Here is a 56,944-nt window from a genome sequence, read left to right as displayed (position 1 = left end):
TCGACCTGGCGGCGCTCTACCTCGGTCTCGCGACCGGCTCGCTGGGCGCCGACCCGGAGCCCGGGCGGAGTCCGGGCGCGGTCCCCGGTATCGGGGCCTGAACACCGGGGCGCTCGAGACCGTGGCGCCCGACGGAGACGGGCCGGCCGTGGGCCCGCCACCCGCGCATCCACGCCCATCCATGCCCGACCACGCCACGGCGGACGACTCAGGGGGACCGAAGCGGTGGAACTGCTCGAGGGGACGGTGCGGCCGTACGCCTGGGGGTCGCGCACCCACATCCCGGCCCTGCTCGGCGAGCCCGTCCCGTCGCCGCACCCGCAGGCCGAGCTGTGGTTCGGCGCGCACGTGGACGACCCGTCCCGCCTGCCCGGCGGTCGGACGCTGCTGCACGCGATCACCGACGACCCGGAGGGCGCGTTCGGCGCCGAGCGCGCCGAGCACTGGGGCGGCCGGTTGCCGTTCCTGCTCAAGGTGCTCGCCGCCGAGGAACCGCTCTCGCTGCAGACGCACCCCTCGGCCGAGCAGGCCGTGGCCGGGTTCGCCCGTGAGGAGGCCGCCGGCCTCCCGCGGACGGCGTCGACGCGGAACTACCGCGACGCGCTGCCCAAGCCGGAGATCCTCTGCGCGCTCGAGGAGTTCCACGCCCTCGCCGGGTTCCGCGACGCCCGGGTGACGCTGCGGCTGATGCGGGCCCTCGACGTGCCCGGACTGCGCCACCACACCGAGCTGCTCGCCGCACAGCCCGACCCGGACGGCCTGCGCGCCGTGTTCACCACCTGGATCACGCTGCCCCAGCGCGCGGTCGACCAGCTCGTGCCCGAGCTGCTGGACGCCTGCGTCACGCTGCTCAAGAGCGGCACCGACGAGTTCGACCGCGAGGTCCGGACGCTGCTCGACCTCGGCGAGCGCTACCCCGGCGACGCCGGCGTCCTCGCCGCGCTGCTGCTCAACCGCGTGGTGCTCGCCGAGGGCGAGTGCCTGTTCCAGCCCGCCGGCTCGCCGCACGCCTACCTGTCGGGCTGCGGTGTCGAGCTCATGGCGAACTCCGACAACGTGCTGCGCGCCGGTCTCACGCCCAAGCACGTCGACGTGCCCGAGCTGCTGCGCATCCTGGACTTCCGCTGCGGTCCGCCGACGCTGCTGCGCCCGGAGACGGACGGTCCGCGCTCGGTGTTCCACGCCCCGAGCGAGTACTTCCGGCTGGTGCGGCTGGATCTTCCCGACGACGGCGCCGCGGACGTCGGCATCGACGGGCCCCGGATCGCGGTGGTGGTCCGCGGCCAGGTGCAGCTGGAGGGCGCGGGCGGCACGCTCACCGTCCCCCAGGGCCGCGCGGTGTGGCTGCCCTCGGCCGACCGCTCGGTGGAGGTGGCCGCCGTCGACGGCCCGGCCCTGGTGTTCGTCGCCGGCGACGGTCGGCCCGGGCGGTAGTCCGCGCAACAGGTTGCTACCAGTCGCCGCATCGACACGACGAGTGTCGGTGTCCCCCGATAGGGTCCCCGCCACCACACAAGAAGCTGACAGCGAGAGGGGGCCGGGCCATGGCGACGACCACGCCTTCGCCGCGCACGAACAGCCTGTTCCGCACCAAGTCGGTCGAGCAGTCGATCCGCGACACCGACGAACCGGACAGCAAGCTGCGTCGGGAGCTCGGCGCGCTCGACCTGACCGTCTTCGGCGTCGCGGTGCTGATCGGCGCCGGCATCTTCACGATCACGGCGCGCGTCGCCGGGGACATCACCGGACCCGCCGTCGCGATCTCGTTCGTCATCGCCGCGATCGCCTGTGGCTTCGCCGGCCTCTGCTACGCCGAGTTCGCCTCGACGGTGCCGGTGGCGGGCAGCGCCTACACGTTCTCCTACGCGACCTTCGGTGAGTTCATCGCCTGGATCATCGGGTGGGACCTCGTGCTGGAGTACGCCCTCGGCGCGGCGGTGGTCTCCACCAGCTGGGCGAAGTACCTGGGGCAGCTGTTCACCGGCGACGGCACCGCCGCGACGGTCTCCATCGGCGGGCTCGCCGTCGACTGGGGCGCGATGCTGATCATCGCGATCCTCACCGTGGTCCTCGTGCTCGGCATCAAGCTCTCCAGCACCGTCTCGAGCGTCATGACGGCGGTCAAGGTCGGCGTGGTGCTGCTCGTGATCGTCGTCGGCGCCTTCTACATCCGGTCGGCCAACTACTCGCCGTTCATCCCGCCGCCCGGGGGCGAGCAGGAGAGCGGGGGCGGCATCAAGTCCTCGCTGCTCTCGCTGATCGCGGGCAGCGACGGCTCGACCTACGGCATCTACGGCCTGCTCGCCGGCGCCTCGCTGGTGTTCTTCGCGTTCATCGGGTTCGACGCGGTGTCCACCACGGCGGAGGAGACGAAGAACCCGCAGAAGGACCTCCCGCGGGGCATCCTCGGCTCGCTCGGCGTCGTCACCGTGCTCTACGTCGCGACGTCGCTGGTGCTGGTCGGCATGGTCAGCTACACCCAGCTGCAGACCGGCCCGAACGGCGACTCGGCCACCCTGTCCACGGCGTTCTCGATCGTCGGGGCGAACTGGGCGTCGACGATCATCGAGGTCGGGGCACTGGCCGGCCTCACCACGGTCGTCATGGTGCTGATGCTCGGCCAGAGCCGCGTGTTCTACGCGATGGCGCGCGACGGGCTGCTCCCGCGGAACCTCGCGAAGACCGGGTCGCGGGGCACCCCCGTCACCATCACGATCATCATCGGCGTGCTGTGCGCGGTGCTCGCCGGCTTCTTCCCGGCCGACGAGCTGGAGTCGATGGTCAACATCGGCACGCTGTTCGCGTTCGTGCTCGTCGCGATCGGCACCTGGGTCCTGCGCAAGCAGCAGCCCGACCTGCCCCGCAGCTTCGTCGTGAAGGGCCTGCCGATCGTGGCGACCCTCGCCGTGATCTCCTGCCTCTGGCTGATGATCAACCTGACCGTCGAGACCTGGATCCGGTTCATCGGCTGGATGGTGCTCGGCGTGATCATCTACTTCGCCTACTCGCGGCGGAACTCGGTGCTCGGCAAGCGCGAGCGCGGCGAGCTGCCGGAGACCACGGGTACTCCGCAGGCCTAGACCGAGCGAGCGGCACTCTCGCGCACATAGATGATGCGAGAGTGCCGCTCGTTCGTCGGCGGTCAGCCCTTCTCGGCCGCGAACTTCTCGCGCAGCGTCTTCTTGGAGAACTTGCCCGTCGAGGTCTTGGGCACCTCGTCGATGAAGACGACGTCGTCGGGGATCTGCCACTTCGCGACCTTCGTCGCCAGGTACTCCTTGACCTGCTCGGCGGTCAGCTCGGCGCCGTCGCGGATCACGACGCAGGCCAACGGGCGCTCCGACCACTTCTCGTCGGGCACCGCGATGACGGCGGCCTCGGCGACCTCGGGCATCCCCATGATCTGGTTCTCCATGTCGACCGAGGAGATCCACTCACCGCCGGACTTGACCAGGTCCTTCGTGCGGTCGACGAGCCGGACGTAGCCGGTCGGGTCGATGATCGCGACGTCCCCGGTGCGCAGCCAGCCGTCGGCGGTGAACTGCTTGCCGCCGTCCTCGTTGCGGTAGTACGACGCCGCGATCCACGGGCCGGCGGCCTGCAGCTCGCCGGAGGAGGAGCCGTCCCACGGGACGATGTCGCCGGTGTCGGGGTCGGCGAGGCGGAGGTCGACCAGCGGGGTTACCTGGCCCTGCGTGGCGCGGACGTCGGCGAGCTCGTCGTCGGACAGGCCGTCGTGGATCGAGCGGAGCATGCCCGTCGTCGCGATCGGGCTCGTCTCCGTCATGCCCCAGGCCTGCGTGATCGGCAGACCGATCTTCTCCCGCCAGCCCTCGGAGAGCGAACGCGGCACGGCCGACCCGCCGCACAGCACCAGGCGCAGGTGCGGGACGTCGGCCCGCTCGAGCTCGGGCAACACGCCCATCCAGATGGTGGGGACGCCGGCGGTGAGGGTGACGTCGTGGTCGCGCAGCATCCCGGCGATCGCCTTCGGCACCATGTTCGGGCCGGGCATCACCAGCGACGCGCCGCAGAACACCGCCGCGTACGGCGTGCCCCAGGCGTTGGCGTGGAACATCGGGACGATCGGCAGCAGGACGTCCCGCTCGACCAGCCCGGCCACGTCCGCCATGAGCAGCGCGATCGAGTGCAGCACCGTCGAGCGGTGCGAGTAGACGACGCCCTTGGGGTTGCCGGTGGTGCCGGACGTGTAGCACATGGCGGCGGCGCGGTTCTCGTCCGCGACCTCGAAGGTCCCGGCGAACGGCTCGACGGAGGCGAGCAGCTCCGCGTGGTCGACGATCCGCTCGTCGGCGGGGACCTCGGTGTCGGCGCCGTCGTCGATGACGACGAACTTCTTCACGTTCGGCATCTGGTCGGCGAGCGGCCAGATCATCCCGAACAGCGCGCGCTCGACGAAGATCACCTCGTCGTCGGCGTGGTTGACGATGTAGACCAGCTGCTCGGGGAAGAGCCGGATGTTCAGCGTGTGCAGCACGCGACCGGTGCAGGGCACCGCGAAGTAGAGCTCGAGGTGGGTCGGGGTGTTCCAGCAGAAGGTGCCGACGCGGGCGTCCTCGGCCACGCCGAGCGCGTCGAGGGCGGCGGCGGTGCGCCGGACGCGCTGCGCCCAGTCCGCGTAGGTGGCGGTGCTGACGGCACCCCCGACCCCGATTCCGGTGATCTGCTTGTGGCCGAACATCTGCTCGGCCCGGTGGAAGACGTGGGGCAGGGCGAGGGGACGGTTCTGCATCTGTCCGAGCACGGGTGCGGCCTTCCTGAGCTGCATCGACGATGGCGGGAGCGCCGAGCCTACGGTGGTTGTGGCGGCGGTCATACCGTTCGCGTCCGCACGCGGTCCTGTGACCGGATCCACTGTGACCCGGACGACGATCGAGGACTACCGGGCATCCACCTGCGGGGACATTGCGCGGTCGGGCGGAGTCCTCCCGGTTCGCCTTGACCGCCCCCGGGACCTGTGTGAATCTCGGACTACGGCAATCGACGCACGTGACGTGCGACGGAGCCGCCGAGTGGCGCTGCAACGGGCCTCGCGCCCGCCACGCTCGGCGGATTCCGCACCATCGCAAGGGCGCCTCAGGACGGTGGACGACCGTGCCCGGGGTCCGGCGGTGAGCCGGGCCCACGACCGGCCGGTCTCCTCCCAACGACGAGCGGACGAGGAGTCATGGCAGCAGTAGGTACCACGCACGAGAAGTACGCCGAGAAGAACGGGATCGACTTCGCGGTCGCCGACCTCTCGCAGGCCGACTTCGGCCGCCGCGAGATCCGGCTGGCTGAGCACGAGATGCCGGGCCTGATGGCCCTGCGGCGCGAGTACGCCGAGGCCAAGCCGCTGCACGGCGCCCGCGTCTCCGGCTCGCTGCACATGACGATCCAGACCGCGGTCCTCATCGAGACCCTGGTCGAGCTCGGCGCCGAGGTCCGCTGGGCCTCCTGCAACATCTTCTCCACCCAGGACCACGCGGCCGCCGCGGTCGTCGTCGGCCCGCACGGGACCCCGGAGGAGCCGAAGGGCATCTCCTGTTTCGCCTGGAAGGGCGAGACGCTGGAGGAGTACTGGTGGTGCGCCGAGCAGATGCTCGCGTGGCGTGACGCCGACACCCGCGGCCCGAACATGATCCTGGACGACGGTGGCGACGCCACCATGCTCGTCCACAAGGGTGTCGAGTTCGAGCAGGCCGGCGTGGTGCCGACCACCTCCGACGAGGACCCGGCCGAGTACGGCGTCGTCCTCGAGACGCTGCGTCGCTCGCTCGCCGAGGACCCGCAGCACTGGACCAAGGTCGCGTCCGGCATCAAGGGCGTCACCGAGGAGACCACGACCGGCGTCCACCGCCTGTACGAGTTCTTCGAGCAGGACAAGCTCCTGTTCCCGGCGATCAACGTCAACGACTCGGTCACCAAGTCGAAGTTCGACAACAAGTACGGCTGCCGCCACTCGCTGGTCGACGGCATCAACCGTGCGGTCGACGTGCTGATCTCCGGCAAGAAGGCCGTCATCTGCGGCTACGGCGACGTCGGCAAGGGCTCGGCGGAGTCGCTCGCCGGCCAGGGCGCCCGCGTGACGATCACCGAGTCGGACCCGATCTGCGCGCTCCAGGCGCTCATGGAGGGCTACGACGTCCAGACCCTCGACAACGTGATCGAGAGCGCCGACATCGTCATCACGACGACCGGCAACAAGGACATCGTCACGCTCGACCACATGAAGCGGATGAAGCACCAGGCGATCCTGGGCAACATCGGCCACTTCGACAACGAGATCCAGATGGAGAAGCTGGAGCGCTCGGGCGAGGCGCAGCGGCTGAACATCAAGCCGCAGGTCGACGAGTGGCGCTTCTCCGACGGCCACTCGATCATCATCCTGAGCGAGGGCCGGCTGCTGAACCTCGGCAACGCCACGGGCCACCCGAGCTTCGTCATGTCGAACTCGTTCGCGAACCAGACGATCGCGCAGATCGAGATCTTCACCAAGCCCGGTGAGTACCCGATCGGCGTCTACCGGCTGCCGAAGCACCTGGACGAGAAGGTCGCGAAGGTGCACGTCGAGGCGCTGGGCGGCGAGCTGACCAAGCTCACCAAGGACCAGGCCGAGTACATCGGTGTCGACGTCGAGGGCCCGTACAAGCCGGAGCACTACCGGTACTGATCGGTCGCGGCTGGCGGACACGGTGGTCAGCGCTCGTACCTCGCGCTGCTCCACGGTCCGCGCCGCGCAGGTCCTGACCTCGGAGGGCCCCGCCGCCACGTGCGACGGGGCCCTCCGTCGTGTCCGGCCCTGGTCGGCGAGGGTGACGTGGGGCAGGTTCCGGGGCCATCCGCGCTGCCTGGTGTGCACCTCGCCGCGGGCGGGCCAGGGTGCCGTTCCGCGAGGGTGACGTAGGGCAGGTTCCGGGGCCGCTCGCGCTGCCTGGTGTGCATCTCGCGGGTCCCGCACCCCGGTCACACTGCGTCCCTGGCTAGCGTGGCCCTTCGTGGGTGTTCTGGTGGCCGTCGAGGGGCTGGACGGGGCGGGCAAGGCGACCCTGGTGGGCGCACTGCGCCGGTCGGCCGAGGCCCGCGGCGCGACCGTCGGCACGATCGCCTTCCCCCGCTACGACGACGACGTCCACGCCGAGCTCGCCGGCGAGGCGCTCCGCGGCGGGCACGGCGACACCGGGGCCTCCGTGCACGCGATGGCGCTGCTGTTCGCGCTCGACCGGCGGGCGGCCCGCGAGGAGCTCGCCACCCGCCGCCGGGACCACGACCTGCTCCTGGTCGACCGGTACGTCGCCTCGAACGCGGCCTACGGCTCGGCCCGGCTCCACGAGAGCCTCGGCGCCTTCGCGCAGTGGGTGCACGACACCGAGATCGAGCGGTTCGGCCTGCCCGTGCCGGACGCCCAGGTGCTGATCCGCGTGCCGCCGGACCTCGCCGCGCAGCGGGTCCGCGATCGGGCGGCGGCGCAGCCCGACCGCGCGGCGGACGGGTTCGAGGCCGACGCCGCCCTGCAGGGTCGCTGCGCCGCGGTCTACGACGCGCTGGTCACGGAGCAGTGGCTTGCACCCTGGTGGGTGTCGGACAATCGGCAGTCGGGGGACGAAGCGCTCACCCGTACGGCTGACGCCGTGCTGGATGCCGTGCTGGGCGACGCATTCGCTCCCGGATCGTCGGTGAGAAGTGACACCATTGAGACATGAGTTCCCGGATCCTCGTCGTGGACGACGACTCCTCGCTCGCCGAGATGCTGACGATCGTCCTGCAGGGCGAGGGGTTCGAGACGACCGTCGTCTCCGACGGGGCCGAGGCGCTGCCGACCGTCCGGGAGGCGGCCCCGGATCTGGTGCTGCTCGACCTGATGCTGCCGGGCATGAACGGGATCGACGTCTGTCGGGCGATCCGCGCGGAGTCCGGGGTGCCCGTCGTCATGCTGACCGCGAAGACCGACACGGTGGACATCGTGCTCGGGCTGGAGTCGGGCGCGGACGACTACATCGTCAAGCCCTTCAAGCCGAAGGAACTCGTCGCGCGGATCCGGGCCCGGCTGCGGCAGTTCCCGGCCGAGCCGAGCGAGCAGATGCAGATCGGGGACGTGACGATCGACGTGCCGGCGCACCAGGTGCGCCGGGGCGGCACCCCGATCCCGCTCACGCCCCTGGAGTTCGACCTGCTCGTCGCGCTGGCGCGCAAGCCGCGGCAGGTGTTCACCCGCGAGGTGCTGCTCGAGCAGGTGTGGGGTTACCGGCACGCCGCCGACACGCGGCTGGTGAACGTCCACGTGCAGCGGCTGCGTTCCAAGGTGGAGAAGGACCCGGAGCACCCCGAGGTGGTCCTCACGGTGCGCGGCGTCGGCTACAAGGCCGGGCCGCCCTGATCGGTGTGATCGGCAGGGTCCGTGGCTGAGCGTCTCGCCGGGCTCCGGCGCCGCGCGGAGCTGGCCCTCGCCGAACGGGTCGGCGCCGTGCGCGTGCTGTGGCGGCGCTCGATGCAGCTGCGGGTCGTGCTGTCGACGGTCGCGATGTCCACCGTCGTGGTCCTCGTGCTCGGGCTCGTGCTGCAGACCCAGATCGCCGACCGGCTGCTCGAGGGCAAGGAGCAGGCCGCCCTGGTGCAGGCCGACATCAGCCGCGGGAACCTGGAGCGCGACCTCGCCCGCGTCGACCCCGACCGCGACGGCACCCAGGCCACGCTCGACGAGGCCCTCGACGGCCTGACGTCGTCCGGCTCGGGTTCCGACCGGGACGCCGGGGCGTTCGAGGCGGTCCTCGTCGCGGGCACCGAGGCCATCGGGACGCCGGGCGCCACGGGCGGCGGCGGCTCCGGCACCGACCCGTCGTCGGGACCCTCGAGCGTGGTGCCCCCGCAGCTGCGCGCGCCGGTGCTCAAGGGGTTCCTCGCCACCAAGTACGTCACCGTCAGCCAGGGCGGGCGGCCGGACGTGCCCGCCTACGTCGTCGGGCAGCCGGTGCGGACCGCGGGCCGGAACCTGCAGCTCTACCTGATCTTCCCGCTCTCGGCCGAGCAGCGGACGCTCGCGCTGATCCAGTCGACGCTGGCCCTGGCCGGGCTGGCGCTGCTGGGCCTGCTCGCGGGCATCTCGAGCATCGTCACGCGCCAGGTCGTGCGGCCGGTCCGCCAGGCGGCCGACGTCGCGGAGCGGTTCGCGGACGGGCACCTCGACGAGCGGATGCCGGTCTACGGCGACGACGAGGTCGCGCGGCTCGCCGAGTCCTACAACGAGATGGCCGCGAGCATCCAGCAGCAGATCCACCAGCTCGAGGAGTTCGGGGCCCTGCAGCGGCGGTTCACCTCCGACGTCAGCCACGAGCTGCGGACCCCGCTGACGACGGTGCGCATGGCGGCCGAGGTGCTGCACGCGCAGGCCGAGGACATGGATCGAATCGCCCAGCGGTCCGCCCAGCTGCTGGTCGACGAGCTGGACCGCTTCGAGTCGCTGCTCGGCGACCTGCTCGAGATCAGCCGGCTCGACGCCGGGGTGGCCGAGCTCGCCGTCGAGCGGGTCGACGTGCGCGACGTGGTGCGCCGCGCGGGCGAGACCGTGCGGCACCTCGTCGACGAGACCGCGACCCCGCTGCTGCTCGACCTCACCGAGCCCGCGGAGGCCGAGGTCGACCCCCGACGCGTCGAGCGCATCCTGCGCAACCTGCTGGCCAACGCCATCGACCACGGCGAGAGCCGCCCCGTGGAGGTCCGGGTGGCCGCCGACGACCACGCCGTGGCGGTGGTGGTGCGCGACCACGGGATCGGGCTCAAGCCCGGCGAGGCGGGCCTCGTCTTCAACCGGTTCTGGCGGGCCGACCCCTCCCGCCAGCGCCGCAGCGGCGGCACCGGCCTGGGTCTCGCGATCAGTCTCGAGGACGCGCGCCTGCAGGGCGGCTGGCTGCAGGCGTGGGGCGAGTCCGACCACGGGGCGGTGTTCCGGCTGACGCTGCCGCGCACCGCGGGCGATCTGCTGCGCACGAGCCCGCTGCCGCTCATCCCCGTCTCCGCCGCCCCCGCGGAGGCCGAGCCGGGCATCCACGAGGCGGCCGGCACCACGGGCACGGCGCTGCCGCCGCCGGAGACCGGCGAGTTCGCGGTGGTCGTGCCCGAGGAGTTCCCGGAGCCGTCGTCGGGGGCGTCGTCGGGGTCGTCGTCGGGACCGGAGACGGAGCGCAGCGGAGCTCGACCCCCGGGACTGCCCGAGGACCCCCGATGACGCCGTCCCGACGACGACTGCTCGCGGCGGTCCTCGGGCTGGTGGCGTTGCTCCTCGCCGGCTGCGCGACGGTGCCGGGCTCGTCCGACGTGACCGTGCTGCGCCGGGTCGGCGACCCCGCCGAACCCTCCGCCCCGCCCGGGCCGGCGCGCGGTGCCGGACCCCTCGAGATCGTCCGCGGCTGGATCCTCGCCTCGGGCTCGACGGCCGAACGCCACAGCGCGGCGCGGGCCTACCTCGCGCCGGCCACCGCCGGCAGCTGGGACGACGGCGCCTCCCCGACCGTGGTGTCCGACCGCGTGGACACGACCTTCGTGACGGGCAGCGGCCAGTCGCCGGACGCGTCCGTGCGGGTGCGGGCGGACAAGCTCGGCACCCTCCGGCCCGACGGGGCGTTCGTGGCCGACCCCGGCACGGTCGACGTGACCGTGCGGCTCACCCAGGACAACGGGGTCTGGCGCATCGCCGACCTGCCGCCGGGGACGATCGTGCGCCGTACCGACCTCCGGGCGAACACCCGGCCGGTGCGGATCTGGTTCCTCGCGGCCGTGGGCGGGGCGCCGGTGGGGGAGACCCGCTACCTCGCGACCAGCCCCGCGCGCTCGGTGGCCTCCCGGGTGCTCGACGAACTCCTCTCCGGGCCTTCCGACGACCTGCGCGGCGCGGCGTTGTCGGCCCTGCCGCCCGGCGCGATGCTGCGTTCCGCGGTGGGCACCAGCCCGGACGGCGTGACCACCGTCGACCTCACCCGGATCGGTCCGGTCGACGCGCTCGACGAGGGCCGCCGCACCGAGATCGCCCAGCAGATCGTGCTGACGCTCGCCGGGGTCGGCATCGACCGGGTCGCGCCGAGCGTGGACGGTGAACCGCTCGTCGCGGGACGGACCGAGCTCGGCGTCGCCGACGTCCTCGCCGCCCTGCCGCCGCTCGTGCGCGAGCGCCGCGACCTGCCCAGCGACAGCGCGTCGTCGCGGGCGGTGACCCCGCCCGCCGTCGTGGTGACCGGCGGGCGGGTGCTGACCGTCCCGGAGAACCCGACCGCGGCGAGCTCGGGCGGCCCCGACCTGGTCACCGGCGTGACCGACGCGCGGAGCGCGAGCCTCTCGCCCGACGGGCGCGACGTGGCGGTGGTGGGCAACGGGCCCGACGGGATGCGGCTGTGGGTGGGACGGTCCGGTGCGGCGGCCACCCCGAGCCCGGTCGCCGGACAGTTCGTCGGCCGGCCCTCGTGGACCCCGGACGGCAGCGAGGTGTGGACGGTGGTGGACGGCCGGCCGGTCCGCGCGGCCCGCGCCGACGGGGTGCTGACCCCGGTCGCGCTCGACACCTCGACGCTCGCGGGCTACGGACCGCCGACGACGCTGCGGCTCTCGCCGGACGGGACGAAGGTCGCCCTGGTGGCCGACGGGCGGGTCCTGGTCGCCACCGTCGTGCGCGACACGAGCGGGGGCGCGCGCCTCGGCCCGGTGCGCGTGCTGCGGCCGGGTCCGGTCGGGGAGGCCCTCGCGGGCGTCCTGGACGTCACGTGGTCGCAGACCGACCAGCTGGTGGCGGTCGGGACCGCGCTGGGCCGTCCCGTGCAGATCGCCTCCGTCGACGGCCTGGAGCTCGACAGCCCGACCACCACGAACCTCACCCCGCCGGTCACGGCGGTCGCCGCCGCCCCGGAGCGCCCGACCCTCGTGGTGGACCAGAGCGGACTGTGGTCGCTGCCCGCGAGCGGCGGCGACGTGTGGAGCTCGGTGCCCGGCGGGTCCAACTCGTCGGTCCCCGCCTATCCGGGGTAGTCGGCACCGCCGTCCGCCGTCGTGGCACGGCGAACGGTCCTGCCGCCCGTCCCCAGGGGCCCGTCCGTCCCCAGGGCACCGGGCGTCGCTGGCGGGGGACGGCCCGGGCGGCCGAGCATCGGCGACGTGATCACCGCTGCGTGGCGCGCGCTGCTCGACCTCCTGCTGCCCACCCCGTGCGGGGGCTGTGACGCCGTCGTGGAGCCCGGCCGGGGGCTGTGCGCCGCCTGCCGGGCGGAGCTCGCCCGCCCGGTCCCGACCCCGGAGCTGCCGGGGCTGCCGCCCGCGCTGGCCCTCGCGCCCTACGCCGGGGGCCCGCGGCGGGCGGTGATCGCGTACAAGGAACGCGGGCGGCGCGACCTCGCCGGGCCGCTGGCCGCCGCCCTCGCCGCCGCGCTCGACCAGGCCCTCCCGCGCGGGCCCTGCGTGCTCGTGCCGGCGCCGTCGCGGCCGGGCGCCGCGCGGGCCCGGGGCGGCGACCACATGCTGCGCCTGGCCCGCGCGGTCGCGGCGGGCACCGAGCACGTCGTGCTGCCCGCGCTGGCGCTCTCCTGGCGGGCGCGTGACTCCGTCGGTCTCGACGCCCGGGAACGCGCGGCGAACCTGGCCGCCCACCTGCGGGTCCGGCGCCGCGGCGGGCCGGGCGGGGCCGGCGGCCGGCCGGTGGTCCTGCTCGACGACGTGCTCACCACCGGCGCGACCGCCCGCACCTGTGCCGGGGTCCTCGCGGCCGCCGGCCTGCCGGTCGACCTGGTCCTCGTGATCACGGCCGTCGGCGCCCGACGCCCGGTGGTGCCCGGGGGTCGCCCGACCCGGACGAGCGTCACCCGGACGGGTGCAACCGGCTCCGTGTCCATCCGCCGCGCGCAGGAGTCGAGGGGGGTTCGCCCAACCCGGGAGACGCCCGCGCGACACCTTCCGGCCACCCGCCGGAGTCGCTAGCGTGTCCCCTCTCACCGGTCCGGCGACCGAGAGGAGGCACGAGGAGTCCGACCGCGACGCCACGGGCCTGCTCGGCCGAGTGGCGGCGCTCCTTACTTCCCCCGGGAGTTGATGTGGAGATCGTCATCTGTGGCCGCAACGTCGAGGTCCCGGAGCACTTCCGTGACCACACGACCGAGAAGCTGGCCCGACTCGGACGCTATGACCACAAGGTCATCCGGATGTCCGTCGAGCTCTCGCACGAGAACAACCCGCGTCAGACCAAGACCTGCCAGAGCGTCGAGATCACCGGCCGCGGGCGTGGGCCCGTCGTCCGTGCCGTCGCCAGCGCCGGTGACTTCTACTCCGCCCTCGACCTGGCCATCGGCCGCCTCGAGGAGCGGATGCGCCGTTCCCACGACCGCCGCGTGCACAAGTCGACGCGCCGCAAGGTCGCGGTCGGCGCCGGCGGACCGGGCGAGGAGCTGCCGACCTCCGGCGCCGAGCTCGACGAGGCCCTGCCCGACGCGCTGCGCGAGCCCGGGGAGGACGCGACCGTCCCCGCCGCCCGCGAGGCCCTCGACGACCGCTTCGACCGCGAGGTCGACGGCGACGGCCCCGGACACATCGCCCGCGTCAAGGAGCACGAGGCCGTGCCCATGACCGTCGACGACGCCCTCTCCCAGATGGAGCTGGTGGGGCACGACTTCTTCCTGTTCTCCGACAAGTCCAGCGGACGCCCGAGCGTGGTCTACCGCCGTCACGGCTACGACTACGGCGTCATCCACCTCGTCTGACGTCCCCTCCGCCCGCACGCGGGTGGTCGTCGGGGGTCACGGGGTCCGGTCGGGCGACGACCGGGCCCCGGACCGCTCCGGTGGTGCGCGCTTACCATGGGGTGTGCGCCCACGCACTCCGCGCGAGTGCGCCGGACGCGGGCCGACGACGACGAGGACGAGCGAGGTCACCCATCGTGGTGCTGAACCGACTGCTGCGGGCCGGCGAGGCGAGGACGGTCAAGCGCCTCGGCGCCATCGCGGACTACGTCGACACCTTCGCCGACGAGATCGAGGCGCTCTCCGACGCCGAGCTGCGGGGCAAGACCCAGGAGTTCCGCGAGCGCTACGCCGACGGGGAGTCGCTCGACGACATGCTGGGCGAGGCGTTCGCGGTGGTCCGCGAGGGCGCCCGGCGCACGCTCGGCCAGTACCACTACCGCGTGCAGCTCATGGGCGGCGCGGCGCTCCACCTGGGCAACGTCGCCGAGATGCGCACCGGTGAGGGCAAGACCCTCGTCTCCACGCTGCCCGCGTACCTCAACGGGATCACCGGCGACGGCGTCCACGTCGTCACGACGAACGACTACCTCGCGCGCCGCGACTCCGAGTGGATGGGCCGCGTCCACCGCTTCCTCGGCCTCACCGTCGGCGCGATCTACTCCGAGATGCCGCCCGAGGAGCGCCGCGAGGCGTACAAGGCCGACATCACCTACGGGACGAACAACGAGTTCGGCTTCGACTACCTGCGCGACAACATGGCCTGGTCGAAGGCCGAGTGCGTCCAGCGCGGCCACGTCTTCGCGATCGTCGACGAGGTCGACTCGATCCTGATCGACGAGGCCCGCACGCCGCTGATCATCTCCGGTCCCGCCGAGCAGAGCGCCCGCTGGTACTCGGAGTTCGCCCGCCTCGCGCCGAAGATGACCAAGGACCTGCACTACGAGGTCGACGAGCGCAAGAAGACCGTCGGGGTCACCGAGGACGGCGTCGCCTTCATCGAGGACCAGCTCGGCATCGAGAACCTCTACGAGGCCGCGAACACCCCGCTGGTCGGGTACCTGAACAACGCGATCAAGGTCAAGGAGCTCTTCCTCAAGGACAAGGACTACATCGTCCGCGACGGCGAGGTCCTGATCGTCGACGAGTTCACCGGCCGCGTGCTCGCCGGCCGCCGCTACAACGAGGGCCTGCACCAGGCGATCGAGGCGAAGGAAGGCGTCGAGATCAAGCAGGAGAACCAGACCCTCGCGACGATCACGCTGCAGAACTACTTCCGCCTCTACGAGAAGCTCTCCGGGATGACCGGTACGGCGCAGACCGAGGCCGCGGAGCTCTCCAAGACCTACAAGCTCGGCGTCGTGCCGATCCCCACGAACCGGCCGCCGCAGCGCGTCGACCAGCCCGACCTCGTCTACAAGACCGAGGCCGCGAAGTTCGAGGCCGTCGCCGACGACATCGCCGAGCACTACGAGCGCGGCCAGCCGGTGCTGATCGGCACCACGAGCGTCGAGCGCTCCGAGTACCTGGCGAAGCTGCTCGTGCAGCGCGGCGTCGAGCACTCCGTGCTGAACGCCAAGTTCCACGAGCAGGAGGCCGGGATCATCGCCCAGGCCGGGCGCCGCCGGGCGGTCACGGTCGCGACGAACATGGCCGGTCGAGGGACGGACATCGTCCTCGGCGGCAACCCCGACTTCATCGCCGACCTCGAGCTGCGCGCCAAGGGCCTCGACCCGGTGGAGACCCGCGAGGAGTACGAGGCGGCCTGGGACGACACCCTGGCCCGGGTCAAGGAGGACGTGCGCCGCGAGGGCGAGGAGGTCAAGAAGGCCGGCGGCCTCTACGTCCTCGGCACCGAGCGCCACGAGTCGCGCCGCATCGACAACCAGCTCCGCGGCCGTGCCGGCCGCCAGGGCGACCCCGGTGAGTCGCGCTTCTACCTCTCGCTGGGCGACGAGCTCATGCGCCGGTTCAACGGCGCCATGGTCGAGACGATCATGACGCGGTTCAACCTGCCGGAGGACATGCCCATCGAGGCCAAGATGGTCTCCCGGGCGATCCGCAGCGCGCAGACGCAGGTCGAGCAGCAGAACTTCGAGATCCGCAAGGACATCCTCGAGTACGACGAGGTCATGAACCAGCAGCGCACGGTCGTCTACGACGAGCGTCGCCGCGTGCTCGACGGGGAGAACCTGTCCGAGCAGATGCAGAACATGATCGTCGACGTCGTCACCGCCTACGTCGACGGCGCCACGTCCGAGGGCTACAGCGAGGACTGGGACCTCGAGAAGCTCTGGGAGGGCCTGCGCCAGCTCTACCCGGTGTCGGTGCGGTGGGAGGACGTCGTCGAGGAGCACGACGACATCGACCGCGACCTGCTCGTCGAGATCCTCACCGAGGACGCCCTCGACGCCTACGGGCGTCGTGAGGACGAGATCAACGGCATCGTGCCCGAGGGCGGGATGCGCGAGCTCGAGCGCCAGGTGATCCTCTCGGTGCTGGACCGCAAGTGGCGCGAGCACCTGTACGAGATGGACTACCTCAAGCAGGGCATCGGGCTGCGGGCGATGGCTCAGCGCGACCCGAAGATCGAGTACAAGCGCGAGGGCTTCGAGATGTTCTCCTCCATGATGGAGGGCATCAAGGAGGAGTCCGTCGGCTTCCTGTTCAACCTGACGATCCAGGTCGAGGAGGTCGCGCCGGTCGACGCGGTGCCGGGCGCCAACCCGAACACCGACACGGCGATGCAGCCCGCCATCGCGCCCGAGCCGCCGCAGGACGGCCGCCGGCTCACGACGGCGGGGGCGGCCCCGGTGTCGGCGCCGACCCGTCCGGTGGGTCCGGTCGGCGGACCGCCGCCCGGACGACCCGCGGGCCCGCAGCGGATGGTCCCGCCCGACCCGCGCTCCACCCCGACCACGGCGATCCCCGCGGCCGGGCGGCCCCCGGCCCCGGTCGACCGGCCGTCGCAGCCGAGTGCCCCGCAGCCTCCGGTGCCCACCGGGCGTGCCGGACGCTCCGGGGTGCCGACCGGCCGCCAGGGCCGCCAGGCCCCGCCCGCCGCCGACCCGGCGACGCGGCCGACCGCGGCCGGACCGGCCATGTCGCAGCTGAACGGCGGACCGGGCCCCGACGCCTTCCGCGGCGCCGGGCTCGGCGGGAACCGGCCGCAGCAGCTGAACTACTCCGGGCCCGACGAGGACGGTCGGGCGGCCCCGGCCGGCGGCAACGGCCGTTCCGGCGGACGGCACGCGGGTGGTGCCGGCAATCCGCAGCAGGCCCGCCGGGCCGACACCCCGTCGCGCAACGCCCCGTGCCCGTGCGGCTCGGGTCGCAAGTACAAGCAGTGCCACGGGGCGCCCGCGCGCAGCTGACGTCCGGCTCAGCCCACCACGAGCTCCGTCAGCCGCCACTCGTCGTCGCGCCGCTCGAACCGCGCCGCGACGGCCCGGGCGCGGTCGCCCCCCACGGCGCGGCCGGGCCCCGGCGCACACAATGCCGCCGCGACCTCGACGGCGACCACCGGGGCCGGGCCGGTGGTGACCAGCGGACACATCCGCAGCCCCCGGACCCGCGACCCGCGGGTGCCGGGGCGCCGCAGCGCCGGGACCAACCCGCCGATCCGCTCGACGGCCTCGTCCGGACAGACACCGGCGAGGTGCCCCACCGGGCGTCGACCGTCGATCACCTCCGCGACCGCCGACAGGACCCGCAGCGCCACCGGCCCGACCTGGTCGCGCGCCGCGTCCAGCGCCGCCTCCCACGCCGGGGTGGCGAGATCCCGCACCACCGGGGACGGTGCCGGAGCCGGCCCGGGGATCGGGGCGGACGCCGTCGAGGGCAGGACCCGCAGCCTCGGCGCCGGCCGCCGGTCCATCCGGCGCGCGAGCCGTGGGACCGCGCACGCCCGGCCCGCGCGGGGACGGACCCCGGGCAGGACGACTTCGACCAGGTCGGAGCCGCCTCCCGTCGACGCCGGTCCCGGTTCGTGTGCCGCGACGCTCATGCCGTGTCCTCCCGCTCGCATCGGCCCCGGGCACCGGTCGGCACCCACGGACCGCGGATCGGGAGGTCTCCGCGGACGTCGCCGACTGTAGGACGACGAGTCGACGCCCGGAGGCGGTTTGGACGATCTCCCTACTGGGTACAGCGGCGCGTCAGTTCGAAGCACGCCAGGGTCGCCGCGCACGCCGCGTTGAGCGACTCGACGCCCCCCGCCATCGGGATCGCCACCGTGCCGTGCAGCTCGCCGCGGACCTCGTCGGTCAGGCCGTCGGTCTCCCCGCCGAGCACGAGCGCCGTCCGCGTTCCCAGCTCGGCGTCGAAGAGCGAGGAGCCCCCATCGCCGTCCAGCCCCAGCAGCACGAACCCCGCCTCGGCCAGCGCCGCGAGGCCCGCCACGGCCGTGCCGGAGCGCAGCACGGGAGCGTGGAACGCCACGCCGGCGGACGCCTTGACCACGAGCGGGTCGATCGACGGGAGCCCGCGGCGGGGGAGCAGCACGCCCTCCAGCCCGGCCGCCGTCGCGGAGCGCAGGATCATCCCGACGTTGGCCGGGTTGGTCAGCCCGTCGAGCACGAGCACCCGCGCCGGGTCCTCCGGGCCGAGCTCGGCGAGGAAGCGCTCGACGGTGCGCATGCCGGGCGCCACGACGTCGGCGATCACGCCCTGGTCCTGCCGGCCGTTGCCCGCGAGGACCTTCACCCGGTGCGCCGAGGCCCGCGTCACACGCACCCCGCGGGAGCGCGCCGCGTCGAGGATCGGGCGCACGGCGCGCTGGTCGGCCCCCTCGGCGAGCACGACCTTGTCGACCTCCAGGGCCGGGTCCTGCAGCGCCTCGAGCACCGGTTTCCGGCCGTAGACCGTCACGAACCGGTCCTTCGGGGAGACCTCGTCGGCGGGCGGTGCGGGTGACATCGGTGACCACTGTGTCAGACGGGTCTCACCCGCCGTCGTGCGAGGATCGAGGCCATGCCGGACCGCCTCACGGCCCTGGACGCCTCCTTCCTCTACATGGACCAACCGACGACGCCGATGCACGTCGGCAGCGTCGCCGTGTTCCGCAAGCCCCGGTCCGGCTTCGACTACGAGCGGCTCGTCGAGCTCATCTCCGGGCGCATCGGACTGGTCCCGCGCTACCGGCAGAAGATCAAGCAGATCCCCTACGGCGTCGCCCGCCCGGTGTGGGTCGACGACACCGACTTCGACGTGACCTACCACGTCCGCCGCTCCGCCCTGCCCGGTCCGGGCACCGACCGGGCGCTCAACGAGCTGGTCGCGCGGCTCATGTCGCGCCCGCTCGACCACACCCGCCCGCTCTGGGAGATGTACCTGGTCGACGGGCTGTCCGGGGGCCGCGTCGCGATCGTGACGAAGACCCACCAGGCGATGGTCGACGGGATCGCCTCGATCGACATCACCCAGGTCGTGCTCGACGACTCACCCGAGGGCCGCGACGAGCCCGACGACGACTGGGTGGCCCGGCCCGAGCCGCCGCCCTGGAAGCTCGTGTTCGACGCGGTGGGGGAGGCCGTGGCCCGGCCCGGCAACGCCGTCGAGGCCGCGCACGCGGCGGTGCGGGACGCCGCCGACACCGTCTCCAAGGTCGCGAACGTCGCCGGCGGGCTGCTCTCCGCGGTCCGCACGGCCGTCCGCCCGGCGCCGACCACCCCGCTCAACGTGCCCATCTCCACGCAGCGGCGCTTCGCCCACGCGCGGACGGAGCTGGAGGACTACCGCGCGGTCCGCCGCGCCCACGGCGGCACGATCAACGACGTCGTCCTCACGGTCATCTCCGGGGCGATGCGCAACTGGCTGCTCTCCCGCGGCGCGTCGGTCACCCCGACGACGACGCTGCGCGCGATGGTCCCGCTGTCGGTGCGCGGGGAGGCCGCGGCGACCGGCGCGATCTCGGGCGGCGGGCTGCTCGGCAACCGGATCGCCTCCTACCTGGTGGACCTGCCGGTCGGCGAGCCGAACCCCGTGCTGCGGATGCACCACGTGGCGCACGCGATGCGCGAGCACAAGCAGTCCGGGCAGTCGGTCGGCGCGAACGCGCTGGTCCGGGTGGGCGGCTTCGCCCCACCCACGCTGCACGCCCTCGGCGCCCGCGCGGCGAGCGGGCTGTCGCGGCGGCTGTTCAACGTCGTCGTCTCGAACGTGCCAGGCCCGCAGCACCCGCTGTACGCCGGCGGGGCGCGGATGCTCGAGATGTACCCGGTGGTGCCGCTGGCGAAGGGGCAGTCCCTCGCCGTCGGGCTGACCTCCTACGACGGCGGGGTGTTCTACGGCTTCAACGCCGACCGCGACTCGATGGCCGACGTGGACGAGTTCGGCGACCTCGTGACGGAGGCGCTGGCCGAGCTGCTCGCCACGGTGCCGCGGTGAGCCCGGCGGGGCGCACCCCGAGCCGCCGCGCGATCGTCGTCGGGACCGGCGGCTCGCTGGGGTACGCGTGGACGGTCGCGGCGCTGTCGACCTGGCAGCAGCACACCGGGCACGACGCGCGCGACGCCGACGTCCTCGTCGGGACCTCGGCCGGCTCGATCGTCGCGTCCGCGCTGGCCAGCGGCGTGGCCGTCGACGACCTCGTGGCGCACCTGCTCGAGCCGCGCGACCCGCCGTCGGGGACGCCTCGTCGTCGCGGGGCGCGGGGTGGGCTCCCGCCGATGCCCCGCATGGGGCCGGGGTCGGTCCGGTTGCTGCGCGAGGTCGTCCGGCACCCGCGCCGGTTCCCGCCGTTCGCGCTCGCGTCGGCGCTGCTGCCGGTCGGGCGGGCGGACACCCGCGGGGTGATCCGGCTGGTCTCCTCGTTCGCCCCGGAGGCCTGGCCCGCGCCGCCGACGGCGCCCGAGCTCCGGATCATCGCCACCGACTACGACAGCGGCGCCCGGGTGCCGTTCGGCCGCCAGGGCGCGCCGCCGGCGTCGTGCGCGGAGGCGGCGAGCGCCTCGTGCGCGGTGCCGGGCTGGTTCGAGCCGGTGCGCATCGGGGGTCGGCGCTACGTCGACGGCGGGGTCTGCTCGGCGACCTCGGCCGACCTGCTGCTGGGGTCGGACATGCCGCCGCTCGACGAGGCGTTGGTCCTGGTGCCGCTGGCCCGGCGCGGGCGCATCGGCCTGACCGGGGTGGCGGGCGCGGCCGACGGGGTGTTCCGTGGGATGGTCGGCGGCCGCAGCGCCCGCGAGATCGCCCGGCTGCGCGAGGCCGGCCTGGCGGTCACCTCGCACGCGCCGGGGCCCGAGGAGCGCGCGGTGATGGGGTGGAACGTGATGGACGCCCGCCGGCAGGCGGACGTGGTGGCGACCGCGCTGCGCACGACCGCGCAGTGGTGGTCGCGGAAGGATCGGGACGCGTGAGGATCGGCCAGGGCGAGCGGAGCGACGGGTGAGAATCTACATCCCGACGACGGTCGCGGGGTTGCGCCGGCTGCTGGCCGACGGGCAGGTGCAACCGCTCTCGGGGACGGCGTTCGCGCTGACCCCGGCGCTGCGCGAGTCCTACCTCGCGGGCGACGAGGAGGAGCTGGAGTACGCCGCGATGACCGAGGCCGCCCGCGCCTCGCTGCGGCTGCTGGCCACCGAGCTCGCCGAGGACCCGGCGACGCCGCCGCGGCGCGCCGTGGTCGCGGCGGACGTCGACGACGTGACGCTGCGCCCCGACCTCGACGCGGCCGTGGTCCGGGTGGCGGGGCCGATCCCCTCGCTGAAGCTGGCGTCGATCCACCTCGACCTCGCCGATGCGGCCGACGCCGTCCGGGCCGCGGCCGCCGTGATCGACGCCGCCGACCTCGGGGACGAGGACGCGGAGCTCGCGCTCGGCGACGCCGAGGACCACGACCTCGCCTGGTACGGCGTCCAGGAGCTGCCGTTCCTGCTGGAGCTGGACGTCCCCGACGGCACCTGAGGTCGGTCAGGCGGTACCGGTCGCCGCGTGCAGGGAGGGCCGTGCCGCCAGGAACGCCTCGCCCGCCCGCACCCCGTCGGCGATCAGCCCCTGCAGGAACGCGGGCGACCGGTCGGCGGCGGAGGCCGAGTCGAGGCGGCGGTCCAACGGGATCCGCTCGATGCCGACCTCGCGGTACCCGGCGCCCTCGAGGTAGCCGGCCCGCACGAACTCGTTGATCTTCTGGATCGCGTCGATCTCCTGCTCCAGCGACAGGTTCGCCGTCAGTTCGGCGCGCCGGTCGGCGATCGCGCCCGGCGTGCGCGGCTCCGCGTCGATGCGCTGCGGGAAGAGCTGGACGATCCAGATGTCGTCGGGCGCGAGCGCCGGCAGGTCCCGGACCGGCGGGTTCTCGGAGAACACCCCGTCCCAGTACACGCCGTCGCCGGTCTCGACGGCCCGGAACAGCGTGGGGATGGCGGCGCTGGCCAGCACGGTGTCGACGGTGATCTCCCCGCGGCGCGAGTCGAACCGCCGGAACTCGCCGCTGCGCACCTCGACCGCCCCGATCTGCAGCACCGGGCCCTCGTCGCGGGGCAGGGCGGCGAGCAGCCCGAAGTCCACCCACCGCTCGAGCAGGTCCTGCAGCTGCGCGCGGGCGATCTCCGGGAACCGGTACGGGTCGAACGCGGGGAGCGGCAGGAGCCCCAGGTCACGCAGCCGGAGCAGGCCGACGCCGACCGCGTTGGTCACCGCGTCGAGCGGCGTCCGCGCCTCGTTGTCCCGCCAGAACCCCTCGAGCAGCTCCACGGCGCGCCGCCGCCCGCCGGTCCGCCAGCCGTACCAGGCCAGCAGGGCGCAGATCGCGCCGCCGGACGTGCCGGTGAAGGCGACGGGCTCGACCTCGGGGGAGCGCGGCAGCGGGCGCAGCACACCGGCGGTGAACGCCGTCTGGCTGCCGCCGCCCTGGCAGGCGATCGCGACTCGGGGCACGGCTCGATGATGCCCCGGGCGCCCGACCGCCATGCCCGGATCAGACCCCGTCCGGTCGCTGCGGCATCCCCTTCCGCCAGGCGGTGTAGCTCTGCAGCCGCCCGCCGCGCGGCCGGAACAGCCACGGCCACGGATGTACGACGGCCGGATCGACGGCCGCCGCGCGGGACCGGAAGCCCGGGACGGGTGCGAATGTCACGGCGACGCGCTGCCCGGCGAGCTCCTCCGGCACCGACCCGCGGAAGAGCGAGACCGGACGTCGGGTCGCCAGGTCGGCCAGGGTCTCCGTCAGGAAGACCAGCCGCTTGCCCGAGAGCCGCAGCCGGGCGAGGAGCGGCTCGTCGAAGACGAACACCGCCGGGGCGTCCGGGTGGGCCAGCAGGGCCGGGTCGTCGTCGCCGAGGGACTCCGCGGTCAGCCACACCGCGTCGACGTCGGGGACGTCCGCGACGGCCGTCGGCCCGCCGGTCGACTCCGGGTCCGGGTCGGAGCGCAGCCCCGCCGGCGGCTCGATCCGCGTGGTGCGCTGCTCCGGCGGCCAGTCCTGCACCGGGCAGTCGTGGTTCAGGGCGCAGTCCGCGCAGAGCTTCGGTGCCCGCTTCTCCACCTGATTTCGCGAGAACCCGTACGCCTTGCCCGTCCCCGTGCCGACCGTCCACTGCCAGCCCAGCCGGTTCGCCGCGCGGGACCCGTCGAGCAGGTGGGTGAAGAACGCGTCCTCCCCGTCGCGCCACTGCGCCCCGGCCCGCACGGTCCACTGGCTGGAGAGCCACATGCGGCACTGGTTGACCAGCCACCCGTCGTCGTGCAGCTCGGTGAGGTTGACGTCCATGCAGTTCATGTCCCGGGGCCACGGGTCGTCCCAGGTCTCCGGCGGCCGCGGCGGGCGCGCACGGAGGTCGTCGCCGAGCGCCGGGCCGATCCGCGCGTAGACGTGCCGGGCGTACTCCTGCCAGGCGAGCTCGTCGCGGTACTTCGTGCGGTCGCGCTGCGGGGCGTCGGCGACGTGCTCCCACAGTGCCGGCAGCGACAGCAGCCCGTGCCGGACGTACGGCGACATCCGCGACGCCCCCCGGCGCTCGGGCGGCCAGACGTCGTTGCGCCGCCGCGCGTAGTTCGTGACGTCGAGCGAGCCGAGCGCGATGTCGGCGGCCGTCTGCCCACCCCGGAACGCGCCGGAGGCGGCCGGGGTGTCGCAGGTCAGGTCGCCCAGGTGCTCGCCGACGAAGGCGACGGCGGCATCGGGTCCGGGGTCCGGGACGGGCAGCTGCACACGCCTGCGTACCCGCTCAGCCGGTGATCTCCCATCCGGCCTTCTCCAGCAGCGCCAGCGAGACGTCCCAGAGCTGCCGGGCGGCGTCGGGGTCGAGCGCGTAGGCCCGGACGCCGTGGATGCCGTGCTGGATCTCGTCCACCACCTCGGCCTCGTGGCAGTCCTCGAAGTAGCGCCCGCCGACGCCCTCGAGCTGCGGCGACGTCGCGAGCAGGACCGACGTCGCCGCCCCCTGCTCCGGGGTCTTCATGATGTCGGCCGCCGCGACGGAGAGCTCCTCGATCACCGTCGGGTCCCAGTGCTTCTGCAGGCCCGTCCAGATGCCGCCCGGCATGAGCGCGTTGGCGGTGATCCCGTCGGCGGCCCAGCGGCGGGTCAGCTCGACCGCGAACAGCACGTTCGCGGTCTTGGACTGCCCGTAGGCCAGCCCCGGGTCGTAGGCGCGGCGGTCGAAGAACAGGTCGTCGAACACCACCGGCGAGCTGCCGTGCCCGCTGGAGGACACCACGACGACCCGCGCGTCCCCGGCCGCGGCGAGCGCGTCGTGCAGGCCGAGGGTGAGCGCCATGTGCCCGAGGTGGTTCGTCGCGAACTGCAGCTCCCAGCCGTACGCGGTGTAGGTCTCCGGGGTGTCCATCACCCCCGCGTTGTTCACCAGCACGTGCAGCGGCCCGGTCCACCCGTCGACGAAGGCGCGGACCGAGTCGAGGTCGGTGAGGTCGAGCAGGGCGGCGTGCACCTGCTCGTTGCCCGTCGACGCGCGGATGTCGGCCACCGCCCGCTCCGCGGCCTCGCTCGACCGCGCGGCCACCGTCACCGCCGCTCCCGCCGCCGCGAGCGCACGGGCGGTCTCGACGCCGATGCCGGAGGCGGCGCCGGTGACGACCGCCGTGCGCCCGGTCAGGTCGACGCCCTCGACCACCTCCAGGGCGGTACTGCGGGCGTCGAACGCCGTCGTGATGCCCATCCGGGGCCTCCTCGTCGTTAGTAACCATCCAGTTGGTTTCGAACCTACCACGCGTGTCACCGCTCGACCGCGGGGCAGCGGGTACCCGACGCCCGTGACGGACACGATCGTGGGCAAGCGGCTGATCTACACCTACGCCAACGGCTGGGAGTACGAGCTGTACGTCAAGAACGACACGACGGTCGACTACCGGATCCACTCCGGCCTCGTCGGCGGCCGGTGGGTGCGTGACCAGCGGGCGTACGTCGCCCGGCTGCGGGAGAACGTCCACACGGTGCACTGGACCGAGCCGACCGGCACCAGCGTCTCGATCGTCGCGGACCTGGAGAACCGCGTCACGCACGGCACGATCTTCTTCCCGCGCTGGGTGGTCGACGACCCGCAGGCCACGGTCTGCTTCCAGAACGACCACCTCGACGAGATGGCCCGCCGCCGCGAGGCCGGCCCCACCTACCCGATCGAGGTGATCGACGAGCCGAGCGAGATCACGCTGCTCTCCGACCCCGGTCCCGACGACGAGTCGGTCGTCTCCGAGCCCCCGGCCGGCGGCGAGTGGCCGCGCTCGTGACCCTGCCGACGCCCGGCCTGGAGTACCTCGCCCACGTCGAGGTCGAGCTCGAGGCCCCGATCGACCTGGGCGTCACCGACGCCGGCCACCGCCGCATCGTGCCGATCGTCGGCGGTCGGGTCACGGGGGAGCGGTTCACCGGGATCGTCGTGCCCGGTGGCGCGGACTGGCAGGTGATCCAGGCCGACGGCGCCACCACGATCGACACCCGCTACCTGCTGCGCTCGCACGACGGGGCCGACGTGTCCATCCGGACCGCGGGGGTGCGCGCCGGTCCGCCGGAGGTCCTGGCCGCGCTCGCACGGGGCGAGGAGCCGGATCCGTCGTCGTACTACTTCCGCGTGCACGCGACGTTCGAGACCTCGGCGCCGGCGTACGCCTGGATGACGCGCCTGCTGACGGTGGCCGTCGCGCAGCGGCGGGCGTCGCAGGTGGTCTACGACCTCTACGCGGTGACCTGAGCCGTACCCTCACCCGATCGGCGGCGTTGTCGCTGTCGTGACGAGCCGCCTGCGCGCGATCCTGCTGACCGCCGTGACGGCCCTCGTGGCCGGCCTCGTCCTCGCCGCCCCGGCTCAGGCCGCACCCGGGAGCGACCTGCTCGCGCCCTCGCCGCCCGGGTCGAACGACTTCTCCTGCCGGCCGTCGGCGCAACACCCGAACCCCGTGGTCCTGGTGCACGGCCTGCTCGCCACCCAGTTCGACAACTGGCAGTACGTGTCCCCGCAGCTGAAGGCCCGGGGCTATTGCGTGTTCTCGCTGACCTACGGGCAGAACGCGCTGCTCCCGCCGCCCGTCGGCCTCGTCGGGGGCCTCGCGCCGATGGAGCGCAGCGCGCAGGAGCTCGCGACGTTCGTGCAGCGCGTGCGCTCGGCGACCGGCGCGGCGAAGGTCGACATCGTCGGACACTCCGAGGGCTCGCTGATGCCCGACTACTACGTCAAGTTCCTCGGCGGGTCGCGGTCCGTCGACCGGTACGTCGGGCTGACGCCGCTGTGGAAGGGCACGAACACGCTCGCCCTGGACTTCCTGAACCGCACGGGCGAGGAGCTGGGCCTGGACCCGGTGCTGGTCGCGTCGCTCGACCAGGCGTGCGCGTCGTGCCGGCAGTTCCTCGCCGGGTCGGACTTCATCCGGCGCATGAACTCCGACGGCGGGCCGAAGGTCGACGGCGTGACCTACACGATGATCCTCACCCGCTACGACGAGCTCGTCGTGCCCTACACCTCGGGTCTGCTCGAGGGCGCGACGAACATCGTGCTGCAGGAGGGCTGCCCGACCGACCTCGCCGAGCATGCCGCCGTCGCCTACGACCCGGTGACGATGCAGCACATCGCGAACGCCCTCGACCCCGCGCACGCGCGGCCGGTGCAGTGCCTGCCGGTGCCGCCGCGGGGCCTGCGCGGCTAGCTCTCCCAGGCGGGGGTGCGCAGTGCCGTGAGCACGCGGCGCAGCGCGTCCAGTCGGCCGGAAGAGAGGGCGCCGGACGCGACCAGCGGGTCCAGCGCGCACTCCGGGTCGGCCGGCGGGCCGAGGTGCGAGCAGCCGCGCGGGCAGTCCTCGACGGCCGTGGCGAGGTCGCCGAAGGCCGCCACGACGTCGTCGGGGGAGATGTGCGCGAGCCCGAACGACCGCACGCCCGGGGTGTCCACGACCCAGCCGCCGTCGGGGAGGCCGAGGGCCACCGCGGACGTCGACGTGTGCCGGCCCTTCCCGACCCCGCTGACCACGCCCACCGCCCGCTCGGCGTCCGGCACCAGCGCGTTGACCAGCGTCGACTTCCCGACCCCGGAGTGCCCGATCAGCGCCGACACCTCGTCGTGCAGCAGCTCGCGCAGCTCGTCGGGATCCCGGTCGGAGCGGGTGACGACGACGGGCAGGTCCAGTTCCGCGTACTCCGCGGCGAAGGGCCCCGGGTCGGCGAGGTCGGCCTTGGTCAGGCAGAGCACGGGGGCGAGGCCGCCCGCGTAGGCGGCGACGAGGCAGCGGTCGACGAAGCCGGTGCGGGGCACGGGGTCGGCGAGGGCCGTGACGATGACGAGCCGGTCGGCGTTCGCGACGACCACCCGCTCGTAGGGGTCGGTGTCGTCAGCGGTGCGGCGCAGCACGCTCGTCCGCTCGGCGACCCGCACGATGCGGGCGAGCGTGTCCTCGGCGCCGGACGTGTCGCCGACGAGGTCGACGTGGTCGCCCACCACCACCGGCGTGCGGCCCAGCTCGCGGGCCCGCATCGCGACGACGCGCGCGGTCGGCTCGTCGTCGGGCGCGCAGGTCCACCGCCCGCGGTCGACCCCGACGACCATCGCGGCCCGCGCGTCCGCGTGCTCCGGGCGGCGCTTGGACCGGGGGCGGCTGCCCTTGCCGGGCCGGACCCGGACGTCGCTCTCGTCGTACCGCCCGGCGGCGCTGCGGGGGCTCACCTCGCCCCCCGGTGGCAGCAAAGCGTCGTTGCTGTCATCCAGTGCCAGGAGAGCCGCATCGTCACGCCGGGATCCCCGCCCCGCGCACCAGGGCCGACCAGTCGTCGGCGAAGTCCGGGAGGGTCTTCGTCGTCGCGGCCACGTCGTCGATCTCCAGCCCGGGCACCACCAGGCCGAGCAGCGCGCCCGCCGTCGCCATCCGGTGGTCGGCGTACGCGCCCCACGGGCGGGTCGGCCGGAGCGGTCCCGACGGCGGGTGCACCTCCAGACCGTCGTCGGTCTCGTCGACCCGCGCGCCGATCGCCGTGGCCTCGGCGGCCAGCGCGGCGAGCCGGTCGGTCTCGTGCCCCCGGATGTGGGCGACCCCGCGCAGCCGCGAGGAGTGCCCGCCCAGTGACGCGACGATCGCGAGCGCGGTGACGGTGGGGGTCAGCTCGCCGATCTCGCCGAGGTCGACGTCGACCCGGGCGAGCCGGTCCGGTCCCTGCACGGTCAGCCCGTCCGGGCCCTCGGAGACCTGCGCCCCGAACGCCTCGAGCGCACGCCGCACGGCGGCGATCGGCTGCAGGTCGGGCAGGTCGTGGCGGGACTGGGTGTGCCGCTCCGGGTTCGCCGCGGGCCGGCGCTCCGGCCAGCCCGCGACCGTCACCCGGCCCCCCGTGATCATCGCGGCGGCCAGGTAGACGGCGGCGCCGGAGAGGTCGGGCTCGACGACGAACGTCGGGTCCGGGGTGATCGGCCCGGGCGAGACCGCCCAGCGGGACGGCTCGGTCGTCACCGTGACGCCCGCGAGCCGCAGCATCGTCACGGTCATGTCGACGTGCGGCAGCGACGGGACCGTCGTCGAGGAGGTGACGACGAGCCCGTCGTCGTACCGGGCGCCGGAGAGCAGCAGGCCGGAGACGAACTGCGAGGAGGCCGAGGCGTCGACGGTGACCGCGCCGCCGCGCACCCCGCCGCGCCCGAGCACCGTGAACGGCAGGCGGTCGGCGTCGGCGGGCTCCAGGCCGACGCCGAGCCCGCGCAGCCCCTCGAGCACGCCGCCCATCGGCCGGGTCCGGGCGTGCGGGTCGCCGTCGAACTCGACCGGCCCGTCCGCCAGCGCCGCGGCCGGCGGGAGGAAGCGCATCACGGTCCCGGCGAGGCCGCAGTCGACCCGGGCACCGCGTAGGTGGCCGGGCGCGGTGATCGTGACGTCGAGCGTGCCGTCCCGACCCGGCGCGGTGGCGGTGCCGACCCCCATCGCCGCGAGTCCCTCGACCATGAGCGTGGTGTCGCGGGAGCGGGCGGCGCCCGCGACCGTCCGCGTCACCCCGTCGTCGGCGAGCGCGGCGAGGAGCAGGGTTCGGTTGGTGATCGACTTCGACCCGGGGACGGCGACCGTGCCCTCCACCGGGCCGTCGGCGGTCGGGGCGCTCCACGCGGTCATGGACCTCATCCTGGCAGGATCGGGAACCATGTGCGGTCGCTACGCCCTGGCCAAGGACCCGGCCGACCTGGCCGAGGAGTTCGACGCGCGCGACGAGACCGGCGGCGAGGTGATCGGCCCGGAGTACAACGTCGCCCCCACCCTGACGGTCCCCGCCGTCGTCGACCGCCACCCGCGCGACGACGACGGGAAGCCCGACCCGTCCACCGTCGAGCGCTCGCTGCGGGCGATGCGCTGGGGGCTCGTGCCGTCGTGGGCCAAGGACCTCTCGGTCGGCAACAAGATGATCAACGCCCGCGCCGAGTCGCTCACCGAGAAGCCCGCGTTCCGCCGCGCGGCCGCGTCCCGCCGCTGCCTGATCCCGGCCGACGGCTGGTACGAGTGGCTGCGCGACGGGAAGCAGAAGACGCCGTACTTCATGAGCTACGACGACGGCCGCCCGCTCGCCCTGGCCGGGCTCTGGGAGACGTGGCGGCCCGCGAAGGGCGAGGCACCGCTGATCTCGACGACGGTCGTGACCACGGCCTCGGCGGGTCCGCTCACCGAGATCCATCACCGGATGCCGCTCGTCCTGCCGCATGACCGGTGGCAGGCGTGGCTGGACCCCGACTCCGAGGCGATCGACGAGCTGCTCGTCCCCTCCGACGAGGTCCTCGCCGCGATCGGGATGCGCCAGGTGTCGTCGAAGGTCAACAACGTGCGCAACCACGGCGCCGAGCTGATCGAGGAGGCGCACGAGGAGCCCGAGCAGCAGGGGCTGGATCTGGAAGCCGTCAACCCGTCGTGATCGTCGAGACCCCGCACGGCCCGGCCGAGGTGGTCCTCGATCGTCCCGACGACGAGCCGCGCGGCCTGCTGGTGCTCGGGCACGGCGCGGGCGGCGGGATCGAGGCGCCGGACCTGCTCGCGGCGGTCGCGGCCGCACCGGGCTTCGTCACCGCGCGGGTGCTGCAGCCCTACCGCGTGGCCGGGCGGAAGGCGCCACCGCGGGCGCCGCAGCTCGACGAGGCGTGGGCATGCGTGCTGGCCGAGCTCACCGCGTTGTTCCCCGGGGTCCCGCAGGTCCACGGTGGGCGGTCGTCGGGGGCCCGGGTCGCCTGCCGCGGGGCGGTCGTCGCCGAGCCCCGCCCGGTCGGGGTGCTCGCGCTGGCGTTCCCGCTGCTCGCGCCGGCCCGCAAGGACGGGACCCGGCCCGACCGCTCCCCGGAGATCGACGCCGTCGACGACGCCGGCATCCCGGTGCTCGCCGTCTCCGGGGACCGCGACCGCTTCGGTGTGCCGCCGACGGCCGCGCACCGCGAGGTGGTCACGGTCTCCGGGGACCACTCGCTGCGCGCGCAGGGCCCGGTCCGCGCAGCGGTCGAGAGGTGGCTGCGCCTCGTGAGTACTAATCCGTGCCAGAGCACGGATTAGTACTCACAGGGCGGAGCCACCTCAGTCCTCCTCGGCGGGTCGGCGTCGCCTGCCCCACCACCGGGCGGCAACGGTCACGACCAGCACCAGCCCGGCCCCGACGACGAGGCCCGCGAGGGTCGCGCCGCCGAGGTCCGTCGTGCGCAGCATCCCGGTGGCCAGGGCGAGGAGCAGGACGGCGGCGGCCACGAGGCGGCCCCGGCCGGCGCGCACCTGGGCCGTCCGTACGTCGAGCCCGTGTCGTGCCGCGTAGGTGAGGACGACGAGGCCGGCGAGCCCCATCGGCAGCGTCATGCCGAGCACGTAGGGGAACGCGTCCCGGCCGCCTGCCCAGGCCGCGACCACCGCGGCGAGGCCGAGCGTCCAGAGCAGCAGCTGGAGGCCCACGGCGGAGGCCTCGTTCCACACGTCGCGCTGGCGTTCCTCGGCGTAGAGCGGGTGGTCGAGGTCCCCGATCCGGGTCGTGAACCGGTCGAAGGCGTCCGGTGTGCTCATCCTCGGTCCTCCTCGGAGAAGAGTTCTTCGACGCTGTGCCCGAGGACCCGACCGAGGGCGAGGGCCAGGTACACGGAGGGCGCGTACCCCCCGTTCTCGATGGCCACGACCGTCTGGCGGCTCACCCCGATCAGCTCGGCCAGCCGTTGTTGCGTCAGGTCCGCGTCCCGGCGGGCGGCGCGGACCCGGTTCGCGGCGGTCGTCGTCGTCCGAGCCACTCCACCAATGTCTACTTCACTCGACATGTTGTCAAGAGAAGTGGACATCTCGTCAGCCCCGCTGCGCCCGCAGCTCCCGGAACAGGTCGCGCACCATCTCCGCCGGCGGGGCCACGACGGTGGCCTGGGGGAGGAGGTCGGTCAGCGTCGTCGTGGTCGCGGCTTCGCCGGGAACGAGGGTCTCGGTCACCTGGCGGACCCGCCCCTCGGTGTCCAGCCACACGTCCACCGGCACGGCCGCCAGGCTCAGTTCCGTGCGCAGCCGGTCCAGCACCGGACCGAGATCGGGCGCGGCCGTCCGCAGGGCGTCGAGGTCGACGGTGCCGCGCAGGTGCACGGTCGGGGTCTGGTCGATCGTCTCCGGCCCGACGACCACCACGTCGTCGCGGATCGCGCCGAGGATCGTCATGAGGTCGGCGGGGTTGCCGGTGATGCCGAAGCCGAGCTGGATCACGGTGTCGGCGAAGAGCCCGGTGTCGACGTCGTCGAGGGCCACCGCCACCCACTGCCGCCCGCGGGAGATGTCGTTGATCGCCCGCGGCGGGAGGGCGCCGAACGCGGTCCGGCCGACGGCGAGCGCGTCGACCCGCCCGAGGTCGCCGACGCGCAGCGCCGTCGAGGCGGTCCGGCCGCGGAAGTCGACGACGCCCGAGCCCGTCGTCGTGACGGAACGATCGCGGGCCGGGCCGCTGGAGTCGACGCGCACCGTCGCGCCGTCCGCGGCGGCCGTCGCCCGGGCCGCGGTGCGGATCGACTCGGCGGCGCCCACGTCGGGCTGCCCCCCGGGACGGGCCGCCCGACCGGCCGCGGTGTCGTCCCGCCCGAGTCCCAGCGACGAGCAGCCCGAGAGCACGCCGAGCAGCACGAGGACGACGACGAACACCCGCATGCGGCCAGTAGACCGGCCGGGCGCCGCGTTCCCCGGCCGCATGCCCCGAAAGTGGTCAGACCAGGAGGGCGCCCCGCACCGCCCGTGCCAGGGCCTCCCGACGGCGGGCGTGGTCGGCCTCGGGATCCCCGGGCGCGGCGGCGATCACCGTGGCGGCCGGCGACCACGTCATCGACAGGGCGATGACCAGCGAGTACACGTCCGCGGGCGCGATCGACGGGTCGACGATCCCCTCGTCCTGGGCCTCCCGGACCGCGGCGTGCTTGCGGGCGACCTCGTCGACGACGTCGGTGAGCAGGTCGCCCGTGGGGACCCGTTCGAGGCGCGCCCACACGGCGAGCAGGATGACCGCGGGCCGCTCCAGGTACGCGTCGTAGAGCCGCACCGCGTAGCCGGGGAGGTCGCGCGCGTCGAACGGCACGAGGTCGACGATCAGGGCGAGGTGCTCGCGGAAGACGGCGTCGAACAGGCCGTCCTTCGAGTCGAACCACGCGTAGATCTGGGCCTTGTTCGCCTCGGCGGCCGCGGCGATCCGGTCCACCCGGGCCCCGGCGATCCCGCGGGCGGAGAACTCCGCCGCGGCCGCGTCGAGCAGGCGCCGTCGCGTCGCGCTCCCGTCCTTCGGCATCCTACGATCGTAACCAACCGGTCGGTCACGTGGGCGGAGGTCAGGGGGTGGCGATCGGAGCGGTCTCCGCACCCGCCGTCGTGACGAGGTCCGACGGTGCGAGCTCCATCTGCAGGCCGCGCTTCCCGGCGCTGCAGTAGATCGTGTTGAGGCCCAGCGCCGACTCGTCGACGACCAGCGGGAGGCGGGTCCGCGCGCCGAGCGGCGAGATGCCGCCCGCGACGGAGCCGGTGAGCCGCTCGGCGACCGCCACGTCGGCCATCACCGCCTTCTTGCCGCCCCGGGCCGCGGCGAGGGCCTTGAGGTCGAGCGACCCGGAGACCGGCACCATCGCGAGGACCGGGGCGCCGTCGACCTCGGCGACGAGGGTCTTGAACACGCGAGCGTGGTCGAGGCCGAGCGCGTCGGCCGCCTCGGTGCCGTACGCGGCGACGCCCGGGGCCTCGTAGGCGTGGGTGCGCACGGTCACTCCGGCCTTCGCGAGCAGGGCGAGCGCGGGGGTGCCGGCGGCGGTTCGCTTGGCCACGGCGGCAGCCTAGGGCGCACGACGATGCGGTTCTCCTGCCACTGGACGACAGCAACGACGCTTTCCTGCCACGGCGGGTGGGGGAACACGGGACGGGCCCTCCGTGTTGGGACGGACATGCCAGCCATGACGATGGAGCGGACCCCGATCCGGCTCCACGCCCCCGACGAGGGGGGTGTCCGCACGCCCACCAGGGTAACCTCCCCGCGATCCGACGTCATCGTCGAGCGGTGGCGCGAAGGGAGTGCGGTGTCCGAGGCGGTCGAGCAGGCGGAGGTCGACGACCCGTCGACCGACGTGCAACAGGGCGGGTCCACTCCCGCCGACCTGGAGACCGAGACCGTCGCCGCGCGCGCCGAACGCTTCGAGCGTGACGTGATGCCGATGGTCGACCAGCTCTACGCGGCGGCGATGCGGATGACCCGCAACCCGCCGGACGCGGAGGACCTGGTCCAGGAGACGGTGCTCAAGGCGTACTCGTCGTTCACGTCGTTCAAGCCCGGGACGAACCTGAAGGCCTGGCTCTACCGCATCCTGACGAACTCCTACATCAACACGTACCGCAAGAAGCAGCGGCAGCCGCAGCAGAACTCCACAGACGAGATCACCGACTACCAGCTCTCGCAGTCCGCGGAGCACTCGTCGGCGGGTCTCCCCAGCGCCGAGGCCGAGGCGTTGGACCGGCTGCCCGACACCGACATCCGCGAGGCGCTGCAGGCCCTGCCCGACGACTTCCGCATGGCGGTCTACCTCGCCGACGTCGAGGGGTTCGCCTACAAGGAGATCGCGGAGATCATGGGCACCCCGATCGGCACCGTGATGTCGCGGCTGCACCGCGGCCGGCGGCAGCTGCGGGAGGCGCTGACCGACACCGCGCGCGATCGCGGATTCATCCGGGACGGGGTGAGCGAGGCATGAGCTGCGGCAACCACCACGAGACCGACTGCGACGAGGTCCTCGCCGAGGTCTGGCTGCTGCTCGACCACGAGTGCGACGCCGAGCGGGACGCGCAGCTGCGGCGGCACCTCGAGGAGTGCGGGCCCTGCCTGGCGCGCTACGGCCTCGAGGAGAAGGTCAAGACGTTGCTCGCCCGCACCTGCGGTGGGGAGCGCGCGCCGGACACGCTGCACCAGAAGCTGCGCGAGCGGATCCGCGCGACGGTGCTGGAGCAGGCGCAGATCAGCGTCGAGCGGACGCCGACCGGCACGGTCGTCGAGGTGAACTCGACCCGCGTCGAGACCCGTCGGCGCGGCTGAGGCACCGCCGGACACACGAAGGGCCCCCGGAAGAATCCGGGGGCCCTTCGTCGTGTCCGGCCACGGCCTCAGCTGTTCGGACGCTTGCCGTGGTTCGAGCCCTTCTTCTTGCGGTCCCGCTTCTGACGTGCACGCTTCGACATGAGGCGATTGTCCCACGCGCCGGTCCGGCGCCTCGCCGATGGTTGGATGAGCCCGTGAGCACGCTGAGCTTCCTGCTCGCCACGCACACGTCGCTGTCCGGGGACGAGGTGGCGCACCTGCAGCGGCTCGCCTCGGAGTGGCAGCTGCTCTCCGACCTGTCGTTCGCCGACTTCCTGCTCTGGGTGCCGGTCAGCGAGGCCGAGACGCCGTCGTTCGTGTGCGTCGCGCACAGCCGCCCGACGACCGCGCCGACCGCCCATCCCGACGACATGGTCGGCGGCACCGCGACCGTCGCGCAGCACCCGCAGCTGCTCCGGGCCCTGGCCGACACCACGATGCGCCGCGAGGAGCAGCCCCGGTGGCACCGCGGGCGCTCGATCCGCCGCGAGGTGGTGCCCGTGGGGTATGCGGGCCGGGTGATCGCGGTCCTGGGCCGGGACACGAACCTGGCGGCGCCCCGCGTCCCGTCGACCCTCGAGATCTCCTACCTCGCGGTGGCCGGTGACCTCTGCCAGATGATCGCCGACGGGACCTTCCCGACGGCGGAGGGCGTCGACGAGGGCCGCTCCTCGCCCCGCGTGGGCGACGGCCTGGTGCGGGTCAGCGCGGCCGGCACCGTCCTCTACGCCAGCCCGAACGCGCTGTCGGCCTTCCACCGGCTCGGGTGGGCCGACGAGCTGGTGGGTGCCGACCTGCCGCTCGTCGCCCGGAAGGTCTCGGCCGACCCGTTCGAGGGCGCCGAGGCCGTCTCGGTCCTGCGCGACGCGCTCGCCGGGACCCCGTCGCCGCGCACCGAGCTGGAGAGCCGCGGGGCGACCGCCGTGCTGCGCGCCCTGCCGCTGCGCCCGCGGGGGGTGCCGGGCGGCGCGCTGGTGCTGGTCCGCGACGTCACCGAGGTGCGGCGGCGCGACCGGGCGCTGATGAGCAAGGACGCGACGATCCGCGAGATCCACCACCGCGTGAAGAACAACCTGCAGACCGTCGCCGCGCTGCTGCGCCTGCAGGCCCGCCGGACCCGGCACGAGGAGGCGCGGTCGGCGCTGAACGAGTCGATGCGCCGGGTGGCCTCGATCGCGCTCGTGCACGAGTCGCTCGCGGCGTCGGTGGACGAGCGGGTCGACATCGACGAGGTGCTCGCCGGGGTGCTCCCCATGATGAACGACCTCGTCCGGCCCGGCGCCGGGGTGTCGATGACGCGGGAGGGCCGCGCCGGGGTGCTGCCGGCGGTGATGGCGACCCCGCTCGTCCTGGTGGTCACCGAGCTCGTGTCCAACGCGTTGGAGCACGGTTTCCCCGAGGGCACGCCCGGCGCGGTGCGGATCGTCGCGACCCGCACCGCGAGCCGGCTGCAGATCGACGTCGTCGACGACGGGCGGGGCCTGCCCGACACCTTCTCCCTGGAGCGCGCGCCGGGGCTCGGCCTGCAGATCGTGCGCACGCTCGTCGACTCCGAGCTCGGCGGCACCCTCTCGCTGCGCCCCGACCCGGCGGGCGGCACCCGCGCGGAGCTGCAGATTCCCCTCACGGGCCGGTAGGCGTCGTCGGGAAGGGGCTCCCGTGTCCCGTGAGGGGAGGATCGCCCCGCTCCAACCTCGTGAGGGGACCCCTCACGCGGTCGGGGCGGGCGGATCCTCCCCTCACGCGGAGGCCCCGGAACGAACGAAGGGCCCCTCCCGACGGGAGGGGCCCTTCAGCTCGGTACGTGCAGGGGGCGGACGCGTGGGGAGCGAGCGTCCGTCCCCGGAGCGGCCGGATCAGGCCTGGACGTCCATGCGCACGCCGTAGCGCTTCATGGCGCGGCGCTCGTCCTCGCTGGCACCGCCCCAGACGCCGGCGTCCTGGCCGGACTCGAGGGCCCAGGTCAGGCACTCGGACATCGCGGGGCAGCGGCGGCACACGGCCTTCGCCTGAGAGATCTGCGTCAGCGCCGGGCCGCTCGTCCCGATCGGGAAGAACAGTTCCGGGTCCTCGTCGCGGCAAGCAGCGTCGTTCCGCCAGTCCATCGTGCTGGTCTCCTCAGCTGGGTGCGACTCGGGGTTCGCACCGTGTTTGCGTCGTCGTGGGCGATTCCGTTCGGGGCGGAATGCCACGGAACCGGATCGCTCCGGCTCCTCCGTACCGTTCTCGTGTGCGGGGAGGTCCGACTCCTCCGGTCTCCGACCTGCGGCGTCCTTGCCGCCGGCCGGCCACCTGGTGGTGCCACCTCCCGTGCCCACCGGATCGCGGTGATCGCTCACCGTCTCCGGGGACCGGCCGTGCAGTTCTGCTCTCGCATTCCTGCCCGGCACTCGCGGGGGATGACCAAGAATCTGCAGGAGGAACGCGTCTGGATCGAGTCCCAAGCGGCTCGACGGGCTTGCGCGGGCGGTGAGTGGATATCGGCGGACCGTGACCGCGCCGTCACTGCGACGAGCGGGAAACGCGACACGACGAGGCGTCGACCCGAGCGTCGGGCGACGACGAGCGGTCGGTATGCTCCGCACCAGCATCCCTGCAGCCTCGTCCAGGGGCCGTGAGGTCCCCCGAAGGCCGGATCAAGCCACCGTTCGTCGGCTTATGGTCCACGCCCGCCGGAGCCCGCGTGACGCGGCTCACGACTGCTGGACGCCGCTCAGACGATGACGCGCAGGGCGTCCGGCACCGCCGCGAACTCGACGTCGCTGCGCCGGCCCAGGTGGTCGCCGTCGACCTGGAGGTTCACCGGCTCCTCCGAGGTGATCCGCAGGGCGGACACGTCGTCGCGCCGGACCACCGAGGAGAGGCCCCGGAAACCCTCGGGCCGCAGGATCTGCCGGACGGTGCGCGCGATGGTCGGCAACCCGAGGTTGCACATCGCGAAGAACCCCAGCCCGCCGTCGAACGAGCAGCCCGGGTTGGTGCGCACCGCGTTGCCGCCGAGGTAGGTCCACGGGTCGGTGTTCGAGACGACGGCCATCTTCGCGCCCTCGACCGGGTCCTCGCCGGGGATCTCGATCGTCAGCGACGGCGGGTTCGCGCGGGCCCGGGCCCAGCGGCGGATGGCGGTGTTCACGTAGCGGGTCGGGGTGACCTCCCGGCCGTCGCCGCGCGCCCGCTCCATGGCGGCGATGACGTCGGCGTCCCAGCCGAGGCCCGCGTTGAAGCTGAACCAGCGCTCGTCGGCCTTCCCGAGCCCCACCGTGCGGCTGCGACCCGCCGCGAGCGCGCCGAGGAGCTGGTGCGTGGCCTCCAGCGGGTCGCGGGGGGCGCCGAGGGCGCGGGCGAACACGTTGGCCGACCCGCCGGGCACCACACCGAGTGCCGGGACCCGGGGGTGCGGCCCGTCGACGAGCAGCCCGTTGAGGGCCTCGTTCACCGTGCCGTCGCCACCGAGCACCACGACCAGGTCGACGCCCTCGTCCTTCGCGCGGGAGGCCAGCTCCGCCGCGTGCCCGCGGTACCGGGTGGCCACCACCTCGAGCTTGAGCTCGCTCGCGAGGGCGTGGGCGATGACGTCGCGACCCGCTGCCGTGGTGGTGGTGGCCGAGGGATTGGCCACGAGCAGGGCGCGCACGGCACTCACCGTAGCCCCGCACGGTGCGTGGTTGGGCCGGGCGTGGGGCACGGAACGCGCACGCCCGCGACGCCTACGCTGGAGTACGTGCTGTCAACCTCGCCGCCCCGCTCCGTCGTGGTGGCCGCACTGGTCTGTGCGGCGCAGGGGGCAGCGCTGTTCGTCACCGGAGCCCTGCTCCTCGTGGTGCAGGGCACGCCGCAGGTGTGGGCGTTCGTGCTCCTGCTCGGCCTCGGGATCGGCGCGGCGGGCGTGGCGCTCGCCCGCGGCCACCGCGGCGCGCGCGGTCCCGTGGTCGTCGCGCAGCTGATCGGGCTCGGCGTGGCCTTCTACGCGGGCGTGACCTCCGACCGCCCGGACCTCGGCGTCCCCCTCGCGATCGTGTGCGTCGGCGTGCTGGCAGGCGTGCTCACCCGGGCCGGACGGGACTGGGCGGAGCAGTAGGAGCGGCGGCAGGCTCGTCGTCGGGAACGGCGTCGAGGACGGCTCAGTGGCGGTCGGCCGGCGGGGGAGGGGGCTCGGCCAGCCCGCCGGGCACGTTGAGCAGGTCGATGCGGTGCTCGCCGCGTTCGTGGCCGAGCACCGTCACCGACGCCGGGTCGAACGCGAAGCCCACCCCGGCCGAGGGCGGCAGCCCCAGGTAGCGGGCGACGAGCACCCGGGAGGCGTGGCCGTGCCCGACGAGGATGACGTCGCGCTCGGCGAGCTCGCGGTCGGCGTCGGCGATGACGCGGTCGATGCGCTCGGCGATCGCGGCGTCGGTCTCCCCGTGCGGCACCGGGTGGGTCCAGATGGTCCAGCCCGGGTCCTCGGTGCGGATGTCCGGAGTGGTGCGGCCCTCGTAGTCGCCGTAGTCCCACTCGACCAGGTCCTCGCGCACCTCGTCGACGGTGAGTCCGGCGAGGGACGCCGTGTCGCGGGCGCGCGTGCGGGGGCTGGACCAGACCACCGGCCCGGGCTGGGCGTCACCGCGCAGTGTGCGCAGCAGGTCGCCGGCGATGCGCGCCTGTTCCTCGCCGCGGGCGGTGAGCGGGAGGTCGGTGCGACCCGTGTGCTGACCGGAGCGCGACCACTCCGTCTCCCCGTGACGCAGGAGATACAGCCGTCCGACCGGGCTCTCGCCCATCACGACCTCCCTGAACACGACGACGCGCCCGCCCCGACGGGGACGGGCGCGCCGACTCGTGGGTCTCAGCCCTTCTTGGTCTCCCAGAAGATGTCCGAGATCTCGCCGATGTAGCCGAGCAGCTCGTCACCGGTCTTCGGGTCCGTGGAGCCCTTGGTCCCGGTGGCGCCGGCCGCCTTGGTGGCCTTGTTGAACAGCTCGTGGAGCTGCGGGTACTTCTCGAAGTGCGGCGGCTTGAAGTAGTCCGTCCACAGCACCCAGAGGTGGTGCTTCACCAGGTCGGAGCGCTCCTCCTTGATCTGGATGGCACGCTCCTTGAACTCCGGGTCGTCGGAGCCCTGGTACTTCTCCTGGATCGCCTTGACCGACTCGGCCTCGATCCGGGCCTGAGCCGGGTCGTACACGCCGCAGGGGAGGTCGCAGTGCGCGGTGGCCTCCAGGCGCGGACGGAGGATGCTCGCGAGCAGTCCCATGTCGCCTCCCATCTCCCCTCACCAGGGGGATTCACGGTGATCGTTCCGACCGCGGCCCAACCTACTCCGACCGCGGCCGGTGAGCAGGGGATGGGAGACGTGTGTTCGCGCTGGTGAGGCGTCTGCGGACGGCGTTTTCCGCGCTCGTCGCCGGGGTACCGCGGCGGGTCCTCGTCCGCGGCGGCTCGATGGCGCCGACGCTGCACGACGGCGACGTCGTCCTCGCCCTGCCCGCACGCCGGTCCCGGCCGGGCGACGTGGCCCTCGTGCGTTGGCCCGCGCGGCCCGGGCAGCTCTCGGTCAAGCGCCTCGCCCTTCCCGACGACGACGGGCGCTGGTTCGCCCTCGGCGACGCGGCGCTCGCGTCGACGGACTCCCGCACCCTCGGACCGGCCGAGGCGCTCGCCGTCGTGACCCACCGGCTCTGGCCGCACCCCGGGCGGCTGCCGCGCCGGTGATCTCGACCGGGTCACGATCGGGGGATATCCGGTCCGACCCGTTAGCGTCAGCGTGTCGCCCGGCGACAGTCCCTGTGACGGACATCCGGGGGGACGGGAGCGGCGCGTGGGTGACGAGCGGGGGCCGTGGATCGGCACGGCGTGGATGGTGTCCACGTCGGCGTCCGGGGGTCCGCGGCCGCGGGTGATGCTGACGTGGGCCGTCGGCGTCGTCCTCCTGCTCGGGGTGCTCGGCGCGGCCGGACCACGCACGATCAGCGCCGCGCTCCCGCTCCCGCCCGTCGACACCAGCGAGGTCGGGGCCACCGGCCGGGTCCCCGACGCCGGCCTCCCGCCCGCGCCGGCGGAGCTCCCGGGGGAGCCGCTGCTGCCGGGTGCGCCGCTGCCCGGCTCCGGCTCCGGCTCCGGGGTCCCCGAGACGATGCTCGCCGCCTACCGCGGCGCCGAGGCCTCGATGGGCGCCGCCGCCCCCGACTGCCACCTCTCCTGGGCCCTGGTCGCCGGCATCGGCAAGGTCGAGTCGAGCCACGCCTACGGCGGCTCGCTGTCCTCCGACGGCACCACGACGAGCCCGATCCTCGGCCCGCAGCTGGACGGCACGAACGGCAACGCCGCGATCACCGACTCCGACGGCGGCGCGCTCGACCACGACACGGTCTGGGACCGCGCCGTCGGCCCCACCCAGTTCATCCCCACCAGCTGGCGCACCTACGGCGCGGACGGCAACGGCGACGGCACGGCCGACCCCGACAACGCCTTCGACGCCGCCCTGGCCACGGGCCGTTACCTGTGCGCGGGCGGCACCGACCTCGCCACGGCCTCCGGGCGGCACGACGCGGTCTTCCGTTACAACCACTCCGAGTCCTACGTCGCCACCGTCCTGCGGTGGGCCGACGCGTACGCCTCCGGTGCCCTGCCGGTGCCCGACACCGAGGGTGGCATCCCCGACGCCACCCTCGCCTCGGGTTCGCCGACCCTCGCCGCCTTCCCGACGACGGGTGCGGGCGCGGCTCCCGCCGACGCCGGGTTGCTCGGCGGCAGCCCTGCTCCGGCTGCTCCGGCTGCTCCGTCTGCTCCGGGGCCGTCGGCCGCGCCGGGTCTGCTGGACGGCACCCCGGTCGGGCCGTCGTCCTCCGCTGCGGCCGCGCCCGGCTCGCCGGCGGCGGCGCTCCCAGCCGCGACGCCCGACTCGGCTGCCCTGCCCGCTGCGCCCGCTCTGCCTGCCGCGGCGCCCGTGCCCGCCGCGCCCTCGTCGTCGGCCGGCTCCTCGCCGCGGCCCACCTCGTCGACCGGCACCTCGAGCGGCACACCGTCGAAGCCCACCCCGCCGGCCTCGTCGAGCAGCACCCCGCCGGCGTCCACCACCCCGTCGACCACGCCGCCCGCGTCGACGACCACCACGCCGCCGAAGGCCACCCCCAGCGCGGCCGAGCGCTGCACGGCCTCGCTGCCCGCCGTCGCGAAGGCGTTCGGTGTGCCGGCCGCGGAGCTGAAGGCGGCGACGAGCCCGGGGCCGAAGACGGGTCAGCTGACCTGCACGGTGACGCGCGCCGGCAAGCCACTCGTCGTGGCGGTCGCGGCGACCACGGCCGATGCGCCGGCCCCGGTGGCCGGGGCAGGCGTCACGCGCAGCGTCGCCGGGGGACGGGTCGTGCTGACGGTGCCGACGACCGCGGACACCCCGCGGCCCGCCGCTACCGCTGCCCTGGCGAAGCTGGCCCCCGCCTGGGCCTGACCCGCGCAGCCGGCCGCAAGATCTCATCGCGCGGAGCGATGTGCTCGCTGAGCGCGCACGTCGCTCCGCAGGTCTCGATCGTGGTCAGGGACGAGTCCCGGCGGCACCGACCGGCGGCCGCGCAGCCGGCTGCACGATCTCGTCGCGCGGAGCGAAGTGCTCGCTCAGCGCGCACGTCGCTCCGCAGGTCCCGATCCTGCGGCGCCTCAGGACGCCCCGGCCACCAGCGCAGCCACGCGGGCGCGGCACGCCTCGTCGTCGGGAAGGGCCCCCGCCGCCCGGGCCTCCTCGAGCGACGGTGCCGCGGCGTCCTTGTCCGAGAGGATCAGGTCCCCAGCGGGTACATGCTCTGTCCAGGGCAGCTCGAGGGCGGGGTCGAGCGGGTTCACGCCGTGCTCCGCGCCCGGGTTGTAGGCCGTGGAGCAGAGGTAGGTGGCGACGGTGCCGTCGACGAGCGCGAGGAACGCATGGCCGAGGCCCTCGGACAGGTAGACCGCGTTCAACGTCTCGCCGTCGAGCCGCACCGCGTCCCAGCGCCCGAAGGTGGGGGAGCCGACCCGGATGTCGACCACCACGTCGAGCAGCGCCCCGGACGAGCACTGCACGTACTTCGCCTGACCGGGCGGCACGTCCGCGTAGTGCAGCCCCCGCAGGACCCCGCGGCGGGATACGCTCGTGTTGGCCTGCGCCACATGCAGCGGGTGCCCGACCGTCCCGGCGAACACCTCCGCCTGGAAGGGCGCTGCGAACGCGCCGCGCGCGTCGGGGAAGACCGGCGGGGTGAACACCCACGCACCGGGCACCGCGAGTTCCTGGGCCTCCACGGCGCCGGACCCTATCGGCCGCGGGGTCGGGAGCACCGGGAGCACGGCGCGCCTGTGACCGGTCCGACCCCGTCGGGGCGCAGACACCGCGCCCCGCGCACGCGAGGATCGACCACCTCCGGGTCACCCCTGCCCGCTCCGCCCGTCGTGGGACACCCCTCCCCGGCGCCCGGCGGCGACCACCGCCCCCTGCGGACCCGACCGTCCGCGGCCGAGGGCGCACCCGTCGTCACCAGCCTCACCCGTCGTCACCGACCGGCTCCGCCGCGGGGCACGGGTCCCACCACCGCGACCACGACACGTAGGAGGACCGCGTGAGCAGCACGAGTTCCGTCCCGGCGGCCGACACCGGGTCCGCCACGGCCAGCGACCCGAGCGGCCGCGACCTCACCGAGGCCGACATCTTCGGCCCGCACGAGGGCGGGAAGCTCTCGATCGCGCCGACGGTGGCGCTCGCCGGCCGTCGCGACCTCTCCATCGCCTACACGCCCGGCGTCGCGAAGGTCAGCCGCGCCATCGCCGACGACGCCGCCCTCACCGCCCGCTACACCTGGACCCACCGGCTCGTCGCCGTGGTCAGTGACGGCACCGCCGTGCTCGGCCTCGGCGACATCGGCCCGCGCGCGTCGCTGCCCGTGATGGAGGGCAAGTCGGCGCTGTTCAAGGCGTTCGCCGACCTCGACTCGATCCCGCTGGTGCTCGACACCACCGACGTGGACGAGATCGTCCAGACCCTGGTGCACCTGCGGCCGAGTTTCGGGGCGGTCAACCTCGAGGACATCGCCGCCCCGCGGTGCTTCGAGATCGAGCGCCGGCTGATCGAGGCGCTGGACTGCCCGGTCATGCACGACGACCAGCACGGCACGGCCATCGTGGTGCTCGCCGCCCTGCGCGGGGCCGCCGCGGCCCTGGGGCGGGACCTCGAGCCGCTCAAGGTCGTCGTGAGCGGCGCGGGGGCCTCCGGCGTGGCGTGCGCCAAGATCCTGCTCGAGGCCGGCGTGGAGGACGTCACGGTGCTCGACTCCCGCGGGGTCATCCACACCGGCCGCGAGAACATGAACGTCGCCAAGTACGCGCTGGCCGAGCAGACGAACCCGCGCGGCCTGCGGGGCGACCTCACGACGGCGCTCGCGGACGCGGACGTCTTCCTCGGCCTGTCCGGCTCCACGGTGCCCGAGGCCGTCATCGAGACGATGGCCGACGACGCCATCGTGTTCGCCCTGTCGAACCCGGACCCCGAGATCGACCCGGCCGTGGCCCGGAAGCACGCGTCCGTGGTCGCGACGGGGCGCAGCGACTACCCGAACCAGATCAACAACGTGCTGGCCTTCCCCGGCGTGTTCGCGGGCGCCCTGGACGCGTCGGCCCGCCGGATCACCGAGCACATGAAGCTCGCCGCGGCCGACGCCATCTTCACCATCGCGCAGGAGGAGCTCGGCGTCGACCACATCGTCCCGAGTGCCCTCGACCCCCGGGTGGCGCCCGCCGTGGCGAAGGCCGTGGCCGAGGCGGCGGGGCGGGACGGGGTGGTCCGGACGCACGTGGCCGAGGTCGCGAGCGACGGGTGACCGGGATCACCGTCGACGAGCGGCACGAACATCCGGGTGATCGGGTGTGAACCGATCGGGCAGTGGGTACCGATCACCCCTCGCCGACGACCGCTGACGCTCCGGAGTTCGCACGCTTCGTGAGAGCGGGCACGCGTCTGAGTGAATGGATGGCGGGGCGAACGACACGCGATCGGATCTGTGCCGTTCGTCGCCTCCACCGGCCGTCCTCGGACCGTTCACCGTCCGAGTTGAGACATACCCGTTGGACTTGATGCAGGCGACCGCGTGAGAGCGGACGGTCGGCGCCCGGGTGCACCCGACGGGGTGATGTGCCCGGACCTCGACGGGGTGTCCTTCGTTGCGGAGATCAGAAGGCGGTCCGACCGACCCACTCGGGTCGGGGGGTGCACCGCCGGTGAAGGGGTCGATCGCGTGAACGGAGCCAGGCGGATGCCGCGACTCGCCGTCGTCCGGGTGGCGGACGCCGACGCGTCCGACGTGCCCGCGGCCGTCGGCGAGCCGATCTCCGTCCCGGTCCACGCCGACACCCCGCGCAGCGACCTCGCCCCCGAGCAGGCCGCGCGGTCGTCGTACCGCCCGGCCGAGGACCGGGCCCCGGAGGACGACGCCCCGGGCCGGTGCGAGGCGGACACGCTCCCGACCGTCCCGCGCGGTCGTCCCGCCCGCACCGACGCCTCGTCGGGCCGTCCGAGCCCCCGCCCGCGCGAGGACGCGTCGGCCCGGCGCCGGCCCGCGCACCGGGCCGCCACGACGACCGCCCCGGAGGTCAGCCCGGTCGAGGCCGCCACGGTCGCCGCGGCCCCGGTCGCCGCGCCCGAGGGCACCGACCCGCTGCTGGAGCTGCTCCCGGAGGGGCCCGTCGTCGTCGTCGACGCCGACGGCCTCGTGGTCACCGCCTCCCGGGAGTTCGCCCGTCTCGTCGGCGCGTCGGTGGGGGAGATGGCCGGGACGTCGGTCGACACCTGGGTCGTCGCCACCGCGAGCGGCTCCAGCGAGCGCGGCGAGGTCCGGCGACGCGGCGGGACGACGGTGCCGGTGCGCCTCGTGCGCTGGAACCGCCTGCCGGGGACCCCGCACCGCGCGCTGGTCGTCGTCGACGTCAGCGACCTCGACGAGGACGAGGTGGTGCGCCGCGCCGTGCACTCCGCCGTCGCCGACGAGCGCCGCCGCCTCGAGGGCCTCACGCGGCTCGCCCAGGTCGGCTCCTGGGAGAACGACCGCACGGTCGACGCCTGGTCCTTCTCCTCGGTCGCCCGCACCCTGTTCGGGCTCCCCGCCCGCGGGACGGTCGGCCGCGCGACCGTCGCCGAGTGCGTCCACCCGATGGACCGCCCGCAGGTCACCGCCCGCTGGACGGCGATGGTCGAGACCGGCGCGCGGCTCGACCTCGAGGTCCGCCCGGCCCACGACCCGTCGCGGCTGCTGCACGTCCGGGCGGAGCGCACCGCGGTCGGCCACCGCACGGTGGTGGCGGGCTCGGTGGAGGACGTCACGGAGCGCCGCGCCCTCGAGACGCGGATGCGCACCTCGAGTCGCCGGTTCACCGACCTGCTGGCCGTCGCGCCGGTCGGCGTCGCGATCTTCGACGACCACGAGCGCCTCGTGCAGGCCAACCAGTCGCTGTGCCGGCTGCTCGGCGAGGGCCAGGAGTCGCTGCGCGGCCGCCGCGCCGACGAGCTGCTCGACCTCGCCGCCGAGCAGGGCCCCGACACCGTCGCGATGCCGACGCCGCTGCTCGCGCGGCCGGCGGGCTCCGCCGGCTCGATCAGCTGGTCCTGCGCGGCACGGGCGCTGCGCCGACGCGAGCGGGGTGCCCGCGGCGAGTTCACCGACCCGGTGTGGTGCGAGCTGCACGTGTCGGTCTCGGTCGACGACGCGGGCGGCGCCACCCACCTCGTCGTCTTCACCGACGTCACCGAGAACCGCCGCGTCGAGGCCTCCCTGCGCCACCAGGCGATGCACGACGAGCTCACCGGGCTGCCCAACCGTCGGGCCCTGACGCGGGCCGTGTCGCACCTGCTCGCGGGCCCGACCGCCCGCCGCACCGCCGTCCTGTTCTGCGACCTGGACAACTTCAAGCGGGTCAACGACTCCCTCGGTCACGACGCCGGCGACGAGCTGCTCGTCTGGCTCGCCGACCGCCTGCGCGACGGCCTGCCGCCCGGCTGCACCGCGACCCGCCACTCCGGCGACGAGTTCGTGGTCCTCTGCGCCGACGTCGACGCGCACGGCGGGCTCGACGCCCTCACCGACCTCGTCGGAAAGCTGCTGCGCACGGCGGTGCCGGTGCACGGCCAGCTGGTCCGCGTCTCGGCGACCATCGGCGCCGCCGTCGGGGCCGCCCTCGGCCTCGTCGCCACGGTCGACGGCCTCGAGGTCGACCCGTTCGCCGACCCCGTCGCCGGCGTCCTCGCCGCGGCCCGCGCCGACGCCGAGGACACCGAGGCGCCGGAGCACCCCGCCACCGCCGACCTCATCCGCTTCGCCGACGCCGCGCTGTTCGAGGCCAAGAGCGGCAGCACCCGGGTCGCGCTGGCCGACGAGGCGATCATGCGGGGCGCGGACGAGGCGCTGCGCCTGGAGATGCAGCTGCGCCAGGCGCTGGTGAACGACGAGCTGGTGCTGCACTTCCAGCCTGTGGTCGGGCCCGACGGCTGTGTGCAGACCGCCGAGGCGCTGGTGCGCTGGCAGCACCCCGAGCACGGACTGATCTTCCCGGACAAGTTCCTGCCGATCGCCGAGGCCGCGGACCTGCTGGGCGAGCTCGACCGCTGGGTGCTCCGGACCGCCGTGCGCGAGGCCGCCACCTGGCCGGCCTACGGTGACCGCCCGGCCGCGTCGGTCGCGGTGAACCTCGCGGGCCTGCTGCCCGGCGACCCCGACTTCCTCGCCACGGTCGACGAGGCCGTCGCGGAGTCCGGGCTGCCCTGGGACCGGCTCGTGCTGGAGCTGGTGGAGACCTGCCTGGCCGACCTGCCGCCCTCGACGCTGCGCGAGATGAACGAGCTGATCGCGGCGGGCGTGCGGTTCGCGGTGGACGACTTCGGCACCGGCTACTCGTCGCTCTCCCGGCTCACCGGCCTGCCCGCGCAGATCGTCAAGCTCGACCGCGGCTTCGTCCGCGGCGTCGCCACCGGCGAGTCGGACCGGGCGGTGGCCCGCGCGGTCGTCGAGCTCGCCGCCGCCATCGGCCAGACCTGCGTCGCCGAGGGCGTCGAGGACGCCGACCAGTTCGCCGTGCTGCGCGACCTGGGTGTGGACGCCTACCAGGGCTGGCTGTTCGCCCGGGCCATGCCCGGCCCGAAACTCGCCGAGATCCTCGCTCGTGGGCCGATCGCGCCGGACGTGGCGGACGCCTCCTAAGGGCGTTTCGCGCGCGGGTCGCGGGTCGTTCGGTTACGGTTCTGCGACCCAGGCGGCCGACCAGGCGCCGCCCTGGCCGCGGAGGAACCACTGCGGTGATCGAGTTCTCCGACGTGCGCAAGGCCTATCCCGACGGCACGGTCGCACTCCAGTCCCTCTCGCTGACCGCCCGCGAGGGTGAGATCACGGTGCTGGTCGGCCCCTCGGGGTGTGGGAAGACGACCACGCTCCGGATGGTCAACCGCATGGTGGACCCGTCGTCGGGAACGATCCGGCTGGACGGCGTCGACGTGTCCACCCAGGATCCCCCGACGCTGCGGCGCGGCATCGGCTACGTCATCCAGAACGCCGGGCTGTTCCCGCACCGCACGGTGCTGGACAACGTCGCGACGGTGCCCGTCCTGCTCGGACGCAGCCGCGCCGAGGCCCGTTCGGCGGCCGGGGAGCTGCTCGAACGGGTGGGTCTCGACCCGCGCGTCGGCAGCCGCTACCCCGCGCAGCTCTCGGGTGGTCAGCAGCAGCGCGTCGGCGTCGCCCGCGCGCTCGCCGGCGACGCCCCCGTGCTGCTCATGGACGAGCCGTTCTCCGCGGTCGACCCCGTCGTGCGCGCGGACCTGCAGGACGAGCTGCTGCGCCTGCAGTCCGAGCTCGGCCGCACGATCCTGTTCGTCACCCACGACATCGACGAGGCCATCCGCCTCGGCGACATGGTCGCCGTGCTGCGCGTCGGCGGCACGCTCGCGCAGTTCGCGCCGCCCGCGGACCTGCTCGCGGCGCCGGTCGACGACTTCGTCGCCGGCTTCGTCGGCCGCGACCGCGGCTACCGGCGGCTCCAGTTCGTCGGGGCGGGCTCGCTGGCCCTGAGTTCCTTCCCGACGACGGGCGACGGCTGGCTGCTCGTCGTCGACGACGACGGACGGCCCACGGGCTGGCGGCAGGGCGACGACCACGTGGCCCTCGGCACGGTCCACGAGGAGGGCGAGTCGTTGCGCAGCGCGCTCGACGCCGCGCTCAGCTCCCCCTCGGGCCGCGGGGTGGCCGTCGACGAGGACGGCAAGGTGATCGGCGGCATCGAGCCCGAGGCCGTGATCACCCTGCTGCACGCGTCGGCGGAGCCGGCCCGGTGAGGCTGTTCGGCGCGGACATCCTCCCGCTGGCGGCCGAGCACATCGTCCTCGCGCTGGTGCCGGTGCTGCTGGGCCTCGTCATCAGCCTGCCGCTGGGCTGGTGGGCGTGGCGCTCGCGCGGCGCACGACGCATCCTGCTGCCGCTGACCGGCGTGCTCTACACGATCCCGTCGCTCGCGCTGTTCGTCGTCATGCCGATCGTGCTCGGCACCCGGATCCTCGACCCGGTCAACGTGGTCGTCGCCCTGAGCGTCTACGCCGTCGCGCTGCTGGTCCGCAGCGTCGTCGACGGCCTGGACGAGGTGCCCTCGGAGGTCCTGACGGCGGGTGTGGCCATGGGCTACCGGCCGCTCGGCCTCCTGGTCGGCGTGCAGCTGCCGCTGGCGGTGCCGGTGCTGATCGCGGGCGTGCGGGTCGCGGCGGTGAGCTCGTTCAGCCTCGTCGCCGTCGGCGCGATCATCGGCCAGGGCGCGCTCGGGGCGCTGTTCACCCAGGGGTTCGAGCGGTTCTACACGGCCCAGATCGTGTTCGGGCTCGTCTCGATCCTGGTCCTCGCGCTGGTGGTCGACGCGCTGCTGATGCTGCTCGGTCGTCTCCTCGCCCCGTGGGCCGCGGCGCGCGCGCCGAAGAAGCAGGGGGTCTGACGTGCTGTCGAGTCTCATCGCCTGGTTCGGCGCCCCTGCGCAGTGGTCGGCGGCGGCCGGCATCCCCACCCGCCTGCTCCAGCACCTCGGGTACACCGCCCTCTCCGTGCTGGTCGGCGCCGTCATCGCCATCCCGGTCGGGCTCTACATCGGCCACACCGGCCGGGGACGCCTGCTGGTGGTCGGCCTCGCGAACGGCCTGCGCGCGCTGCCCGAGCTCGGCGTCCTCGTGCTGTTCGTGCTGCTCCTCGGGCTGGGCCTCACCCCCGTGGTCCTGGCGCTGATGCTGCTCGCCATCCCGCCGCTGCTCGCCGGCACCTACGCCGGCATCTCCGGGGTCGACCCGGCCGCCGTCGACGCCGCGCGGGGCATGGGGATGACCGAACGGCAGATCCTGTTCGGCGTCGAACTGCCCAACGCGCTGCCGCTCATGGTCGCCGGGCTGCGGACCGCGACCCTGCAGGTCGTCGCCACGGCCACGATCGCGGCGTTCGTGTCGCTCGGCGGCCTCGGCCGCTACATCGTCGACGGCCAGGCCCAGCGCGACTTCACGCAGATGGCCGGCGGCGCGATCCTCGTCGCCCTGCTCGCGATCGTGCTCGAGGTCGCGCTGCAGGGCGTGCAGCGGGCGGTCACGCCCGGCACCCGCGCCCGTCCCGCGTCCGACCCCGCCACACCCGCCGTCGGGAAGCCCGACACCGTCACTGCTGGAGGCTGATGCTCGTGAGACCGACCCGCGCCCTGGGCGCCTCGTTCCTGGCCGCCCTCGCGCTGCTCGTCGCCGCGTGCGGGGGCGGTGGGGGCGACCCGCTGGCCTCCCAACCGCAGGCCCCCGCCGCGACCGACACCATCCGGGTCGGCTCGGCGAACTTCACCGAGAACCGGCTGCTCGCCGAGATCTACGCGACCGCGCTGTCGATCCGCGGCGTCAAGGTCGAGCGGCAGTTCGGCATCGGCAGCCGTGAGACCTACTTCCCGGGCCTGCGCGACGGGTCGATCGACCTCGTGCCGGAGTACACCGGCAACCTGCTGCAGTACCTCGACGGGCAGGCCACGGCCACGGCACCGGCCGACGTGTACCAGCAGGTGGTGGCGAAGCTGCCGCCGTCGCTGAAGGTCCTGCAGGCCAGCCCGGCCGAGGACAAGGACGCGGTGGTGGTCACCCGCGCGTTCGCCACGCAGAACAACCTCACCTCGCTGGACCAGATCGGCCCGCTGTGCGGGAACATCGTCTTCGGCGGACCGCCCGAGTTCCAGACGCGGCCCTACGGGATCCCCGGCATCCAGAAGTCCTACGGGTGCACGTTCAAGGAGTTCCGCTCGCTCGACGCCGGTGGTCCGCTCACCGTCGCCGCGCTGCGGGACGGGTCGATCCAGGCCGCGGACCTGTTCACCACGGACCCGTCGATCCCGAACAACGACTTCGTGATCCTGCAGGACCCGAAGTCGAACTTCGCCGCGCAGCAGGTCGTGCCGCTGGTCAACGCGTCGAAGCTCGGTAACCCGGCGGTGGCCGACGTGCTCAACCTGATCTCGCAGAAGATGGACACCGCGACGCTGACGGACCTGAACAAGCGTCTGGACGCGCCGGACAAGCCGGACCCCGCCCAGGTGGCCCGGGACTGGCTGTCGTCGGCCGGGATCGGCTGACCGGGGCACCCCTCCCGCACGAACGAACGGCACTCTCGCGCACATAGATGCTGCGAGAGTGCCGTTCGTTCATTCGGGCTCGTCGTCGGAGTCGTCGCGCGCCAGGAACACCGCGAAGCGGTCGGCGGCCCCGGCGTGCTCGGGGTGGGCGTCGACGAAGGCGCGGAGGCGGTCGGCCAGCCACGCCAGGCTGACCTCCTCCTCGCCCCGCCGGTCCTCGAGCTCCTCGATGCCGCGGTCGGTGAAGTACACGACCGCTATTTCCCCTCGATCGCCTCGGCGATCAGCGCCTTCTGCTCCACCTCGTGCACCTTCGCGACGCCGGCCGCGGGTGCGGCCATGCGACGGCGGGAGATGCGGCGCAGCCCGCGCAGCCGCTCGACCTTCTCCGGGAGCATGAGGCCGAGGAACGGCCACGCACCCTGGTTGGCCGGCTCCTCCTGGACCCACGCGATGTCCTGCGCGCCGGAGTAGCGGCCGATGATCGACGCGATCTCGTCGGAGGCGATCGGGTAGAGCTGCTCGAGCCGGACGATCGCGATGTCGTCGTTCCGCCCGGCCTTCTCCCGCGCCGCGACGAGCTCGTAGTAGATCTTGCCCGCGCACATCAGGACCTTCGACGCCCCGGCGGCCTTGTCGTTCGAGGAGAACGTCGGGTCGTCGAGCACCGGGTGGTAGCTGCCCGAGGTGAAGTCCTCGACCGGGCTCACCGCGGCCTTGTTGCGCAGCATCGACTTCGGCGTGAACACGACCAGCGGACGGCGCACGCCGTCGGTGGCGTGGCGGCGCAGCAGGTGGAAGTAGTTCGACGGCGACGACGGCAGCGCCACCGTCATCGAGCCCTCCGCGCACAGCTGCAGGAACCGCTCGATGCGCCCCGAGGTGTGGTCCGGGCCCTGGCCCTCGTGGCCGTGCGGCAGGAGCAGCACGACGTCGGAGGTCTGGCCCCACTTCGCCTCACCGGACGAGATGAACTCGTCGATGATCGACTGGGCGCCGTTGACGAAGTCGCCGAACTGCGCCTCCCAGCAGACCAGGGCGTCGTGGTTGACCACGGAGTAGCCGTACTCGAAGCCGACCGCGGCGAACTCCGAGAGCGCCGAGTCGTAGGGCATGAACTTGCCCTGGTCGGCGGTCAGGTGCCGCAGCGGGACGTACTCCTCGCCGGTCTTCCGGTCGATCAGCACCGAGTGCCGCTGGGTGAACGTGCCGCGGCGCGAGTCCTGCCCGGAGAGCCGGACGAGCTTGCCGTCGATCAGCAGCGACCCGAAGGCGAGCAGCTCGGCCCAGGCCCAGTCGATGCCCTCGGCGGTCTCGGTGGACGACGCCTTCCCGCGGCGCTCCAGCACCGGCTTGACGCGCGGGTGGACGCTGAAGCCCTCCGGGGGCTCCGCGAACGCCTTCGCGATCCGCTGGATGACCTCGAGCGGCACCTTGGTCTGCAGCGAGTTCGGGACCGCCTGCTCCCACTCGACCGAGGGGCTCGGCTCGATCTCCGCCTTCTCGAGCTCCCGGACCTCGTTGAAGACGTGCTCGAGCTGGCTGCCGTAGTCGCGCAGCGCGTGCTCGGCCTCGTCGAGGGAGATGTCACCGCGACCGATCAGCGACTCGGTGTAGGTCTTGCGCACCGAGCGCTTGGCGTCGATGACGTCGTACATCTCCGGCTGGGTCATCGAGGGGTCGTCGCCCTCGTTGTGACCGCGGCGGCGGTAGCAGACCATGTCGATCACGACGTCGGAGTTCCAGCGCTCGCGGAACTCGACCGCCAGGCGCGCCACCCAGACGCACGCCTCGGGGTCGTCGCCGTTCACGTGGAAGACCGGCGCGTCGATCATCTTGGCGACGTCGGTGCAGTAGTGCGTCGAGCGGGTGTGCTCCGGGGCGGTGGTGAAGCCGACCTGGTTGTTCACGACGACGTGCACCGTGCCGCCGGTGCGGTAGCCGCGCAGCAGCGCCAGGTTCAGCGTCTCGGCCACCACGCCCTGGCCCGCGAACGCGGCGTCGCCGTGCATGGCGACGGGCATGACGGTGAAGCCCTCGGGGCCCTTGTCGAGCATGTCCTGCTTCGCGCGGACGATGCCCTCGAGCACGGGGTCGACGGCCTCGAGGTGCGAGGGGTTGCTGGTCAGGGAGACCGTGGTCTCGCCGTCGCCGAACATCCGGAAGAACTTGCCCTCGGCACCGAGGTGGTACTTCACGTCGCCGGAGCCGTGGGCCTGGCCCGGGTCGAGGTTGCCCTCGAACTCGCGGAAGATCTGCGAGACCGGCTTCCCGACGATGTTCGCGAGCACGTTCAGCCGGCCGCGGTGCGGCATGCCGATGACGACCTCGTCCATCTCGTGCGCCGCGGCCTCGTCGAGCACCGCGTCGAGCAGCGGGATGACGGTCTCCGCGCCCTCGAGCGAGAAGCGCTTCTGGCCGACGTACTTGGTCTGCAGGAAGGCCTCGAACGCCTCCGCGGCGTTCAGCTTCGACAGGATGTACTTCTGCTCGGCCGCCGAGACCTTCTCGTGCGGGACCTCGATGCGCTCCTGCAGCCAGGCGCGCTTCTCGGGGTCGAGGATGTGCATGTACTCGACGCCGATCGTGCGGCAGTACGAGTCGCGCAGCACCCCGAGGATGTCCCGCAGCTTCATGCACGAGCGGCCCGCGAAGCCGTCGACCGGGAACTCGCGGTCGAGGTCCCACAGCGTCAGTCCGTGGCTCTGGATGTCCAGGTCGGGGTGCTTGCGCTGCGGGTGGTCCAGCGGGTCGGTGTCGGCCATCAGGTGGCCGCGGTTGCGGTACGCGTCGATCAGCTCGAGGACCCGCGCGGAGCGGTCGATGTTCGACTCCGGCAGGTCCTGCACCCACCGGATCGGCTCGTAGGGGATCCGCAGCGACGCGAAGATGTCGTCGTAGAACCCGTCCTCGCCGAGGACCAGGTGGTGGATGCGGCGCAGGAAGTCGCCGGACTCGGCGCCCTGGATGATCCGGTGGTCGTAGGTCGACGTCAGCGTGATGATCTTGCTGATGCCCATGTTGGCCAGGCGCTCGTCGCTGGCGCCCTGGAACTCGGCCGGGTACTCCATGGCCCCGACGCCGACGATGGTGCCCTGGCCGACGGTCAGGCGCGGCACCGAGTGGTTGGTGCCGATCGTGCCCGGGTTGGTGAGGCTGATCGTCACCCCGGAGAAGTCCTCGGTGCCGAGCTTGCCCGAGCGCGCCTTGCGGACCATCTCCTCGTAGGCGGCCCAGAACTGCGCGAAGTTCATGTTCTCGCAGCCCTTGAGGGCCACGACCACCAGCGAGCGCGAGCCGTCCTTGCCCGGCAGGTCCATCGCCAGGCCGAGGTTCACGTGCCCCGGGTCGACGACGGCGGGCTTGCCCTTCGCGTCGGTGCCGTAGTGGCGGTTCATGTTCGGGAACTGCGCGAGCGCCCGGACCATCGCGTAGCCCAGCAGGTGGGTGAAGGAGACCTTCCCGCCGCGGGTCCGCTTGAGGTGGTTGTTGATGACGATGCGGTTGTCGGCGAGCAGCTTCGCCGGCACCGCGCGCACGCTCGTCGCCGTCGGCAGCTCGAGCGAGGCCTGCATGTTCTTCGCGATCGCGTTCGCCGCGCCGCGCAGGGGCGTCACGCTCTCGTCCGACGACCCGCCGTCGGCGGCCTTGGCCGGCGTGGTGGACCCGGCGGCCGGCTTGCTCTCGCTCTTCGACCCGTTCTGCTGCTGCTCCTTCGGAGCGGGCTTCTCGGCCGCCTTCTGCGCGGTCGCGGAATCGGACCGGGCGGGCGCGCTGCCGTTCGACGACCCGGACGACCCGGCCGATCCCGACGACGCGGCGGAGCCGTTCGAGGAGGCCTTGGCCGCGCCACCGGTGCCCGACCCGCTCGAGCCGTTCTGCTCCCCGCGGCTCGCGCCGGAGTCGGCCGAGCCCGACGCGGAGGTGTCCGCGGACGCGCCGGTGGAGGACGCCGAGCTCGCCCCGGCGACGGAGGACCCGTCGTCGGGGGCGTAGTCGGCGAAGAACTCGTGCCAGGCGGCGTCGACGGAGTCCGGGTCGGCGAGGTACCGCTGGTACATCTCGTCGACCAGCCACTCGTTGGGGCCGAACTGGGCTGCCGGGCTGCTCGTCGACACGGCTGGAGATCGCCTCAATCACACGCGGGAGTGGAAACGGACACCAGGTTAGCCCCCGGCGCGCGCGCGGGTGGGGCCCATGTCGCCCACTGCACCGGTTCACGAAGGGGTCACACGAACCGGGACCGCACCACCTCGTCGCCCTGGGTCGTCGTCACCACGAAACCGGTGGCCTCCCGGGGCAGGACCGGGGAGTTCAACCGGCACACCATCTCGTTCCCACCCGTCCCGACGAAGGCGCCCGCCCCGACCGAGCGCCCGTCCCGGTCGGTGACGGCGACGAGGTAGGTCCGCCCCGGCTCGAACCCGCGGGCGGTCAGCACCACCTCCACGCCCCAGGTGTGCGCGATGGTCGCGGCGTCGGCCTCGACACCGGGGACGAGGGCCTGCACGGCCACCGGTTCCTGCGGCCCCTCGGCGCCGCGCACGCCGAGCCCGTACCCGACGGCGCCGCCCGCCAGGGCCACCACGACCGCGCCCGCCGCGAGCAGCAGTCGCACGCGGGGCCGGCGCCGCGCGAGAGGGGTCACGGCCGCGTCCTGCGGACGCGCCGTGCCCGCCAGGTCCGCCGCGTCCGCCAGGTCCGCCGTGTCCTGCGTGTCCTCCGCGTGGACCCGACGCCGGACCGCGTCGAGGCCGGCCGGACCGGGCCCGGCCGGAACCGCGTCGTCGAGTCGGTCCGGGTCGATCGCGCGCAGCGGCGCGGCGAGCGGGGCGATCGCGTCCCGCTCGGCACGGCAGGACGGGCAGTCGGTCAGGTGCGCGTCGACGGCCCGGTGTTCCGTGGCGTCGAGGCCACCGAGGACGTAGGCCCCGAGCCGTTCGCGCAGCTCCCGGTGCTCCCAATCGTCGGGCGAGGGGTTCACAGCGGCACTCCCGTGTCGTCCATGATCGCGCGCAGGTTCCGCAGGCCGTGGAACACGCGACTGCGCAGTGTCCCCACCGGGACGTCGAGCTCGACGGCCACCTCCGCGTACGGGCGCCCCCGCAGCGCGGTCTCGACGATCGCCACGCGCTGCTCGACGCTGATCCGGCCCAGGGCCTCCTCGACGAACCACGCCGTCACCAGGTCGTCGCTGAACGAGCGGGCCGACCCCCGCGAGGCCCGCTCGGCGACCTCGCCGAGCACGCCGGGGTCGGTCGGCCGCCCCGGGCGCGCCCGGTCCCGCCGGACCTGGTCGACCACCAGGTTGCGGGCGATCGTGAACAGCCACACCCGCAGGCTCGCCACCGCCCCGTCGTAGCGCGCCGCATGACGCCACGCACGGACGAACACCTCCTGCACCACGTCGGCGGCCGCCGCCGCGTCCCGGAGGTGACGGGTCGCGAAGCGGTGCAGCTCGCCGGCGTGCCGCTGGTAGGCGATCTCCAGGTCGGCGTCGCGCCGCAGGTCGAGCGCGGCGAGGACCTCGCCGTCGGTCTCGCCCACGCGGTCCTCCCGTGTCCCGTCCCGGTGCGCGGTCATCGTGCCTGCGCGGGCGTGTGGCCGGGGGGAAGCCCGGGGCGCGGTCGAG

54 protein-coding genes (1 of these 54 only partly in view) are annotated in these 56,944 nt (G+C 73.8%); 31 read left to right on the top strand and 23 right to left on the bottom strand.

Annotated features, from left to right (window positions below; genetic code table 11):
• From ACQPYX_RS23600 to ACQPYX_RS23590, 3 genes are all read left to right on the top strand, one after another.
• A protein-coding gene (locus ACQPYX_RS23600) for a hypothetical protein (protein ID WP_433799688.1) crosses the window boundary here: on the top strand, window positions 1-101 show its end. 1,045 nt of this gene lie to the left of the window's left edge; 101 of the gene's 1,146 nt are visible here — the last part of the coding sequence; its start codon lies beyond the left edge, outside the window; the stop codon is at window positions 99-101.
• Between the two features lie 124 nt (window positions 102-225).
• Window positions 226-1,434 (top strand): mannose-6-phosphate isomerase, class I, encoded by a 1,209-nt coding sequence (gene manA, locus ACQPYX_RS23595; RefSeq protein WP_433799687.1) that lies wholly within the window; start codon window positions 226-228, stop codon window positions 1,432-1,434.
• Window positions 1,435-1,544: 110 nt separating this feature from the next.
• Entirely contained in the window at window positions 1,545-3,080 is a 1,536-nt protein-coding gene (locus tag ACQPYX_RS23590) for an APC family permease (RefSeq protein ID WP_433799686.1), read from the top strand.
• A 62-nt stretch (window positions 3,081-3,142) separates the two neighbouring features.
• Here the strand turns inward: ACQPYX_RS23590 and ACQPYX_RS23585 are convergent, their stop codons facing one another.
• Window positions 3,143-4,753 carry a long-chain fatty acid--CoA ligase gene (locus tag ACQPYX_RS23585; protein ID WP_433799685.1) on the bottom strand — a complete coding sequence of 537 codons (1,611 nt, stop codon included), beginning with the start codon at window positions 4,751-4,753 and terminating at the stop codon, window positions 3,143-3,145.
• A gap of 435 nt (window positions 4,754-5,188) precedes the next feature.
• Between ACQPYX_RS23585 and ahcY the strand changes: the two genes are divergently transcribed.
• From ahcY to secA, 8 genes are all read left to right on the top strand, one after another.
• Window positions 5,189-6,673, top strand: a complete 1,485-nt coding sequence (gene ahcY, locus ACQPYX_RS23580) for an adenosylhomocysteinase (protein WP_433799684.1) — start codon at window positions 5,189-5,191, stop codon at window positions 6,671-6,673.
• A 325-nt stretch (window positions 6,674-6,998) separates the two neighbouring features.
• Window positions 6,999-7,703, top strand: coding sequence for a dTMP kinase (locus ACQPYX_RS23575; RefSeq protein ID WP_433799683.1), 705 nt, complete (start codon window positions 6,999-7,001; stop codon window positions 7,701-7,703).
• Window positions 7,700-8,377 carry an MtrAB system response regulator MtrA gene (gene mtrA, locus ACQPYX_RS23570; protein WP_230755297.1) on the top strand — a complete coding sequence of 226 codons (678 nt, stop codon included), beginning with the start codon at window positions 7,700-7,702 and terminating at the stop codon, window positions 8,375-8,377. Before ACQPYX_RS23575 ends, mtrA begins: the two co-directional genes overlap by 4 nt.
• A gap of 21 nt (window positions 8,378-8,398) precedes the next feature.
• The gene (gene mtrB / locus ACQPYX_RS23565) at window positions 8,399-10,222 is read left to right on the top strand and encodes an MtrAB system histidine kinase MtrB (protein WP_433799682.1); all 1,824 of its coding nucleotides are present in this window, start codon (window positions 8,399-8,401) and stop codon (window positions 10,220-10,222) included.
• Complete coding sequence (locus ACQPYX_RS23560; RefSeq protein WP_433799680.1) at window positions 10,219-12,009, top strand: LpqB family beta-propeller domain-containing protein; 1,791 nt, start codon at window positions 10,219-10,221, stop codon at window positions 12,007-12,009. The genes mtrB and ACQPYX_RS23560 overlap by 4 nt, the downstream gene beginning before the upstream one ends.
• Window positions 12,010-12,135: 126 nt before the next feature.
• Window positions 12,136-12,951: a ComF family protein gene (locus ACQPYX_RS23555; RefSeq protein WP_433799679.1), complete on the top strand. Its 816-nt coding sequence runs from the start codon at window positions 12,136-12,138 to the stop codon at window positions 12,949-12,951.
• A gap of 113 nt (window positions 12,952-13,064) precedes the next feature.
• Window positions 13,065-13,727, top strand: a complete 663-nt coding sequence (gene hpf / locus ACQPYX_RS23550) for a ribosome hibernation-promoting factor, HPF/YfiA family (protein WP_433799678.1) — start codon at window positions 13,065-13,067, stop codon at window positions 13,725-13,727.
• A 176-nt stretch (window positions 13,728-13,903) separates the two neighbouring features.
• Entirely contained in the window at window positions 13,904-17,080 is a 3,177-nt protein-coding gene (secA, locus tag ACQPYX_RS23545; protein WP_433799677.1) for a preprotein translocase subunit SecA, read from the top strand.
• 8 nt (window positions 17,081-17,088) lie between these two features.
• On the opposite strand, the gene ACQPYX_RS23540 is transcribed toward secA, so the two are convergent.
• A complete protein-coding gene (locus ACQPYX_RS23540) occupies window positions 17,089-17,712 on the bottom strand; it encodes an Rv3235 family protein (protein ID WP_433799676.1) in 624 nt (207 codons plus the stop codon).
• 131 nt (window positions 17,713-17,843) lie between these two features.
• Entirely contained in the window at window positions 17,844-18,623 is a 780-nt protein-coding gene (locus ACQPYX_RS23535) for a TrmH family RNA methyltransferase (protein WP_433799675.1), read from the bottom strand.
• A 54-nt stretch (window positions 18,624-18,677) separates the two neighbouring features.
• Between ACQPYX_RS23535 and ACQPYX_RS23530 the strand changes: the two genes are divergently transcribed.
• Genes ACQPYX_RS23530 through ACQPYX_RS23520 form a run of 3 tightly spaced genes read left to right on the top strand, consistent with a single transcriptional unit; the run spans window position 18,678 to window position 21,611 of the window.
• Entirely contained in the window at window positions 18,678-20,093 is a 1,416-nt protein-coding gene (locus tag ACQPYX_RS23530; RefSeq protein ID WP_433799674.1) for a WS/DGAT/MGAT family O-acyltransferase, read from the top strand.
• Entirely contained in the window at window positions 20,090-21,064 is a 975-nt protein-coding gene (locus ACQPYX_RS23525; RefSeq protein WP_433799673.1) for a patatin-like phospholipase family protein, read from the top strand. The genes ACQPYX_RS23530 and ACQPYX_RS23525 overlap by 4 nt, the downstream gene beginning before the upstream one ends.
• Window positions 21,065-21,092: 28 nt before the next feature.
• Complete coding sequence (locus ACQPYX_RS23520; protein ID WP_433799672.1) at window positions 21,093-21,611, top strand: DUF6912 family protein; 519 nt, start codon at window positions 21,093-21,095, stop codon at window positions 21,609-21,611.
• A gap of 6 nt (window positions 21,612-21,617) precedes the next feature.
• Here ACQPYX_RS23520 and ACQPYX_RS23515 read toward each other — a convergent pair whose 3' ends face one another.
• Genes ACQPYX_RS23515 through ACQPYX_RS23505 form a run of 3 tightly spaced genes read right to left on the bottom strand, consistent with a single transcriptional unit; the run spans window position 21,618 to window position 24,823 of the window.
• Window positions 21,618-22,583 carry a patatin-like phospholipase family protein gene (locus ACQPYX_RS23515; protein ID WP_433799671.1) on the bottom strand — a complete coding sequence of 322 codons (966 nt, stop codon included), beginning with the start codon at window positions 22,581-22,583 and terminating at the stop codon, window positions 21,618-21,620.
• A gap of 40 nt (window positions 22,584-22,623) precedes the next feature.
• Entirely contained in the window at window positions 22,624-23,856 is a 1,233-nt protein-coding gene (locus ACQPYX_RS23510; protein ID WP_433799670.1) for an FAD-binding domain-containing protein, read from the bottom strand.
• 16 nt (window positions 23,857-23,872) lie between these two features.
• On the bottom strand, window positions 23,873-24,823 hold the full coding sequence (locus ACQPYX_RS23505) for an SDR family NAD(P)-dependent oxidoreductase (protein ID WP_433799669.1): 951 nt from the start codon (window positions 24,821-24,823) through the stop codon (window positions 23,873-23,875).
• 94 nt (window positions 24,824-24,917) lie between these two features.
• Between ACQPYX_RS23505 and ACQPYX_RS23500 the strand changes: the two genes are divergently transcribed.
• The 3 genes from ACQPYX_RS23500 to ACQPYX_RS23490 are packed head-to-tail and all read left to right on the top strand — an operon-like array spanning window position 24,918 to window position 26,801.
• Complete coding sequence (locus ACQPYX_RS23500; protein ID WP_433799668.1) at window positions 24,918-25,391, top strand: phenolic acid decarboxylase; 474 nt, start codon at window positions 24,918-24,920, stop codon at window positions 25,389-25,391.
• Window positions 25,388-25,852, top strand: coding sequence for a DUF3237 domain-containing protein (locus tag ACQPYX_RS23495; RefSeq protein ID WP_433799667.1), 465 nt, complete (start codon window positions 25,388-25,390; stop codon window positions 25,850-25,852). The genes ACQPYX_RS23500 and ACQPYX_RS23495 overlap by 4 nt, the downstream gene beginning before the upstream one ends.
• Before the next feature lie 37 nt (window positions 25,853-25,889).
• Complete coding sequence (locus ACQPYX_RS23490; RefSeq protein WP_433799666.1) at window positions 25,890-26,801, top strand: lipase; 912 nt, start codon at window positions 25,890-25,892, stop codon at window positions 26,799-26,801.
• Here the strand turns inward: ACQPYX_RS23490 and rsgA are convergent.
• The gene (gene rsgA / locus ACQPYX_RS23485; protein ID WP_230755332.1) at window positions 26,798-27,811 is read right to left on the bottom strand and encodes a ribosome small subunit-dependent GTPase A; all 1,014 of its coding nucleotides are present in this window, start codon (window positions 27,809-27,811) and stop codon (window positions 26,798-26,800) included. The two genes, ACQPYX_RS23490 and rsgA, sit on opposite strands and share 4 nt — an antisense overlap.
• Before the next feature lie 61 nt (window positions 27,812-27,872).
• Window positions 27,873-29,240, bottom strand: coding sequence for a 3-phosphoshikimate 1-carboxyvinyltransferase (gene aroA, locus ACQPYX_RS23480; RefSeq protein ID WP_433799665.1), 1,368 nt, complete (start codon window positions 29,238-29,240; stop codon window positions 27,873-27,875).
• Between the two features lie 28 nt (window positions 29,241-29,268).
• On the opposite strand from aroA, the gene ACQPYX_RS23475 reads away from it, so the two are divergent.
• On the top strand, window positions 29,269-30,027 hold the full coding sequence (locus ACQPYX_RS23475) for an SOS response-associated peptidase (RefSeq protein WP_433799664.1): 759 nt from the start codon (window positions 29,269-29,271) through the stop codon (window positions 30,025-30,027).
• A complete protein-coding gene (locus ACQPYX_RS23470) occupies window positions 30,024-30,653 on the top strand; it encodes an alpha/beta hydrolase family protein (protein ID WP_433799663.1) in 630 nt (209 codons plus the stop codon). Before ACQPYX_RS23475 ends, ACQPYX_RS23470 begins: the two co-directional genes overlap by 4 nt.
• 21 nt (window positions 30,654-30,674) lie before the next feature.
• Here ACQPYX_RS23470 and ACQPYX_RS23465 read toward each other — a convergent pair whose 3' ends face one another.
• The 5 genes from ACQPYX_RS23465 to ACQPYX_RS23445 are packed head-to-tail and all read right to left on the bottom strand — an operon-like array spanning window position 30,675 to window position 33,409.
• The gene (locus ACQPYX_RS23465; protein ID WP_230755340.1) at window positions 30,675-31,148 is read right to left on the bottom strand and encodes a hypothetical protein; all 474 of its coding nucleotides are present in this window, start codon (window positions 31,146-31,148) and stop codon (window positions 30,675-30,677) included.
• A complete protein-coding gene (locus ACQPYX_RS23460) occupies window positions 31,145-31,366 on the bottom strand; it encodes a helix-turn-helix transcriptional regulator (RefSeq protein WP_433799662.1) in 222 nt (73 codons plus the stop codon). The genes ACQPYX_RS23465 and ACQPYX_RS23460 overlap by 4 nt, the downstream gene beginning before the upstream one ends.
• Before the next feature lie 52 nt (window positions 31,367-31,418).
• Complete coding sequence (locus ACQPYX_RS23455) at window positions 31,419-32,255, bottom strand: hypothetical protein (protein WP_433799661.1); 837 nt, start codon at window positions 32,253-32,255, stop codon at window positions 31,419-31,421.
• Between the two features lie 55 nt (window positions 32,256-32,310).
• Complete coding sequence (locus tag ACQPYX_RS23450) at window positions 32,311-32,883, bottom strand: TetR family transcriptional regulator (RefSeq protein WP_230755346.1); 573 nt, start codon at window positions 32,881-32,883, stop codon at window positions 32,311-32,313.
• A gap of 40 nt (window positions 32,884-32,923) precedes the next feature.
• On the bottom strand, window positions 32,924-33,409 hold the full coding sequence (locus tag ACQPYX_RS23445) for an aminoacyl-tRNA deacylase (RefSeq protein ID WP_230755348.1): 486 nt from the start codon (window positions 33,407-33,409) through the stop codon (window positions 32,924-32,926).
• 126 nt (window positions 33,410-33,535) lie between these two features.
• Between ACQPYX_RS23445 and ACQPYX_RS23440 the strand changes: the two genes are divergently transcribed.
• Window positions 33,536-34,327, top strand: a complete 792-nt coding sequence (locus ACQPYX_RS23440) for a sigma-70 family RNA polymerase sigma factor (RefSeq protein ID WP_433799660.1) — start codon at window positions 33,536-33,538, stop codon at window positions 34,325-34,327.
• Window positions 34,324-34,665 (top strand): mycothiol system anti-sigma-R factor, encoded by a 342-nt coding sequence (gene rsrA, locus ACQPYX_RS23435; protein WP_230755350.1) that lies wholly within the window; start codon window positions 34,324-34,326, stop codon window positions 34,663-34,665. The genes ACQPYX_RS23440 and rsrA overlap by 4 nt, the downstream gene beginning before the upstream one ends.
• Window positions 34,666-34,733: 68 nt before the next feature.
• On the opposite strand, the gene ACQPYX_RS23430 is transcribed toward rsrA, so the two are convergent.
• Window positions 34,734-34,808 carry a 50S ribosomal protein bL37 gene (locus ACQPYX_RS23430; RefSeq protein ID WP_372460497.1) on the bottom strand — a complete coding sequence of 25 codons (75 nt, stop codon included), beginning with the start codon at window positions 34,806-34,808 and terminating at the stop codon, window positions 34,734-34,736.
• Window positions 34,809-34,862: 54 nt separating this feature from the next.
• Here ACQPYX_RS23430 and ACQPYX_RS23425 point away from each other — a divergent pair, with 54 nt between their 5' ends.
• Window positions 34,863-36,344 (top strand): sensor histidine kinase, encoded by a 1,482-nt coding sequence (locus ACQPYX_RS23425; protein ID WP_433799659.1) that lies wholly within the window; start codon window positions 34,863-34,865, stop codon window positions 36,342-36,344.
• A gap of 219 nt (window positions 36,345-36,563) precedes the next feature.
• On the opposite strand, the gene ACQPYX_RS23420 is transcribed toward ACQPYX_RS23425, so the two are convergent.
• On the bottom strand, window positions 36,564-36,812 hold the full coding sequence (locus ACQPYX_RS23420) for a WhiB family transcriptional regulator (RefSeq protein ID WP_018333285.1): 249 nt from the start codon (window positions 36,810-36,812) through the stop codon (window positions 36,564-36,566).
• A gap of 608 nt (window positions 36,813-37,420) precedes the next feature.
• Window positions 37,421-38,341 carry a diacylglycerol/lipid kinase family protein gene (locus tag ACQPYX_RS23415; protein ID WP_230755354.1) on the bottom strand — a complete coding sequence of 307 codons (921 nt, stop codon included), beginning with the start codon at window positions 38,339-38,341 and terminating at the stop codon, window positions 37,421-37,423.
• A gap of 87 nt (window positions 38,342-38,428) precedes the next feature.
• Here ACQPYX_RS23415 and ACQPYX_RS23410 point away from each other — a divergent pair, with 87 nt between their 5' ends.
• Entirely contained in the window at window positions 38,429-38,785 is a 357-nt protein-coding gene (locus tag ACQPYX_RS23410) for a hypothetical protein (protein ID WP_230755356.1), read from the top strand.
• Between the two features lie 43 nt (window positions 38,786-38,828).
• On the opposite strand, the gene ACQPYX_RS23405 is transcribed toward ACQPYX_RS23410, so the two are convergent.
• Both ACQPYX_RS23405 and sodN read right to left on the bottom strand, forming a co-directional pair.
• Complete coding sequence (locus ACQPYX_RS23405; protein WP_230755362.1) at window positions 38,829-39,467, bottom strand: acid phosphatase; 639 nt, start codon at window positions 39,465-39,467, stop codon at window positions 38,829-38,831.
• A 65-nt stretch (window positions 39,468-39,532) separates the two neighbouring features.
• The gene (gene sodN / locus ACQPYX_RS23400) at window positions 39,533-39,940 is read right to left on the bottom strand and encodes a superoxide dismutase, Ni (protein ID WP_255694456.1); all 408 of its coding nucleotides are present in this window, start codon (window positions 39,938-39,940) and stop codon (window positions 39,533-39,535) included.
• A gap of 113 nt (window positions 39,941-40,053) precedes the next feature.
• Here sodN and ACQPYX_RS23395 point away from each other — a divergent pair, with 113 nt between their 5' ends.
• Window positions 40,054-40,398, top strand: a complete 345-nt coding sequence (locus ACQPYX_RS23395; protein ID WP_230755364.1) for a S26 family signal peptidase — start codon at window positions 40,054-40,056, stop codon at window positions 40,396-40,398.
• 106 nt (window positions 40,399-40,504) lie between these two features.
• Entirely contained in the window at window positions 40,505-42,133 is a 1,629-nt protein-coding gene (locus ACQPYX_RS23390; protein ID WP_433799658.1) for a lytic transglycosylase domain-containing protein, read from the top strand.
• A 206-nt stretch (window positions 42,134-42,339) separates the two neighbouring features.
• Here the strand turns inward: ACQPYX_RS23390 and ACQPYX_RS23385 are convergent, their stop codons facing one another.
• Window positions 42,340-42,957 (bottom strand): dTDP-4-dehydrorhamnose 3,5-epimerase family protein, encoded by a 618-nt coding sequence (locus ACQPYX_RS23385; protein ID WP_230755368.1) that lies wholly within the window; start codon window positions 42,955-42,957, stop codon window positions 42,340-42,342.
• 401 nt (window positions 42,958-43,358) lie between these two features.
• Between ACQPYX_RS23385 and ACQPYX_RS23380 the strand changes: the two genes are divergently transcribed.
• The 6 genes from ACQPYX_RS23380 (at window position 43,359) to ACQPYX_RS23355 (ending at window position 51,312) form a co-directional block, all read left to right on the top strand.
• Complete coding sequence (locus tag ACQPYX_RS23380; RefSeq protein ID WP_230755654.1) at window positions 43,359-44,525, top strand: NAD(P)-dependent malic enzyme; 1,167 nt, start codon at window positions 43,359-43,361, stop codon at window positions 44,523-44,525.
• A 432-nt stretch (window positions 44,526-44,957) separates the two neighbouring features.
• Complete coding sequence (locus tag ACQPYX_RS23375) at window positions 44,958-47,891, top strand: EAL domain-containing protein (RefSeq protein WP_433799657.1); 2,934 nt, start codon at window positions 44,958-44,960, stop codon at window positions 47,889-47,891.
• 95 nt (window positions 47,892-47,986) lie between these two features.
• Window positions 47,987-49,018 carry an ABC transporter ATP-binding protein gene (locus tag ACQPYX_RS23370; protein ID WP_230755373.1) on the top strand — a complete coding sequence of 344 codons (1,032 nt, stop codon included), beginning with the start codon at window positions 47,987-47,989 and terminating at the stop codon, window positions 49,016-49,018.
• Window positions 49,015-49,662, top strand: a complete 648-nt coding sequence (locus ACQPYX_RS23365) for an ABC transporter permease (protein ID WP_433799656.1) — start codon at window positions 49,015-49,017, stop codon at window positions 49,660-49,662. Before ACQPYX_RS23370 ends, ACQPYX_RS23365 begins: the two co-directional genes overlap by 4 nt.
• A 1-nt stretch (window position 49,663) precedes the next feature.
• Window positions 49,664-50,380 (top strand): ABC transporter permease, encoded by a 717-nt coding sequence (locus ACQPYX_RS23360; RefSeq protein WP_433799655.1) that lies wholly within the window; start codon window positions 49,664-49,666, stop codon window positions 50,378-50,380.
• Window positions 50,380-51,312, top strand: coding sequence for an ABC transporter substrate-binding protein (locus ACQPYX_RS23355; protein WP_433799654.1), 933 nt, complete (start codon window positions 50,380-50,382; stop codon window positions 51,310-51,312). Before ACQPYX_RS23360 ends, ACQPYX_RS23355 begins: the two co-directional genes overlap by 1 nt.
• 69 nt (window positions 51,313-51,381) lie before the next feature.
• On the opposite strand, the gene ACQPYX_RS23350 is transcribed toward ACQPYX_RS23355, so the two are convergent.
• The 4 genes from ACQPYX_RS23350 to ACQPYX_RS23335 all read right to left on the bottom strand — a co-directional run bounded on the left by ACQPYX_RS23350 (window position 51,382) and on the right by ACQPYX_RS23335 (window position 56,859).
• On the bottom strand, window positions 51,382-51,564 hold the full coding sequence (locus ACQPYX_RS23350; protein WP_230755378.1) for a DUF6104 family protein: 183 nt from the start codon (window positions 51,562-51,564) through the stop codon (window positions 51,382-51,384).
• A gap of 5 nt (window positions 51,565-51,569) precedes the next feature.
• Window positions 51,570-55,430, bottom strand: a complete 3,861-nt coding sequence (locus ACQPYX_RS23345) for a multifunctional oxoglutarate decarboxylase/oxoglutarate dehydrogenase thiamine pyrophosphate-binding subunit/dihydrolipoyllysine-residue succinyltransferase subunit (RefSeq protein ID WP_230755380.1) — start codon at window positions 55,428-55,430, stop codon at window positions 51,570-51,572.
• Between the two features lie 110 nt (window positions 55,431-55,540).
• Entirely contained in the window at window positions 55,541-56,296 is a 756-nt protein-coding gene (locus ACQPYX_RS23340; protein WP_433799653.1) for a zf-HC2 domain-containing protein, read from the bottom strand.
• The gene (locus ACQPYX_RS23335; protein ID WP_433799652.1) at window positions 56,293-56,859 is read right to left on the bottom strand and encodes an RNA polymerase sigma factor; all 567 of its coding nucleotides are present in this window, start codon (window positions 56,857-56,859) and stop codon (window positions 56,293-56,295) included. The genes ACQPYX_RS23340 and ACQPYX_RS23335 overlap by 4 nt, the downstream gene beginning before the upstream one ends.
• Between the last annotated feature and the right edge of the window lie 85 nt (window positions 56,860-56,944).

Source organism: Actinomycetospora sp. CA-084318, from assembly GCF_050955885.1.
Lineage (GTDB): Bacteria > Actinomycetota > Actinomycetes > Mycobacteriales > Pseudonocardiaceae > Actinomycetospora.
This window is presented reverse-complemented; position numbering and strand designations above follow the sequence as displayed.

Coding starts and splice junctions, on each gene's coding strand:
- ACQPYX_RS23590 (WP_433799686.1), top strand. CDS start 1,545: ATGGCGACGACCACGCCTTCGCCGCGCACGAACAGCCTGTTCCGCACC.
- ACQPYX_RS23585 (WP_433799685.1), bottom strand. CDS start 4,753: ATGCAGAACCGTCCCCTCGCCCTGCCCCACGTCTTCCACCGGGCCGAG.
- ahcY (WP_433799684.1), top strand. CDS start 5,189: ATGGCAGCAGTAGGTACCACGCACGAGAAGTACGCCGAGAAGAACGGG.
- mtrA (WP_230755297.1), top strand. CDS start 7,700: ATGAGTTCCCGGATCCTCGTCGTGGACGACGACTCCTCGCTCGCCGAG.
- ACQPYX_RS23560 (WP_433799680.1), top strand. CDS start 10,219: ATGACGCCGTCCCGACGACGACTGCTCGCGGCGGTCCTCGGGCTGGTG.
- ACQPYX_RS23540 (WP_433799676.1), bottom strand. CDS start 17,712: ATGAGCGTCGCGGCACACGAACCGGGACCGGCGTCGACGGGAGGCGGC.
- ACQPYX_RS23535 (WP_433799675.1), bottom strand. CDS start 18,623: ATGTCACCCGCACCGCCCGCCGACGAGGTCTCCCCGAAGGACCGGTTC.
- ACQPYX_RS23530 (WP_433799674.1), top strand. CDS start 18,678: ATGCCGGACCGCCTCACGGCCCTGGACGCCTCCTTCCTCTACATGGAC.
- ACQPYX_RS23505 (WP_433799669.1), bottom strand. CDS start 24,823: ATGGGCATCACGACGGCGTTCGACGCCCGCAGTACCGCCCTGGAGGTG.
- aroA (WP_433799665.1), bottom strand. CDS start 29,240: ATGACCGCGTGGAGCGCCCCGACCGCCGACGGCCCGGTGGAGGGCACG.
- ACQPYX_RS23475 (WP_433799664.1), top strand. CDS start 29,269: ATGTGCGGTCGCTACGCCCTGGCCAAGGACCCGGCCGACCTGGCCGAG.
- ACQPYX_RS23465 (WP_230755340.1), bottom strand. CDS start 31,148: ATGAGCACACCGGACGCCTTCGACCGGTTCACGACCCGGATCGGGGAC.
- ACQPYX_RS23455 (WP_433799661.1), bottom strand. CDS start 32,255: ATGCGGGTGTTCGTCGTCGTCCTCGTGCTGCTCGGCGTGCTCTCGGGC.
- ACQPYX_RS23450 (WP_230755346.1), bottom strand. CDS start 32,883: ATGCCGAAGGACGGGAGCGCGACGCGACGGCGCCTGCTCGACGCGGCC.
- ACQPYX_RS23440 (WP_433799660.1), top strand. CDS start 33,536: ATGACGATGGAGCGGACCCCGATCCGGCTCCACGCCCCCGACGAGGGG.
- rsrA (WP_230755350.1), top strand. CDS start 34,324: ATGAGCTGCGGCAACCACCACGAGACCGACTGCGACGAGGTCCTCGCC.
- ACQPYX_RS23420 (WP_018333285.1), bottom strand. CDS start 36,812: ATGGACTGGCGGAACGACGCTGCTTGCCGCGACGAGGACCCGGAACTG.
- ACQPYX_RS23405 (WP_230755362.1), bottom strand. CDS start 39,467: ATGGGCGAGAGCCCGGTCGGACGGCTGTATCTCCTGCGTCACGGGGAG.
- sodN (WP_255694456.1), bottom strand. CDS start 39,940: ATGGGACTGCTCGCGAGCATCCTCCGTCCGCGCCTGGAGGCCACCGCG.
- ACQPYX_RS23375 (WP_433799657.1), top strand. CDS start 44,958: ATGCCGCGACTCGCCGTCGTCCGGGTGGCGGACGCCGACGCGTCCGAC.
- ACQPYX_RS23355 (WP_433799654.1), top strand. CDS start 50,380: ATGCTCGTGAGACCGACCCGCGCCCTGGGCGCCTCGTTCCTGGCCGCC.